Annotated in this window: 46 protein-coding genes and 10 tRNA genes (1 of these 56 only partly in view); 15 read left to right on the top strand and 41 right to left on the bottom strand. The window is 44.6% G+C overall.

Translation table 11 applies throughout. From position 1 onward, the window contains the following. Positions 1–173 precede the first annotated feature (173 nt). The 4 genes from L5M28_RS08640 to dapA all read right to left on the bottom strand — a co-directional run bounded on the left by L5M28_RS08640 (position 174) and on the right by dapA (position 6702). The gene (locus L5M28_RS08640) at positions 174–3269 is read right to left on the bottom strand and encodes an efflux RND transporter permease subunit (protein ID WP_263203091.1); all 3096 of its coding nucleotides are present in this window, start codon (positions 3267–3269) and stop codon (positions 174–176) included. After that, positions 3266–4348 (bottom strand): efflux RND transporter periplasmic adaptor subunit, encoded by a 1083-nt coding sequence (locus tag L5M28_RS08635; RefSeq protein ID WP_263203089.1) that lies wholly within the window; start codon positions 4346–4348, stop codon positions 3266–3268. The genes L5M28_RS08640 and L5M28_RS08635 overlap by 4 nt, the downstream gene beginning before the upstream one ends. A gap of 368 nt (positions 4349–4716) precedes the next feature. Beyond that, positions 4717–5814: an outer membrane protein assembly factor BamC gene (gene bamC / locus L5M28_RS08630; protein WP_263203088.1), complete on the bottom strand. Its 1098-nt coding sequence runs from the start codon at positions 5812–5814 to the stop codon at positions 4717–4719. 3 nt (positions 5815–5817) lie between these two features. Then, complete coding sequence (dapA, locus tag L5M28_RS08625) at positions 5818–6702, bottom strand: 4-hydroxy-tetrahydrodipicolinate synthase (RefSeq protein ID WP_131523286.1); 885 nt, start codon at positions 6700–6702, stop codon at positions 5818–5820. Between the two features lie 172 nt (positions 6703–6874). Here dapA and L5M28_RS08620 point away from each other — a divergent pair, with 172 nt between their 5' ends. Further along, on the top strand, positions 6875–7426 hold the full coding sequence (locus tag L5M28_RS08620) for a glycine cleavage system protein R (protein WP_028759648.1): 552 nt from the start codon (positions 6875–6877) through the stop codon (positions 7424–7426). 3 nt (positions 7427–7429) lie between these two features. Then, a complete protein-coding gene (gene bcp, locus L5M28_RS08615) occupies positions 7430–7897 on the top strand; it encodes a thioredoxin-dependent thiol peroxidase (RefSeq protein WP_113940881.1) in 468 nt (155 codons plus the stop codon). Between the two features lie 244 nt (positions 7898–8141). Here the strand turns inward: bcp and L5M28_RS08610 are convergent, their stop codons facing one another. Continuing rightward, positions 8142–8759: a LysE/ArgO family amino acid transporter gene (locus L5M28_RS08610; RefSeq protein ID WP_028759646.1), complete on the bottom strand. Its 618-nt coding sequence runs from the start codon at positions 8757–8759 to the stop codon at positions 8142–8144. Between the two features lie 125 nt (positions 8760–8884). Here L5M28_RS08610 and L5M28_RS08605 point away from each other — a divergent pair, with 125 nt between their 5' ends. Next, positions 8885–9838 (top strand): LysR family transcriptional regulator ArgP, encoded by a 954-nt coding sequence (locus L5M28_RS08605; RefSeq protein WP_263203086.1) that lies wholly within the window; start codon positions 8885–8887, stop codon positions 9836–9838. A gap of 109 nt (positions 9839–9947) precedes the next feature. Here the strand turns inward: L5M28_RS08605 and htpX are convergent, their stop codons facing one another. Further along, positions 9948–10811, bottom strand: a complete 864-nt coding sequence (gene htpX / locus L5M28_RS08600) for a protease HtpX (protein ID WP_006082065.1) — start codon at positions 10809–10811, stop codon at positions 9948–9950. 435 nt (positions 10812–11246) lie between these two features. Here htpX and pepE point away from each other — a divergent pair, with 435 nt between their 5' ends. Further along, positions 11247–11960: a dipeptidase PepE gene (pepE, locus tag L5M28_RS08595; protein WP_263181478.1), complete on the top strand. Its 714-nt coding sequence runs from the start codon at positions 11247–11249 to the stop codon at positions 11958–11960. Between the two features lie 452 nt (positions 11961–12412). After that, positions 12413–13996: a glucan biosynthesis protein G gene (locus L5M28_RS08590; RefSeq protein WP_242068355.1), complete on the top strand. Its 1584-nt coding sequence runs from the start codon at positions 12413–12415 to the stop codon at positions 13994–13996. A 466-nt stretch (positions 13997–14462) separates the two neighbouring features. Here L5M28_RS08590 and L5M28_RS08585 read toward each other — a convergent pair. From L5M28_RS08585 to L5M28_RS08535, 11 genes are all read right to left on the bottom strand, one after another. Further along, positions 14463–14549, bottom strand: a tRNA-Leu gene (locus L5M28_RS08585). Positions 14550–14686: 137 nt separating this feature from the next. Beyond that, positions 14687–14773 (bottom strand) — tRNA-Leu (locus L5M28_RS08580). 49 nt (positions 14774–14822) lie between these two features. Continuing rightward, positions 14823–14896 (bottom strand) — tRNA-Cys (locus L5M28_RS08575). Positions 14897–14940: 44 nt separating this feature from the next. Next, positions 14941–15016, bottom strand: a tRNA-Gly gene (locus L5M28_RS08570). Positions 15017–15230: 214 nt separating this feature from the next. Continuing rightward, positions 15231–15779, bottom strand: a complete 549-nt coding sequence (gene pgsA / locus L5M28_RS08565) for a CDP-diacylglycerol--glycerol-3-phosphate 3-phosphatidyltransferase (protein ID WP_028759642.1) — start codon at positions 15777–15779, stop codon at positions 15231–15233. Between the two features lie 47 nt (positions 15780–15826). Then, a complete protein-coding gene (gene uvrC, locus L5M28_RS08560; RefSeq protein WP_263203084.1) occupies positions 15827–17656 on the bottom strand; it encodes an excinuclease ABC subunit UvrC in 1830 nt (609 codons plus the stop codon). Positions 17657–17759: 103 nt separating this feature from the next. Next, complete coding sequence (uvrY, locus tag L5M28_RS08555) at positions 17760–18404, bottom strand: UvrY/SirA/GacA family response regulator transcription factor (RefSeq protein WP_006082070.1); 645 nt, start codon at positions 18402–18404, stop codon at positions 17760–17762. Positions 18405–18883: 479 nt separating this feature from the next. Beyond that, positions 18884–18974 (bottom strand) — tRNA-Ser (locus L5M28_RS08550). Between the two features lie 471 nt (positions 18975–19445). Continuing rightward, positions 19446–19536: transfer RNA gene (locus tag L5M28_RS08545), tRNA-Ser, on the bottom strand. Positions 19537–19714: 178 nt separating this feature from the next. After that, positions 19715–21712 (bottom strand): methyl-accepting chemotaxis protein, encoded by a 1998-nt coding sequence (locus L5M28_RS08540; protein WP_263203082.1) that lies wholly within the window; start codon positions 21710–21712, stop codon positions 19715–19717. Positions 21713–22165: 453 nt separating this feature from the next. Next, positions 22166–22256: transfer RNA gene (locus L5M28_RS08535), tRNA-Ser, on the bottom strand. A 221-nt stretch (positions 22257–22477) separates the two neighbouring features. Between L5M28_RS08535 and L5M28_RS08530 the strand changes: the two genes are divergently transcribed. Next, positions 22478–24211: an AAA family ATPase gene (locus tag L5M28_RS08530; RefSeq protein WP_263196307.1), complete on the top strand. Its 1734-nt coding sequence runs from the start codon at positions 22478–22480 to the stop codon at positions 24209–24211. A 74-nt stretch (positions 24212–24285) separates the two neighbouring features. Then, complete coding sequence (gene fabA / locus L5M28_RS08525) at positions 24286–24801, top strand: bifunctional 3-hydroxydecanoyl-ACP dehydratase/trans-2-decenoyl-ACP isomerase (protein ID WP_028759638.1); 516 nt, start codon at positions 24286–24288, stop codon at positions 24799–24801. Positions 24802–24923: 122 nt separating this feature from the next. On the opposite strand, the gene rmf is transcribed toward fabA, so the two are convergent. The 5 genes from rmf to rlmKL form a co-directional block, all read right to left on the bottom strand. Beyond that, positions 24924–25100, bottom strand: a complete 177-nt coding sequence (gene rmf / locus L5M28_RS08520) for a ribosome modulation factor (RefSeq protein WP_006082074.1) — start codon at positions 25098–25100, stop codon at positions 24924–24926. Positions 25101–25287: 187 nt separating this feature from the next. Further along, complete coding sequence (locus tag L5M28_RS08515; protein WP_263203080.1) at positions 25288–27120, bottom strand: DUF3466 family protein; 1833 nt, start codon at positions 27118–27120, stop codon at positions 25288–25290. 28 nt (positions 27121–27148) lie between these two features. Then, entirely contained in the window at positions 27149–29074 is a 1926-nt protein-coding gene (locus L5M28_RS08510; protein ID WP_263203078.1) for an ABC transporter ATP-binding protein, read from the bottom strand. Position 29075: 1 nt separating this feature from the next. Further along, the gene (locus tag L5M28_RS08505) at positions 29076–29330 is read right to left on the bottom strand and encodes a glutaredoxin family protein (RefSeq protein ID WP_168827464.1); all 255 of its coding nucleotides are present in this window, start codon (positions 29328–29330) and stop codon (positions 29076–29078) included. After that, on the bottom strand, positions 29323–31452 hold the full coding sequence (gene rlmKL, locus L5M28_RS08500) for a bifunctional 23S rRNA (guanine(2069)-N(7))-methyltransferase RlmK/23S rRNA (guanine(2445)-N(2))-methyltransferase RlmL (protein WP_168827462.1): 2130 nt from the start codon (positions 31450–31452) through the stop codon (positions 29323–29325). The genes L5M28_RS08505 and rlmKL overlap by 8 nt, the downstream gene beginning before the upstream one ends. A 257-nt stretch (positions 31453–31709) precedes the next feature. On the opposite strand from rlmKL, the gene L5M28_RS08495 reads away from it, so the two are divergent. The 3 genes from L5M28_RS08495 (at position 31710) to L5M28_RS08485 (ending at position 32126) form a co-directional block, all read left to right on the top strand. Further along, positions 31710–31786, top strand: a tRNA-Met gene (locus tag L5M28_RS08495). A 41-nt stretch (positions 31787–31827) separates the two neighbouring features. Then, a tRNA-Met gene (locus L5M28_RS08490) sits at positions 31828–31904 on the top strand. A gap of 145 nt (positions 31905–32049) precedes the next feature. Next, positions 32050–32126 (top strand) — tRNA-Met (locus L5M28_RS08485). 378 nt (positions 32127–32504) lie between these two features. On the opposite strand, the gene L5M28_RS08480 is transcribed toward L5M28_RS08485, so the two are convergent. From L5M28_RS08480 to L5M28_RS08430, 11 genes are all read right to left on the bottom strand, one after another. After that, the gene (locus tag L5M28_RS08480) at positions 32505–32918 is read right to left on the bottom strand and encodes a hypothetical protein (protein WP_263203076.1); all 414 of its coding nucleotides are present in this window, start codon (positions 32916–32918) and stop codon (positions 32505–32507) included. Between the two features lie 236 nt (positions 32919–33154). After that, positions 33155–33646 carry a GNAT family N-acetyltransferase gene (locus tag L5M28_RS08475; RefSeq protein WP_006082080.1) on the bottom strand — a complete coding sequence of 164 codons (492 nt, stop codon included), beginning with the start codon at positions 33644–33646 and terminating at the stop codon, positions 33155–33157. Between the two features lie 460 nt (positions 33647–34106). Then, entirely contained in the window at positions 34107–34706 is a 600-nt protein-coding gene (gene recR / locus L5M28_RS08470; protein ID WP_028759631.1) for a recombination mediator RecR, read from the bottom strand. Between the two features lie 12 nt (positions 34707–34718). After that, the gene (locus L5M28_RS08465) at positions 34719–35048 is read right to left on the bottom strand and encodes a YbaB/EbfC family nucleoid-associated protein (protein WP_028759630.1); all 330 of its coding nucleotides are present in this window, start codon (positions 35046–35048) and stop codon (positions 34719–34721) included. A 223-nt stretch (positions 35049–35271) separates the two neighbouring features. After that, positions 35272–38574, bottom strand: coding sequence for a DNA polymerase III subunit gamma/tau (dnaX, locus tag L5M28_RS08460; RefSeq protein ID WP_263203075.1), 3303 nt, complete (start codon positions 38572–38574; stop codon positions 35272–35274). Positions 38575–38611: 37 nt separating this feature from the next. Next, the gene (gene apt, locus L5M28_RS08455) at positions 38612–39163 is read right to left on the bottom strand and encodes an adenine phosphoribosyltransferase (protein WP_105252212.1); all 552 of its coding nucleotides are present in this window, start codon (positions 39161–39163) and stop codon (positions 38612–38614) included. 268 nt (positions 39164–39431) lie between these two features. Next, positions 39432–39800, bottom strand: a complete 369-nt coding sequence (locus tag L5M28_RS08450; RefSeq protein ID WP_198573697.1) for a YbaN family protein — start codon at positions 39798–39800, stop codon at positions 39432–39434. An 81-nt stretch (positions 39801–39881) separates the two neighbouring features. Next, the gene (locus L5M28_RS08445) at positions 39882–40004 is read right to left on the bottom strand and encodes a hypothetical protein (RefSeq protein WP_006082086.1); all 123 of its coding nucleotides are present in this window, start codon (positions 40002–40004) and stop codon (positions 39882–39884) included. A gap of 150 nt (positions 40005–40154) precedes the next feature. After that, the gene (locus tag L5M28_RS08440) at positions 40155–40901 is read right to left on the bottom strand and encodes a DUF2063 domain-containing protein (protein WP_263203074.1); all 747 of its coding nucleotides are present in this window, start codon (positions 40899–40901) and stop codon (positions 40155–40157) included. After that, the gene (locus tag L5M28_RS08435; protein WP_263203072.1) at positions 40901–41770 is read right to left on the bottom strand and encodes a DUF692 domain-containing protein; all 870 of its coding nucleotides are present in this window, start codon (positions 41768–41770) and stop codon (positions 40901–40903) included. The genes L5M28_RS08440 and L5M28_RS08435 overlap by 1 nt, the downstream gene beginning before the upstream one ends. Positions 41771–41886: 116 nt before the next feature. Then, complete coding sequence (locus L5M28_RS08430; RefSeq protein ID WP_028759624.1) at positions 41887–42315, bottom strand: hypothetical protein; 429 nt, start codon at positions 42313–42315, stop codon at positions 41887–41889. Positions 42316–42582: 267 nt separating this feature from the next. Here L5M28_RS08430 and L5M28_RS08425 point away from each other — a divergent pair, with 267 nt between their 5' ends. Together L5M28_RS08425 and L5M28_RS08420 are read left to right on the top strand one after the other, a co-directional pair. After that, positions 42583–43533 carry a tRNA-dihydrouridine synthase gene (locus tag L5M28_RS08425; RefSeq protein WP_263203071.1) on the top strand — a complete coding sequence of 317 codons (951 nt, stop codon included), beginning with the start codon at positions 42583–42585 and terminating at the stop codon, positions 43531–43533. A gap of 187 nt (positions 43534–43720) precedes the next feature. Continuing rightward, positions 43721–44080: a TraR/DksA C4-type zinc finger protein gene (locus L5M28_RS08420; protein ID WP_028759621.1), complete on the top strand. Its 360-nt coding sequence runs from the start codon at positions 43721–43723 to the stop codon at positions 44078–44080. 89 nt (positions 44081–44169) lie between these two features. Here L5M28_RS08420 and L5M28_RS08415 read toward each other — a convergent pair whose 3' ends face one another. From L5M28_RS08415 to L5M28_RS08400, 4 genes are all read right to left on the bottom strand, one after another. After that, on the bottom strand, positions 44170–46830 hold the full coding sequence (locus L5M28_RS08415) for a TonB-dependent receptor (protein ID WP_263196317.1): 2661 nt from the start codon (positions 46828–46830) through the stop codon (positions 44170–44172). Positions 46831–47251: 421 nt separating this feature from the next. Continuing rightward, the gene (ushA, locus tag L5M28_RS08410; protein WP_263203069.1) at positions 47252–48970 is read right to left on the bottom strand and encodes a bifunctional UDP-sugar hydrolase/5'-nucleotidase UshA; all 1719 of its coding nucleotides are present in this window, start codon (positions 48968–48970) and stop codon (positions 47252–47254) included. A 363-nt stretch (positions 48971–49333) separates the two neighbouring features. Further along, a complete protein-coding gene (locus tag L5M28_RS08405; protein WP_263203068.1) occupies positions 49334–50005 on the bottom strand; it encodes an alpha/beta hydrolase in 672 nt (223 codons plus the stop codon). A gap of 92 nt (positions 50006–50097) precedes the next feature. Next, on the bottom strand, positions 50098–50325 hold the full coding sequence (locus L5M28_RS08400) for a DUF3389 family protein (RefSeq protein ID WP_106651841.1): 228 nt from the start codon (positions 50323–50325) through the stop codon (positions 50098–50100). A 253-nt stretch (positions 50326–50578) separates the two neighbouring features. Between L5M28_RS08400 and L5M28_RS08395 the strand changes: the two genes are divergently transcribed. Beyond that, entirely contained in the window at positions 50579–52522 is a 1944-nt protein-coding gene (locus L5M28_RS08395; RefSeq protein ID WP_263203066.1) for a M1 family metallopeptidase, read from the top strand. A 194-nt stretch (positions 52523–52716) separates the two neighbouring features. On the opposite strand, the gene L5M28_RS08390 is transcribed toward L5M28_RS08395, so the two are convergent. Both L5M28_RS08390 and L5M28_RS08385 read right to left on the bottom strand, forming a co-directional pair. Then, positions 52717–53205 (bottom strand): peptidylprolyl isomerase, encoded by a 489-nt coding sequence (locus L5M28_RS08390; protein ID WP_105252202.1) that lies wholly within the window; start codon positions 53203–53205, stop codon positions 52717–52719. A 135-nt stretch (positions 53206–53340) separates the two neighbouring features. Then, on the bottom strand, positions 53341–54645 hold the full coding sequence (locus L5M28_RS08385) for a lytic murein transglycosylase (RefSeq protein WP_263203065.1): 1305 nt from the start codon (positions 54643–54645) through the stop codon (positions 53341–53343). A gap of 419 nt (positions 54646–55064) precedes the next feature. Between L5M28_RS08385 and L5M28_RS08380 the strand changes: the two genes are divergently transcribed. Together L5M28_RS08380 and L5M28_RS08375 are read left to right on the top strand one after the other, a co-directional pair. Beyond that, entirely contained in the window at positions 55065–55424 is a 360-nt protein-coding gene (locus L5M28_RS08380; RefSeq protein WP_028759614.1) for a DUF2750 domain-containing protein, read from the top strand. A gap of 51 nt (positions 55425–55475) precedes the next feature. Next, complete coding sequence (locus L5M28_RS08375; protein ID WP_263203062.1) at positions 55476–56117, top strand: hypothetical protein; 642 nt, start codon at positions 55476–55478, stop codon at positions 56115–56117. Positions 56118–56301: 184 nt separating this feature from the next. On the opposite strand, the gene L5M28_RS08370 is transcribed toward L5M28_RS08375, so the two are convergent. Next, positions 56302–57246: a chemotaxis protein CheV gene (locus L5M28_RS08370; protein ID WP_105252200.1), complete on the bottom strand. Its 945-nt coding sequence runs from the start codon at positions 57244–57246 to the stop codon at positions 56302–56304. A 289-nt stretch (positions 57247–57535) separates the two neighbouring features. Beyond that, positions 57536–57671, bottom strand: partial view of a class I SAM-dependent methyltransferase gene (locus L5M28_RS08365; RefSeq protein WP_263203060.1) — the 3' end only. The gene runs 479 nt beyond the window's last position; 136 of the gene's 615 nt are visible here — the last part of the coding sequence; its start codon lies beyond the right edge, outside the window — the gene reads right to left on this strand; it ends in the stop codon at positions 57536–57538.

The raw sequence follows: 57671 nt of genomic DNA, 5'->3' as shown, positions 1-57671 counted from the left end.
CCTTTATTTGTTACGCAATTTGGTAAAAGTAACGCTTAGTGTTTACTAAATGGGGCTCCAAATTTGCTTTTCAAGGGCAAGGGCTAAAACGAGGTTCGAATGGCGAAAAATAAGGCGCTTGATGAATACCAAGCGCCTATATGTATGCTTTCAACATCAACCTGCACGAGGCGTTAGTCTTGGGCTAATTCTTTTTCTAACTGTTGGGCGATAGCTTCGGGCGATCCGCTGTTGCGGGCAAAGAGTCCATAAGCGGCGGGGATCACGAAGATAGTGAATAAGGTTGCCAGTAAAATCCCCGACAACACCACTACACCAATCACAAAACGAGTTTCAGCACCCGCGCCTACCGCCAATACCAATGGCACGGCGCCAGCAGCAGTGGTGATCCCTGTCATTAAGATAGGCCGTAACCGCTGCGCTGACGCTTGGATAATGGCCTTATCAAAATCAACGCCTTTATCCCGCAATTGGTTAGCAAACTCGACAATCAAGATGCCATTTTTCGCGGCTAACCCGACCAGCATAATAATGCCTATCTGACTGTAAATATTAAGACTCTGCCCCGTAAGCCACAAACCAATTAATGCACCGACGGTAGCCAGCGGCACAGTAAGCATGATCACCACAGGGTGGATATAACTCTCAAACTGCGCCGCAAGCACGAGGAATACAATCCCCAGTGCGAGGATGAATACGAAGTACATAGAGCTACCCGACTCTTGATAATCGAGGGATTGGCCCTTGTAGCTAATCACCGCTTCCGCTGGTAAATAGGTACGCGCCAATTGATTCATATAATCAAGGGCTTCACCTAGACTATAACCATCTTCCAAACTGGCTTCTATGGTGATCGCGCGCATACGGTTGTAACGGTTCAGCGAACTGGCGTCGGCAAACTCCTCCACAGTCACTAAGTTAGACAGCGGAATAAGCTCCTGACTGCGCTCGGATCGAACATAGATATTTTGCAGATCCGCCGCCGTATTTTGATTATCGCGCTCGCCTTCAACGATCACATCGTATTCTTCACCGTCACGCATAAACGTCGTCACTAAGCGTGAGCCCAACATGGATTCCAACGTACGGCCAATATTTGAAATCGACACTCCAAGGCTCGCCGCTCTGTCTCTGTCGATGACGACACGAAGTTGAGGCTTAGTCTCTTTATAATCATGATCTAATCCCAATAATTTGGGATTCTGTGCCGCCTTTTGCATCATGATATCGCGCCAGCGGGCAAGATCTTCGTAGCTAGGTCCACCAATCACAAATTGCACAGGTTTACCTACGCCGCGACCAAAGGCTTGGCGCATTACAGGGAACGCTTGCACCCCGGCGAGATTGGCAAGACGCTTATTAATGTCGACGATAACTTCCTTTACTGGACGACGTTTGCCCCAATCTTCCAGTACTATGATTGCCATACCGTTAGAGAAATCCGCCGCGCGGCCAAAGCCACGGGGGGCACGAATGAGCAGACGTTTGATATCACCCGTTTCGACCAATGGCATCAAGCGGTTTTCCACTTCATTCATATAGGATTCTATGTATTCGTAACTCGCGCCCTGTGGCCCGTTGACCATCAAGAATAACGAACCACGGTCTTCCTGTGGCGCAAATTCTTGCGGTACTTTTTGGACTAAATAGACACTAGAGCCTAATGCGACTAACACCAGAATCGACACCAATATCGGGTGAGCCATGGCGGATTTTAAGGACAATTGATACCGGTTTGACACTTTTGTCATTATGCCGTCGACCTTACGTACCAACCAAGAATCCTGCGAGCTCGGCTTAAGCAACTTAGAGCACATCATGGGCGTGAGTGTGAGCGCCACTAGGCTAGAGAACAGCACGGCCGCACTCATGGTCACGGCAAACTCTTTAAAGAGTTTACCTAAATCACCCTCAAGGAAAGTGATTGGCATAAAGACCGCGACCAACACGAGTGTGGTCGCGATAACAGCAAAAGCCACTTCACGCGCACCGAGAAAAGCAGCTTTGAGTGGTGAATCTCCTTCTTCGATACGTCTATGAATGTTTTCCAGCATCACAATCGCATCATCCACCACCATACCGATGGCGAGGATCATCGCCAATAAGGTCAAGAGGTTAATGGTATAACCTAGCGCATATAGCACAATAAAGGTGCCGAGCAGAGACACTGGCACAGTGATCGCGGGGATCAACATAGCGCGCACACTGCCAAGGAACAAATAAATCACGATAATCACTAAAATCATCGCAGTGAACAGGGTTTGATACACTTCTTTAATCGAGGCTTCGATAAACACTGAGCTATCGTAACTGCGTTTAATCGACATGCCCGCTGGCAAGGTCGGGTTGATTTTGTCAACCAGCGCGTTCACTGCGCGCGCCACTTCTAACGTATTGGCGGTTGACTGTTTAGACACGCCTAAACCTATCATTGCCTCTTTGTTGCCACGGAACATAATCCGCTCTTCATCAGAGCCAATTTCCACCCGCGCGACATCGCTCAGTTTGACTAAATAACCGTCTTCCCCTTGGGTGATCACTAAGTTTGCGAAATCTTCGGCAGTGCGATAACCCCGCTCCAGTCGCACTGTAAAGTGCCGCTCCTTCGACTCTATCGAACCTGCAGGTAACTCGACGTTCTCAGCTCTGAGCGCGGCCTCAACATCGGCAACCGTTAAACTGCGAGAGGCCAAGGCTTGTCTGTCAAGCCAAACGCGCATGGCGTAAACCTTACCGCCACCAATACGCATCCGCGCCACACCATCGACCACCGAAAAGCGGTCCGACAAATAACGGTTGGTGTAATCGGTCAATTCTAGGGTCGTCATTTGATCTGACACAAGATTGAGCCACATGATCACTTCATCACTGCCATTGGCCTTTTGTACTTCTGGGGGATCAGCTTCATCGGGTAAATTGTCGAGTAAACCTGAGATCCTGTCGCGCACATCGTTAGCTGCATCTTCAATATTACGACTAATATCAAACTCTAAGGTAACTGATGAGCGGCCATCACTGCTCGATGAACTCACGTGACGAATGCCTTCGACGCCACTGATCCTGTCTTCAATCAATTGGGTAATGCGGCTTTCCACCACGGCAGCACTGGCACCGCGGTAATTCGTGTCGATAGATACCACTGGCGGATCTATGTTTGGGTATTCACGCAGGGGTAATTTATCAAAGGAGACAAGCCCGAAAGCGACCAGCAGCAAGCTGATCACTGAGGCAAATACGGGACGTTTGACCGAGAGATCAGTAAGGATCATACACTTGGCTCCGCGTTCGTATCGGCAAGATAACTAAACTTTTCCGCGAACTCAGTTTGCACTTTATCCCCAGGATGAACTTTCAGTAAGCCGCGGATCACCACGTTTTCGCCCAAGGCTAAACCGTCTAAGATCTCCACCCAGCCACGGGTGCGAATCCCAATAGTGACTTGTTTACGTTCAATCACCTTGTCAGCATTGACGCTGTAAACATAATGGCTGTTTTGGATCGGGATAATGGCAGATTCAGGCAACATCAAGGCCTCGCGGCTACGCTTGATGAGTTTGACCTTCATCAACATGCCCGGTAATAAACGCAGCTCAGGATTGGGGATTTCGGCGCGAACGATCACTGTGCGCGTGGTTGGATTCACGCGGCTATCAATCGATGTCACCACACCTTTGAAAGTCGCATCAGGGAAAGCGACCGCTTTGGCTTCCACCTTTTTACCTGGCTCTAAATCTTGAATAAAGCGCTCTGGCACTGAAAAATCGAGCTTAATGGTAGAAATATCATCCAATGTCGTAATCACAGTGCCGGGTGACACTAAGCTGCCGACACTGATTTGACGTAAGCCTAAACGACCATTAAAAGGTGCCAGAATACTGCGATCATTGAGTGATGATTGCGCCTGTTCGAGCTCGGCACGGGTGGTATCAATAAGGGTTTGTAATCTGTCGCGTTCTAACTCGGCCACAGTGCGGCTAGTCACCAACGAACTGATCCGAGCTAATTCACGTTGATTATCACTGACTTTGACTTGCGCGGCTTTAACCTTAGCGATCTGCTCAGCATTTTGCAGTTGGACTAATAACTCGCCCTTTTTAACGATATCGCCGTCGTCAAATTTAAGCGCTATCACCATGTCGGTAACTTTAGGCGTTATCGTTACAGATTCTGTGGCTTTATTGCTACCAATAGCTTCAACTTCATCGCGAATGGGCGCCATAGCGGCAGTGGCAATCACTACATTAGGTATGAGTTTAATCTGGGCTGCAGCAATCTCTTGCGGTTGCATGGCTTGGTATCCAAACCATGCCGCGGCCAATAGGGCGATTATTAGAATAATTTTTTTCATCGGGCTTCCAAGGAATGACTCGCATTAATGACGGCTAGTTTACTCACTCACATCATCGCATCAATACGTTTTACTTTTTCTTACAAATTACGCTGATAGCGCAAAATATGTATGATTAAGTGTCTTTGGCGATATCAATGGTTGAGTTGCCAGAATGCAGTACGATAACAAGGTTGTTAAGTGATTAATTTTACTTATCACCACTAAATCAACATTTATCACTAAAACCATTTGAAAAAAATTGGTATATAGATAATTAAATCCTGAAACACAGATCGCCTAGATAATCGACAACTCCCAGCTTAAAACTCAAATCGCAGCCAATAAAAAAGGGCGATAATTCGCCCTTTTCTAGTCAACTGCTGAAATTAACGTATTTGACGTTCTTCTTTCATCAGGTTTGACAGTGACTGGTACACATTACTAACTACTTCATCGCTTAATGGCTGATCTTCGTTATCGCGAAGGAAGATTTTCGTTTCTTCTGGAGTATCACCATCTTCAAGCAGTAAACGGTAGCTACCTTCTTTCAGTGCTAACTTATCTTCGCCCCACAATGAACTCCAGAAACCAGAGTTATCGTCAAACTTGATAAAGTACAATCCTTTAGCACTATCCATATCGGCAATTTCAAAGCCCATTTCTGGTAGCACTATGCGTAGACGATCCCACACTTGCTTGTAAGAGGCTTTAGCAGACCAGTAAGCTTTACCTTCTTCAGGCGTTACGAGATCAACATTAATACCTAAGGTTTGCTTCAAACGATTCGATTGGATCGCTTGGTCGCGCTTAACGCTGATATACGCAATGGCGCTGTTCAGCATATCAATAGTGTATCTTTGCTTATCTTCACCGCTTAATAAAACTTGTTGCGCTTTATCGTCGTAGAACTCTTCGTGTTCAACTAAGTGAATAACGATATTGGCAGTGCGACCATGTGGACGCGTTTCCACGTCAAAACGATAGCGTTGGCGCAATAGATAAACTTTATCCGCACCCCACATGCTCGATTCAATCACTTCACGGCTTTCAATCCAATCGGTTTCTACGTTGCCTTTGTCAAAATCACGGCTACGAACAGCAATACCTTTTTGAGCAAAGAAACCATCTAAGTTTGTGAAGATTTCTTGTTTCAAATCCACAGCATTGTCTATGGATTCAACTACGATTTTAATGTTGTCACTGCCCTCTTCCACATGAGTACCTTCCGCCATTGGCAGTACTTGCAGTGGCGGACGGATATCTAAGTTTTTGCCATACAGCGAAGCATTCACTTTAGAACCCAGTGCTGGTACATCGAATTCTTTATTGTAGGGTGGCGTTTTTAATCCCGCGGGGATCTTAAGCAAAGGCGCTTGCTCGGCCTGAACATAGTCTTCAGTACCATTCGCTTGGCGGCGATCAAGTGGCGAACTACAGGCTGCAACAGCAGCAACTAAGATCAGTGGAGTGACTTTCTTTAACATTAATTATTTAACCTCTATCTGGGCACGAGTCATTGCTTCTATCAACAGACCATGACATTGCTCAGAAAGTTCAGTCAAAGGTAAACGAATATGGCCACATTCAATCAAACCCATACGATGGGCAGCCCATTTTACTGGGATAGGGTTGGCTTCACAAAACAGTGTGCTATACAAACCGCGCAGCGGGGTATCTATGCTCTGAGCCAGCTCGGCATGGCCCGCGAGCGCCGCATCACACATAGCTTTAAAAGCCTTTGGTACTATGTTGTTAGCAACAGAAATTACGCCATTTCCACCTAAGAGTAAAAACTCTCTGGCAGTGGCATCATCACCGCTATACAAGAGGAAATCATCGCCGCACAGTTCGCGCAGACGTTTTACACGGGATAAGTCACCGGTCGCCTCTTTTACACCAATAATGTTGCTTACGCTAACAAGCTCGGCAACAGTTTCTGGCAGCATATCAACGGCAGTACGACCTGGAACATTATAAAGAATTTGTGGAATATCTGTGCTAGCGGCCACGGCTTTATAATGCGCAATCAATCCCTTAGGCGTTGGCTTATTATAATATGGCGTTACGCCAAGCATAGCGGCAACACCCACCTTAGATAAGGACTTGGTGAGCTCAACGGCTTCAGATGTGGCATTGGCGCCATTGCCACCAATGACAGGAACACGTCCCGCAGCAAATTTAACGGTTTGTGAAACGACCGCTACATGCTCAGGCATAGGCAGAGTCGCTGACTCGCCAGTAGTACCAACGGCCACAATGGCATCTGTGCCTTGGTCAATATGGAATTCGACTAACCTTTCAAGACTTGCAAAATCTACTGAGCCATCACTGTTCATTGGCGTGATTAAGGCTACGATGCTTCCGTTTATCATCTGACTTTCCCCAAGATTTCAGGATTCGCTATGGTACTGATGCCAACCACTAATGACAAGCATTAACGGGGCTCTCAAATTGAATTAGTTATGGTAGCATTACATCCCGCACAAAAACTCAGCTTTAACCCTGAGTTTTCGCTCTATGATATCGAAAAAGTGAGGAAAATTCATGACCAATTTCCTGGTCGTAACAGCGATGGGTCTCGACCGTCCTGGACTTGTAAGTAAACTAGCTCGACTTGCCAGTGACTGTGACTGCGATATCGTCGACAGCCGTATGGCATTATTTGGTAACGAATTTACCCTGATTATGATGTTGTCTGGCTCGTGGGCATCAATAACGAAAATTGAAAGTATGTTCCCCAGTCTCAGCGTTGAATTAGAACTGCTGACGGTGATGAAACGCACCTCTAAACACACACCACAAAACTACCTTTCTCGCCTCGAAGTACGCTTCACGGGTAAAGACCAACGCGGCACCATTAAACGCATTACCCAGTTCCTTGCTGACAGGTCATTAGATCTTGCCGCAGTACGTTCATTCTCTGAGGAACTCCCCGGTGGTGAACAAACACAAAATGTGTCGCTAACCATTAATATTCCTGAAAAAGTTGAACTAGAAAAGCTCGAACAGAGTATCTATCAGCTCGCCCAAGATATGACCTTAGATTGTACTATTCGTCGTATGGAAGGCACTGCCATCTTAGAGGACAGAGGATAATAGATGAATACCTTAACGGCTGGGGCAAAAGCGCCTCACTTTACACTGCAAGATCAACATGGTAACTCAGTATCACTGGCAGACAGCCTTAAGCAAGGCCCTGTTTTAGTGTATTTTTACCCGAAAGCATCAACGCCGGGTTGCACAGTTCAAGCCTGCGGTCTGCGTGACAGTAAAGCCGAGCTCGATAGTCATAATGTCACTGTATTTGGCATTAGCCCAGATCCTGTGGCTAAACTGGCTAAATTTGCAGAGAAACAAGCACTCAACTTCACTTTGCTGAGCGATGAAGACCACAGTGTCGCCGACGCTTTTGGGGTCTGGGGTGAAAAGAAATTCATGGGAAAAACCTATGATGGCATCCACAGATTAAGCTTCCTTATCAATACCGACGGCACCATCGCCCACGTATTCGATAAGTTTAAAACCAAAGATCACCATGAAGTCGTACTCGCGCAAATCGCGGGTTAATGACTAATATGACGACGAATACAAGGCTTCAAGCTGCTGCTTTAATCGGCACAAAAGTGTAAACGTTGTCAGTTGATCTTGGTAGCCTGAATAAATAATCGGCAATCGATAACGAAAAGGTCCTGAAATCAGGACCTTTTTCATGAAAAATTTTCACTTTCATATCACAAGATACGTTCTAACCGAGCAAAAAAACCGCAAAAGTATTCAGCTATGCCCGTATTCTATGGCATCCCAACACCGGTTATCCTGCCACATAGGGCCAAATAATCGCAGCGGCAATGCTCCACATGGTTAACCAAATAAAACGGTCAAGATAACGCCATGCCGCTGGGCGAGTAAAAATAGGCGCTAACAAACGCGCACCAAAACTTAAGCCAAAAAACCAAATAAATGATGCCAGTACGGCACCCGCGCCAAACCAAGGCCGATCGAAATCATCAAATTGAGTGCTAATGCTGCCGAGCAACACCACAGTATCAAGATACAAATGCGGATTAAGTAAACTGATCCCAAGCGTCGTCAGTACGGCTTTCTTAAATGTATCCGCATTATCGGCCTGATCCATCTCAATGCCCTTAGCCACAAACGACGCCTTTAGCGCATTCGCACCATACCAGAGTAGAAACGCAGCACCACCGAAACTCGCCACATGCTTAATAGTGGGAAACGACTCAATAATATGTCCTAGCCCCGCGACACCCGCAGTGATCATCAGCGCATCAATAATAGAGCAGAGCAAGGCAATCGGTAACGGGTATGAGCGCTTGATGCCTTGCTTGAGCACAAAGGCATTTTGCGCGCCCACAGCAATAATCAAACTCCCACCAATCCCCATACCCTGTATAAATGCCGCTTGCATAACCACCTCTCATGTTCAAAGAAGGCGCTAGCATAGTCAAAACAACAAAATTAATATAACTAATGTTTTTTATGTATCATAAGTAAAATTAATAATGGTCCAAACACACTCATTTGAGGATGACTATGCTGGAATACGCGAATCTCAAAGCGCTCGCCGTTGTGGTCTCGGAAGGCGGTTTCGACCGCGCAGCCAAAGTGCTGCACATCACCCAGTCGGCTGTATCACAGCGCATTCGACAACTTGAAGAAAAAGTCGGTCAGTCACTGCTTATTCGCTCCAATCCTGTGGTCGCAACGCCCACAGGTAAGCGCCTGCTGCGTCACTATTCACAGGTACAATTACTCGAAAGTGAATTAAGAGCTGAGATGGACGCCGACGATCCCAACCATCCAACCACAGTGCGCATCGCTGTAAATGCCGACAGTTTGGCCACGTGGTTTTTACCTGCGCTAGCAGGCATGTTCAGTCGCCACGCTTGGTTATTGGAATTAATTGTCGATGATGAGTCTTACACCCATCATCTATTGAAAAATGGTGAAGCGGTCGGATGTGTCACCACAACCGAAGTGCCGATGGCGGGTTGCAGCAGTGAGTTTTTAGGCACCATGGAATATTTGTGTGTGGCCACGCCCGAATTTGCCGCACGCTATTTTAGCGATCTGAGCGATACTCCATCATTTAGCGGAACCTTACCATTTAGTAACACCTCGTCATTCAACACCATCAACCAAGCTCAGTTAGCAAAGGCGCCTGCAGTAGTGTTCTCCACCAAAGATAAGTTGCATGAGAAGTTTCTCGCCCAGTATTTCAATATGACGCCAGGGCAATGGTGGCAACATACTATCCCCTCTTCCGAGAGCTTTTTAGAAGCGATTAACTTGAGTTTAGGTTATGGGCTCGTTGGGCATTTACAAGCTAAACCATTAATCGATAAAGGGATACTGATTGAGATCACCCCTGAACGGCGCATGCGCGTGCCGCTGTTTTGGCAGCATTGGAATATCAAAGCAAAACAAACGACACTGGTTTACCGTGCCCTTGCGGCAACCGCGCAGCATAATTTGCTGCAGGCATAAAAAATCGGGCTCAAACCAAAGTTTGAGCCCGATGTTAAAAGCCTTCAATCTAATATCAAGTGAATCTTAAGCACTCACATTTAACATTTAAGAGTTAACTCACTCTTTATTAGCTCGCTCTTAACGCAGCAATACGTTTCTCTAATGGAGGATGACTCATCATCATTTCTGCCATTGAACGTTTGCCGTTAATACCGAAGGCTGACATTTGTGCAGGCATAGCCGTACTTTCAGGGCCTTGGCGTAAACGCTCAAGCGCAGCAATCATCTTGCCTTTACCCGCTAAACGGGCCGCGCCTTCATCGGCTTTGTACTCACGAATACGTGAGAAGTAAGCGACGATGATTGAAGCCAAGATACCGAATAACATATCCAATACGAAAACAACGGCCATGTAAGCAAACATGCCTAAACCTTCGCCTTCTTCATCATTGCTCGACACGAAGTTGTTGATAATGCCAGCAACCACACGGGCCGCGAAGATCACGAACGTGTTAACCACACCTTGGATCAGTGTCAAGGTCACCATGTCACCGTTAGCAACGTGGCTCACTTCGTGGGCTAATACACCTTCAATTTCATCTTGGCTCATGCCATATAACAGACCCGTACTCACAGCCACTAATGAATTGTCTTTACTTGGACCAGTAGCGAACGCATTCATGTCAGGCGATTGATAAATCGCCACTTCTGGCATTTTAATCCCCGCTTGCTTAGCTTGACGGGCAACCGTCTCCACTAACCAACGTTCGGTACTGTCACGTGGGGTAGTGATGACTTCACAACCCATGGTCTTTTTCGCCATCCATTTTGAAATGGCTAAGCTGATAAAGGCCCCACCGAATCCAAAAATGGCAGCGAACACCAGCAGTCCACCCATAGTAGACGTGTTCACGCCTAGAATAGACATCACAATTGAGGCTACTAGCAACACAGCTAGGTTAGTCGCAATCAATAGAAATATACGCTTCATTTCAGCTCCTTTAGGGCAAGAATAGGCCATTTAACTTTGTTCAAAGACATAATATGTCCAAATCATCGAAATTCAAGTGGTAAAAGAAAAGAGTTTTTAAAATAGGTTATTTTTCTCGTATATAGACACTGCCTTTCATGGCCGAGAGTCTAGGGAAAGTATATTAATCGAAACTTAAACTTATGCCCAAGCAACCTCAAGATACAAGTTTCATCGCGTTCTGAGAGCTTTAATTCAAGGCGCATCAATCTCTGACTTTTGCATTGATACCACACAGAAGTAGAATGCCCAGAACGCTCCATCTTGGTGGGGATCACTATCTTGAAAAACACCACCGCTAGCCGTGCTATGGCGCAATTCTGCTTTAACTCTGTATGTTTATCGGAATTAATCTTTGTTAACATACCAATACACTCCGAGATTTCAGGATACAAAATGACAATCAACGCCCTACTACTGAGCAGCTCTCGTGTCGGTGATACGTCTTATCTTGCCCACGCGATCCCTTTTATTAAACCGCTTACCGCCAACGCACAAAAATGGATTTTTATCCCCTATGCAGGGATTAGCATGAGTTATGACACTTATTTAGCGTCTGTCGTGACTGGGCTAGCTGAGCTTGAACTCGATATCAGTGGCATTCATCAGCATCCAGACCCTAAACAAGCAATAAAAGATGCCGATGGAATTTTAATCGGTGGGGGTAACACCTTTCACCTGTTACACCAACTATATCATTATGATCTGGTCGCGCTTATTCGTGAGCAAGTCGCCCTTGGTAAACCTTATATCGGCTGGAGCGCGGGTTCAAACGTATCGGGACTGAGTATTCGCACCACTAATGATATGCCGATCATCGAACCGCCTTCGTTCAACGCATTAAACTTAGTGCCGTTCCAGCTCAATCCACACTATTCCAATTACCAAGCACCGGGCCACAATGGTGAAACCCGTGCCCAACGGTTATTAGAATTCACTAAAGTCGACCCATTAACCCCAGTGATCGGCATAGTTGAAGGCTCAGCTTTGTGGCGACAAGGAGACACACTATCACTCTTAGGTGACAAACCTGCGTATTTATTCTGTGGTGAGCAGCAAGAGATCCTAATTCCTGTGGGCAGTGACCTATCGCACTTACTCAAGTCCTAATATCCACGTTAGCATATCTAAATGGGCTCACAGTTAACACCGTGAGCCTGAATCACTCATTAGCAATAATTAAGATTAACCATTTGATATTGTAAGCTTTTAATTAACACTCTCGATTCAACTGCGCCAATTTTGTGTAAAAACGCCACTGAATTCAATGAGAACAGTGTTAGCTCAGCCAAGACAGTTTTTACTGCAGTACCAATTACGATTACTTATCGTAAAATCACACCGCAAAGTATTGAGAACGGCACCTAAAGTAGCGCCAAGCATAATTTATGTTACAAATCTCTAGCTACGCAGGTAAAATTATCCCTCACCTCAGCTACTCGAATCCCACGACTGAGGATTTTATAGCAGACAAGTTATTAATATTTAGGGATTAGATAGACTGAAGCATACATTGTGCCTATGAATCAGCGTCATTTTAGTAAGGAGTTTCCATTTTGCGAATGAATCTTATGATGAATTACCCTACCGGTTATCCGGCATTACTCAAAAAACTACCTTTTGTCATCTTGACCGCCATCGTCTATGTCGTCGGCATAAACAACGTCAATGCCGCAGCGGCAGAGACAACACCAACGCCTGCACCAGAGAAGAAATCTAAAAAATTCTCCCAAGACACAGTTATTGAACTCGCTCAACAACTGTCGCAAAAACCATTTAAAGAAGCGAAAAAAGCACCTAAAGAACTGGTTGATCTCGATTTCGCGACCTATGGCAAAATCAATTACCAAGAAAATGCCGCGATTTGGGGTGGAACACCGACCAAATTTTCGGTACAACTTTTTGCTCCAGGCTTTCTCTATAAAAACCTTGTCGATATCGACGTGGTCGAAAACAGCAAAGCTATTCCAATTGAGCTAACAGAAGCTTCGTTCGATGTCCCTAACGACACCATTGAAAAACTCATCACTCAAGTGGGCCAATACGCGGGTGTGCGTTTACATTACCCTATCAATGATGATGAAATAAAAGATGAATTCATCATGTTTCAAGGTGCAAGCTATTTTCGCGTGCTCTCTAAAGGGCAAACCTATGGCTTATCTAATCGTGGTTTAGCGATTGATGTCGCCCAGCCAAAAGGTGAAGAATATCCCCTGTTTAAGCGTTTCTGGGTTGAGCGCCCATCTAAATATCAGACGGCAATCGTGGTTCATGCTCTGCTAGATAGCCAAAGTGTCACTGGCGCCTATCGTTTTGGTATTTATCCCGGTTCACCATCACGTGTCGAAGTGGATGTAACCTTATTCCCACGCAAAGATATCCAGCATGTGGGTCTTGCACCGCTGACCTCTATGTTCCTCTTTGGCGGACTCGATAACTCAGATAAACCCGATTACCGCCCACAAGTACATAACTCCGATGGCCTACAAATCGATCGCGGTAATGGCGAACGCCTATGGCGCCCATTAAATAATCCTAACAAACTGCAGATCAGTGCTTTTGGCGATGAAGATATAAAGGGGTTTGGTCTTATCCAGCGCCATCGTAAATTTGAAGACTATCAAGATCTGAGTGCAAACTATCAACTTCGACCTTCAGCATGGATTGAACCCCTCAATGATTGGGGCAAAGGCCAACTGGTGTTGCTTGAAATTCCCTCTAATGCTGAAACCAACGACAACATAGTTGCCTATTGGGAGCCGCAAGGCGGACTGAAAAAGGATCAGCCCTATAAATACTCCTATCGCATAACGGCCTCAAACGACAGCCCTTCTACGGCGTCAAAAGCACGTGTTGTCCGCAGTACTAAGGGGCAAGTCTTAGCAAAAGGCAAAGAATTACTTATCGATTTCAGTAACATCAAGCCGCAAGATATTGATAAAATTATCATCGATGCCAGCATCAGCAAAGGTAAAATCCTGTCGTCTCGGATTGTCGCCCACCCAGACATCAATGGCGCTCGAGTATTTATCAGCTTCGAACCAGAAAGTACCAATGTAGCCGAACTGAGAATACAGCTTAAGAAAGACGATAAACCACTTGCAGCGACTTGGCTGTACCGCTGGAATAGCGATGATTGGCAATAAGCTAATATTCACTAGTATCACTGTCTAACAAGCATAAACTGACCGAGTAAATGAATAAAAGCGCCAGTTTTTACTGGCGCTTTTTTATACCTAGGATTTTATTTATAGGCTTACTATTTATAGGTTTTATCTCTAGCATAAATAGAACAAGCCAAGGCTAAAAACTCACGACCTGCTTTTCAGCAAACATAATCCCATACCTTATCGCTCGACTTCTCTGCCAGCATAACTGCTGGCTTACTTCAAAATGACACTATCAGCTTAAAACGTAGCACTATTGTGTGATTTTAGGGTTATTAGCCTCTCCTGATGTGCGTCGCCGCAAGGACCTCTGCGAACTAAAGTAAGCAGTAAGTTAAGTGCGTCAGTCAAGTTTGACCTTAAACCCCTCACGAAGAATGCCGACTAAAAGTAGAAATCTAAATGCAAAAAAGCCTCGATATAAATATCGAGGCTTTTTCTTTTTTGGTACCCGAGGCCAGACTTGAACTGGCACGCTGTTACCAGCGAGGGATTTTAAATCCCTTGTGTCTACCGATTCCACCACTCGGGCAAACGCTGAATATTCATGACGGGAATCATGTCAAAAATATTATTAACTCTACATCATTAACACTTAACACTAATAAATCTATTTAATAAAGCCTATTGAAGATTCTGACTTTATTTTTACCATCACTATCAAAATAATGGTACCCGAGGCCAGACTTGAACTGGCACGCTGTTACCAGCGAGGGATTTTAAATCCCTTGTGTCTACCGATTCCACCACTCGGGCAAACTCTTGATATTAACGACGGGAATCGTGTCATTAATACTTTAATCTATGGAGGCGCGACCCGGAGTCGAACCGAGATCGACGGATTTGCAATCCGCAGCATAGCCATTCTGCCATCGCGCCATAGTTGCTAACTCATGTTGAGTAGAATTAGACTTTAAAAATATTGGAGCGACATATCGGGTTCGAACCGATGACCTATACCTTGGCAAGGTATCGCTCTACCAACTGAGCTAATGTCGCATCTTGTTTTACTATTCACTCAAATAAACAAAGCATTTCACTTTATTACCTAGCTAATATCAAACATCAATATTTGATAACGTTAAGACTTTGTTTGCACATTGCCTCTTGTCTACGGGGTGGCATTCTACCGATTTACCACCCAGTGTCAACCGCTGTTTTATCGATAACTTACTGCTTGCACACTAAATAATCTCTTTGATTTTTTATTGCACTATTCAGCGGTAAGATCTTTCCAAGCGGCTAAAATGTAACTCATCATTGACCAAAACGTTAATACAGCGGCGATATATAACAGTACAAATGCGGCATTCGTCATTAAAGGATTGTATTGCCAAATCAGCCCAATAATTGCCACCATTTGCGCAGCCGTCTTATATTTACCAATCCAAGACACGGCGACAGTACCACGTTTACCAATTTCAGCCATCCATTCCCTCAACGCTGAAATGACAATCTCACGACCAATCATAAACAGGGCGGGCAATGTCAACCAGATATTCGCGTATTGATCGACCAACAAAACTAAAGCTGTAATCACCATCAACTTATCAGCGACTGGGTCTAGAAAAGCGCCAAAACGAGTTAATTGTTTCAATTTACGGGCAGCATAACCATCTAATGCATCCGTTAACGCCGCGAGCCAAAAGGTAAATGCGGCAACAAAAGGGGTCCAGTCATAGGGTAAATAAAACAGCACCACAAAAATGGGCAGTAAAAAAAGCCTGAAAAGAGTTAATGCTATAGGTAAGTTAAACGGCATGATCAAACCAGTTAGTCAAAAGCAGCGCCAATCTTGCCTTAATTTTATCACCCTCGCAATGCATCATGAATGGTTTGTGCCATTTCTATGCTGATCCCTGGTACTTTGACTAATTCCGCCACACTTGCCCCTTTCACTTCCTGCAAGCCTCCTAAATGCTGTAACAAAGCTTTACGACGTTTAGGACCAATACCAGGAATCGATTCCAGTGTTGAAGTATTACGGGTTTTCTGGCGACGGTTACGGTGGCCAGTGATTGCAAATCGATGGGATTCATCACGAATATGTTGGATAAGGTGCAGTGCTGGCGAATCCCCTTCGAGGGAAAAGCTGGTTTCGGTATCCCCTAAGATCAAGGTTTCAAGCCCAGGTTTACGGCCCTCACCTTTCGCCACCCCAATAAGCTGCGGCGCTTTATCCAAATGAACAAACTTTTCATCCACTATCTTTTGGGCAATACGCAACTGCCCGAGTCCACCATCGATAAACAGAATGTCAGGGATTTTACCGCCTGCCTCAATCTTATCGAAACGGCGACTTACCGCTTGCTTCATTGCCGCATAATCATCACCCGGTGTAATACCCTCGATATTATAACGACGATACTCGCCTTTATGCGGCCCTTCTCGATTAAATACCACACAGGAGGCAACGGTGCTCTCCCCCATGGTATGACTGATATCGAAACATTCCATCCGCTGGATAGGCCCACTCAACTCTAAGATTTCTTCGAGTAACACAAAACGCTGTTCGACGGTGTTCTTATGGGATAGGCGCGTAACCACTGCATTCGTCGCATTAGTCACGGCTAAACGTAAGAAGCTCGCCCTGTCGGCGCGAACATTGGTCTTAATCGAAAACTTTTTATCTAGCGCCTCTGAAATCGCCGCTTCAAGTTCATGTAATTCTTCAAAACTATGGCTAATCACCACTTCTTTTGGAATAGTGCGTTGAATATCTGCATTTAAATAAAACTGTAGAATAAAGGATCTCAGCACTTCATCCATATCAGTTTGGGCCGGCACTGAAGGATAATAACTACGACTGCCAAAAATTTTACCTTCGCGGATAAATAGCAGGTGAAAACAGGCGATGCCCGACGCATAATGCACCCCAATAACATCCATATCACCTTTATTATTAGAGACTTCCTGTTGCTCGGCAACTTTACGCAGCGCCATGATCTGATCGCGAAATCGTGCAGCCTGTTCATAGGCCTGCTGCTCGGCCGCAAGTTCCATTTTATCAACCAAGGCGCTGATCACTTGCTGATCTTTCCCCTTTAAAAACAGGCTGGCTAATTTCACTTGCTCATCATAATCAGCGTTACTGACTTTGCCCACGCAGGGCGCACTACAGCGAGACAGTTGATATTGCAAACAAGGGCGTGAGCGCGATTTGTAGTAAAGATCGTCACATTGACGAATAGGAAACAGCTTCTGCATCAAATGCAGGCTTTCACGCACAGCACCGCCATTGGGATAAGGACCAAAATAGTGGCCTTTTTCCCGCTGCGGACCGCGATGATAGGCGAGCCTTGGATGTTCGTGCTGGCTTAATAAGATGTAAGGATAAGATTTGTCATCACGCAATAACACATTGTATTTTGGCATGTATTGCTTGATGTAATCATTCTCAAGCAACAGAGCATCTGTTTCACTGTGGGTCAGCGTCACATCAATATGGTGAATATGTGAAACTAAGGCTTGGGTCTTAACATTACCGAGGTTTTTACGAAAATACGAGGTGAGCCGTTTTTTAAGATCTTTGGCTTTACCCACATAAATGACGTCATTCTTGACGTCATACATGCGATAAACCCCAGCAGAGGATGAAACAGTACGTAAGAAACTTTGGGCGTTAAATTCATTAGACATCATTCACACCCACAGTTTTGGAGACTTAACACAAACAACATAAGAACATATAACCCAAGAACTCGCTAGATTAAAGTCATCGACCAACGCAATCCACTTTCCATTAAAAATGGCCAGCATCCAACATCTTATAGCGAATAGCTAACCGCGTTAGTTCGACATCACCACTGATCCCCAGCTTAGCAAATAAACGATAACGGTAACTGTTAACGGTTTTAGGACTTAAGTTCAGTTGCTCAGAAATATCGTTAACCTTCTCGCCATTGGTGATCATCAACATGATCTGTAACTCGCGCTCGGACAAAGACTTAAACGGGTTTTCATCGGCAGGATTAAACTGACTCAGCGCCATCTGTTGGGCAATTTCTGGGGACAAATAACGTTGTCCGCGAGAGACCTGACGTATCGCTTGCAATACTTCTGGTGGCGTTGCTCCTTTTGTTAAATAGCCCGAAGCGCCAGCCTGCATCACCTTACTTGGGAACGGATCTTCCGTGTGTACAGTTAATACAATAATTTTTGCATGGGGTTGATATCGTAAAATTTTTCGAGTGGCTTCCAATCCGCCCATTCCAGGCATATTCATATCCATTAAGATCACATCCGCTTCATTCTGGCGAGCCCACTGCACCGCAGTCTCACCATCAGGGGCTTCGCCCACGACTTTGATCCCACGTTCATCTTCCAAGATGCGGCGGATCCCAGTTCTCACAAGCTCATGATCGTCAACCAAATATATCGAAATCAACTTAACCCACCTTTTACAATTTACAGCTCGAACCGTGTGTTAGAAAAAGCAACGTGGCAAACGGATAACGAGTTCATAGGGCTAATTTAGCCCAACAACCCCATTTCGCAAAGCATAAATTCAACATTGTTAACTAGATGATATTTAAAGGAAGGATTCCAGAATAGCATACCAATAAAAAGCGTTTAAAAACGAAGCAATAACCCCAGAATGACCAGCCTAAAATCCCTGTTAAATCGATATAAAAGTATCCAGCAAATATAGGCAATTTTTCAGTTCAAGAAAAACAAAAAGGCCATCATTAATGATAGCCTTTCACGTGAATATAGCAGAAGAGATACGCTTAGAATCAGGAACCTAAGGTTTTTAAATAGCTTAAATGCAAAAAGGCGTAAGAACTGCGCTTAGAATGGAGAACCCTAGTTCAAATTTCACACACAAAAAAGGCCATGAATAAACATGGCCTTTTTTGTAAAATATGGCGGAGGAGCAGGGATTTGAACCCTGGGTGGGCTATAAACCCACGCCGGTTTTCAAGACCGGTGCATTAAACCACTCTGCCACCCCTCCTAACGAGCGAGATAATAGCTATCTCTGTCGCCACTGTAAACTTAAATTTATGGTTAATAGCGTTGATTGACTATTTCATATTCACTTAAATCGAAAGCCGTGAACAACAAAGGACTTAGGATGAGAAAATTGAAATGAAAATTGCACAAACAAGAAAGGCCATCATTGCAGATGGCCTTTCCCGTGAATATGGCACAGAAGCTGCGCTTCAAATCAGGAACCCAAGGGTTCAAACGATATGAATGCAAAATGCCGCTAATTGCTTAGCGGCATTTTGACTAAATATGTCGCAGGAGCTGAACTTAGAATGAGGAACCTTGGTTCAAATTGCACAAACAAAAAAGGCCATCATTACTGATGGCCTTTTCCGTGAATATAGCGGAGGAGCTGCGCTTCAAATCAAGAACCCTAGGGTTCAAACTGTATGAATGCAAAATGCCGCTAATTGCTTAGCGGCATTTTGACTAAATATGGCGGAGGAGCAGGGATTTGAACCCTGGGTGGGCTATAAACCCACGCCGGTTTTCAAGACCGGTGCATTAAACCACTCTGCCACCCCTCCGAACGAGCGAGATAATAGCTATCTACTACTCTGCTGTAAACCCTTAATTTAAAGAAGCAATCTACATGGTCAATCTACATCCAATCCGCTTAAAAATATCGCGTTATTCAACTTATCTTTGACACCCTTGTCTGTTGAAGCGCCATTTTAAGGTGGCACACTTCACACTATATTAAGACTAAGCTCGATTGATATTGATTAAACGGTCAGATAGTTTCTGCATCTCAAGGCTTAACACATCAAGCGCCGTTGCATCGAGAGAGTTATCTTCACTGATGCTATTTATTCGCACCGCCAACTCATTAATTTCTTGAGTGACTTGGCTTTGCTGCCGAGCAGCTAACGCGATTTGTTGGGCACGCTGTGAAATATCATCGAAACTTTGTACGGTACTCGATAGAGAATTGGCAGCGCCCTCAGCCTCCGTAACCGCATGGACAGTGCGGGACTCCCCAGCTTGCATTGCTTGCACAGCGAGCCGCGAAGCCGATTGCAAAGCGTTAATCATGGTACTAATTTCATTGGCCGAATCTTGAGTTCGCCCCGCAAGGGTTCGAACTTCATCAGCAACGACAGCAAAACCACGACCCTGATCGCCCGCTCTAGCCGCCTCAATTGCCGCATTGAGAGCGAGCAAATTAGTCTGCTCAGAAATCGCCTTAATCACATCTAATACAGCGCCCACCTTTTGACTGTCTTGGGCCAATTGGGATATCACCTTAGTTGCGTTGGCAATTTCTCCTGATAATGCCTCGATGGAAGTATTGCTGGCTGCAACACGGGTTTGCCCTTCTCGCACTACAATCAAAGACGATTGCGCAGTTGCAGCACAATCATTGGTATTATTCGCAACTTCCATAGCGCTTGAAGACATTTGCGTTATCGCAGCGGCTAATTGTGCACTCTCCAGCCGCTGTTGCTCTGCGCGCTGAGCTAACTTACGGCTAAGTCCGCTTAATTGCGTTGCCTCAAATTGAATTTTCTTCGCTTCTTGAGTGATCAGATCTAACATTGCCCTTAACGTCCCTGCATAGGTGTTTACGGCCCGGCGCAAAGCGCCAATCTCATCATCTCGCTGAATTTGCAGCTCAACATTCGCCCCCAAACTACCGCTCCCAAGGGAAGCAATTTGATCTGTGGTTTCCTCAAGTTGCGCCAACAGTTTTTTACCCGATAACCAAGCCAGTGAAAGTAAAATGGCGAGTAATGGTAATAAAAACAATAGAATATCAAATGTCAGCTCACGGGCAAGCCCTGTGACTCGCGTTTTAGGCGTCACAAGGCCAATCACCCATCCGGTATCAGGCATAACAAAAAGACTCACCTCACTCGCCTGATTAAGTCTTCCATCCTTATTTAAGCTTACAGACACCACTTTGTTGATTGAGGTTTGCTTAAGTGCAGCTTCAACGGGGGAGAGCCAAGGTAACTGCCCGACGAGATCCGTAAAACGTAACAAAGTGTCGGACTTATTCGTTTCAGGAAAATGTAAGATATTACCTGCTTGATCTAAAGCAAAAGCATAACCGTCAGTCACATTGCCATGTTCTGTTAAAAATTTGGCTAAATCATCAAGTTTTAAATCTATCGTTGCGACCCCTGCAAATGTCCCCGTGAGACGATATGGCACACTGCATGTCACCATAGCCACCTTTGTAACCGGATCTTGATAAGCCTCTGACCATAAACATTGAGATACTGAGCTAGTCCGCGCGCCCGTATACCAAGGATCATTATGATACCCAAGGCCAGATGGCGCATTATAGTCATCCGAATAAGCCAGTAGATTATCGCTACCACGGGCCCAGAAAAAACTGTGGCGGATACTCCCAGCGACGAATTTATCTGGCTCAGGCCAGATCCCACCGCCAGCGATAGTGAGATCGCCATTGTTATCAATCAAATTAGGTAAGGAGTTAAGATAAAGAGCTTGCTCGTGGGGCAACACTTCGGCGAGGTGTGCAAGGCTTAAAGTAATCCCCTCAATGCTTGCCAACTTAAGGGCGAGTTGCCTCACTATACTGCTACCGGTTTGCTCAATTAACTGTTGACTCGCCGCCACCACTCGAGGCTGCCCTCGAAGTGACATCACACCAAAAACCGCGAGCCCAGTCAGTAGAAGCAGCACTACGCTACCCATTGTGAGCCGCTGCGAAATACGTGTAGGTAACAACATAGCTTTCTCTACTTAAAATAAGTCACCCAGATGGGAGAATTGTTCGGCCGTATGATCCAAGACTGTCGAGAATCATACGTCGCACCATCCTAGTGCAAATTTTAAAGACCATAAAAACCATTAACTTGGCCACAAACTTAGTGTAGACCATAAACGAGAAGCGCGGATAAAAAAGCCCATTAATCAGTAGCAGTCATTGATATCAGAATGAAGAATCTAGAGTTAACACAATGAACAATCATGACAGATAGCCTTTCCCTAAAGCATGGCACTGACGCCACGTTTAAGGTCAAAACCCAAGAGCGGAAATAGCACAAACAAAAAAGGCCATCATTACTGATGGCCTTTTTTGTGAATATGGCAGAGGAGCTGCGCTTCAAATCAGGAACCCAAAGGTTCAAACTGTATAAATGCAAAAAGCCGCTAATTGCTTAGCGGCTTTTTGACTAAATATGGCGGAGGAGCAGGGATTTGAACCCTGGGTGGGCTATAAACCCACGCCGGTTTTCAAGACCGGTGCATTAAACCACTCTGCCACCCCTCCGAACGCCGAAAATAATATAAGTATACCGCTAACTTGTAAACCTCAATTTTTAAATATCGAGTCAAATGCTCAACTTATGTTCACCCCGATGTTTTTTACAACAAATACATGGCCAGTTTCAAGGAATAATCAAGTAAACAGAGGTAAAAAGACCTATACAGTGAGAGACTTGTCGTCTTGGTATGGTAAAATCACTGCAACTTTTCACGGTAAATGCTTATATGAATTCACTCTTGATACCCACGTCTTCACTCGCACCTGAATTTAGCCTGCCAACCCTTCCCGAAACGGCTGACAATCTAAGCGCATTACTCTTAGGACAAGAGCGTGCTGTGGATGCGTTTAAACTCCACCAAGCTATTGTCGATCAGCACTTGTATCTGGCTGATTTCCCGAGCATTGACCGCCAATTAATGATCCAAGCCTGTATTGATAGCCTAGCGCCGTTATCTCCAGCTTATTTAGTGGCAACACGCCCGACTGACAAAGCGGCAACATTTCAGTGGCAATCAGGGAAACCACAGGAAAACCAGGTCAGTATTGCCGAAAAAACGACTCGCTATCGCTACCTCAGTGGAAATATTCGCCGTGTAGACCTCATTGGCCGTATGGCACAAACAGGAACAATAAGTCAGTATCAAGCTGGTGCTCTGGCCGAATGTCATTATGTATTTATTTGCGCCGAGTCACTTTGGAAACGTGAAGGTTTATGGGAATTAGTGATGCAAATCCTCACCCATAAAGCGTATCAGATTAGCAATAACTTAAGTCCTATCCCGCTCAATTGTAAAATTGTCCTTATCGGTGCAGGAATGATTTATAGCCAAGTCAGAACTGAGGATTGGCAATTTCAACGTCACTTTACCCTACTAGCAGAACTCGCTAGCGAAATCGACTTGGTCCGTTATACAGAGTCACAATACGTCGCATGGTTGCAAGCGGTTGCACAAAGTGTCGAGGTCACTCTAGAACAATCAAGCCTAGCGCCACTTTTTCGTTATAGTGCACGTTTAACTGAACATCAGCGCCGCCTCAGTTTGTCTATGCTCGAGTTTGCCCAACTGATGGTGCAAGCTAAAGCCTATTGTGGTAAACCGAGTATCAATGCGAGCAGTATTGAGCTCGCGTTAGCCCAAGCCAACTATCGTCATAACAGCTCGGAAGAGTATTCAGGTCAAAGCTTCGATGACAACTTCATAAATCTGCCAACTTCGGGTGCTATGGTTGGTCAGATCAATGGCTTAACTGTCATTGATGCCATCGATTACAGTTATGGTGAGCCAGCGCGGATCACGGCATCTGTTCACTACGGTGATGGTGAAGTCGCCGATATCGAAAGAAAATCTGAACTTGGTGGCAATATACATGCCAAAGGAATGATGATCCTTTCTGCCTGTTTGTACCGTATCTTTGGGCGAGATGCACCATTACACCTAAATGCCAATATCGTTTTCGAGCAATCCTATCAAGAAATTGATGGTGATAGCGCATCACTCGCCGAATACTGCTGTTTGATGTCAGCGATTGCCGAACAACCCATTATTCAGTCACTGGCAATAACTGGTGCATTGGATCAATTTGGTAATGTGCAAGCGATTGGTGGCATCAACGAGAAAATTGAAGGCTTTTTTAATCTGTGTGAACGTCGTGGTCTCACGGGAGAACAAGGCGTCATCATGCCCAAATCGAACGTGTTACAGCTTAACCTCAATCCCAAAGTGATTACAGCTGTAGGCAAAGGCTTATTTCACCTCTATGCAATCGAGCATATGGACCAAGCTGTTGAGCTATTAATGCAAATGCCTGCGGGTGTAGCCGATGAAGATAATGATTTTCCACATGATTCATTATACGGCCTTGTGCAGGAACGATTAGACAAGCTCGCAGGAAATGGCGAGGAGGAAATCGGCATAATCACGAGATTACTCGCAAAATTGGGATTTTTTCGCCGCTAATTAGCTGATCGGAGTTGTTTAGCTTACACGTGTTCGCTAATCTTGGCGGCTCTTATTGCTGGAGTAGTAAAACAATGAACAAAGCAAACAGTTTCAATAAAGAAGAACTCATCGCCTGTGGCCATGGGAAATTATTTGGTCCAAACTCACCTCGTCTGCCTGTCGATAACATGCTGATGATAGATAGAATCGTTACTATCAATGATAATGGCGGTGAGTTTGGCAAAGGTGAAATTGTCGCTGAACTCGATATTAATCCAGACTTATGGTTTTTTGACTGCCACTTTATTACCGACCCGGTAATGCCTGGCTGTTTAGGGCTTGATGCCATGTGGCAACTCGTTGGCTTCTATTTAGGCTGGGAAGGCGCAGAAGGCAAAGGACGTGCTCTGGGTGTAGGTGAAGTGAAGTTTACGGGTCAAGTATTACCAGGCGCTAAGAAAGTCACTTATAAACTCAATATCAAACGTACTATTCACCGTAAACTGGTGATGGGTATTGCCGATGCAATCCTTGAAGTTGATGGCCGTCAAATCTACAGTGCAACCGATCTTAAAGTCGGTGTCTTTAGCGATACGTCTACATTCTGATCAGTCTTACTCCAATACACTGAAGATATCAGTACTACAGATATAAAAATGCCCTCATCTGAGGGCAATATGCTGCATTACTTTGCTTGTTCTGGGCTATTTAATCAATGAGTAAAACTCAATTATTTATTAAATAGCCCATTAACTCGGCCATCCACACCTTCACGCCAACCGCCTAACCACTGCGATCGCGAATCAAGATTTGCATATGGACAGAGCTCCTTAGAGCGTCCACCAACCCCAGCTTGGAATCCTTTTGAAAAAGCTCTGTCTAAACGATCTCGTTTTTGTCTTTTCATGCAAGCGTCCTCTGTTCTACATAAAATAGAAGCAAAAGCTTCACCCATAGAAATAGTGCTTTTTGACGCCAAGATCAATCAAAAAATCGGCTATTATACTGACTATTTATTAAACTATTGAGATCCTAGCGAAAAAAAATCGAGGCATTTCGCCTCGATTTTTTTAGTCTGAATTGAAGCTTAAAACTTAACGAATTCGACGACGGAACCACATCAATGGCAAGGTAAATAACCAAGCTAACGTTGCCGCACCAGAACGCTCAAAATTACCGGTATCGGTGCTATCTTCAACAGTACAAGCTTCACCACTGGTAGCCGGTTTAAGTACAACCATACGTGGAACATAAGCCGTTACAGGCTCGCCACTACCACTCAGCTCAAATAGCGGTAAGCCATTTTCACCAATAACTATGTTGCCATCTTTATCAAATTGATAAGAAGGTTTACGAATAAAAGCCGTACCTACGATAGTGCCATCTTCGTTGATACTCGTACCTTCAACCACTAAAATATCAGCGTTATATTGAAGAATTTTACCCGAGCCATCCTGAACTTCGACCTGATGACGTGCCCAGCTACCGTCGTTTGATTTTTCATAACCCTTAGACTCGCAGGTCAGCAATTTATTGATATTGCTAAACTCACCCGTCGACTTCTCATACAGGAAACCCGCTTTGGGGCGTGGCTTCTCTTTATCGTAAGTCGTTTCAACGTAACCAACTACTTGACCTTTATTGTTAATATCCTTGGGTTTACTCGAAAGATCCGTTGCCGTTGAGGCAAAATCATTAGGGGTTACATAGCCAACATCGGGTGTATTAGTATCAAAATAGAAAAACTTGTCGCGCAAATAACCTTGAATATAGCTACGATAACTACCGACAAGAATACCACTATCATTGATGTCATAGGCAATGGAACTTGAAATCGATTCGCCCATTGGGATCCAGTGGTATTTATAATTACCTTCGGCATCCTTAGCCCAATAAGCCGCATCTTGGTGCAACTTATCTGTATTGTTATTACGATAAACGTGCGAACGACCAACAACCACGCCGTTATCATTCACGCCGAGCGCCTGAGCAGTAAAGGTTAAAGTGTTATCAGCTTTAGGCGTTAACCCTAAAGGCAACTCAATTCCCGTAGCGATATTATTGTCGATTTGCCATACATAGGCACGCGTCTGGTACTGAATGTTACGCGTACCCGTAGAGTTCGGATATTGCTCACGTTGTACACAAACATCCAACGGCAAAGTATTATCCGAGCCTAAACAATAATTAACACGATCACTACCATATTTACTGATAGCAGTACTGGCGTAACCAGCCACTAAGTTATTATTATTAATAGCTGTAGCAGCTGACCATCCACCTAACTCTGCGGTTTTAGTCTTATCAGTATTAACAAATTGCGTGTAGGGAGGAACTAATGGAATTTCAGTGCTACCCACTTTTACAACACCGCGGAACTCATAATCGCGGTAATACCAATAATCATCGGTAACATCAGTAGTTGCAGTGTTCTCTGTTTTCTTTTCAGGCGCAGTCATGCTGCCCACTTTAATACCGGCATCATTAATACCGTAATAAAAGGTATCAACAGAGTTAATCACAGCAGTATCATTTGGCGGTGTAGTACCATTAATGCTGTCGAATGTCGGTAACCAAGCCCCAGCTGCACCATTTTCTGCAGCAATAAAAGCAAAGTTATTTGCAACAATGGCAGCGGTAATAGAATAAGTAATGGTTTCTTCTGGTGCGATACCGTCGGCAACATCAATCACGCCGCCTTCGACATCTGAACTGCTGAGTTTTTTCTTACCCTTTGAAATACCGACTAATTCATCATTGGCATTCACACCTAAAGCATAACCGTTACGAGTGCCTTCAAGCGTACCTTTCAGATCATAATTTTCGATATTAACGATTTCATAGACAGGTGCTGCATGGGCACTGTTTAATACACCAAGGACACCTAAGGCAACCAAGGAAAGGGCTTTATCCAACTTTGACTTCATTAATTCTATTCCCATTTTTATTATTGGTTTACTTCAGTGACTCAAGCTCTTCCCAACGCTCGAAGCAAACTTCCAATTGCTTTTCTTTATCAGCCAACTGACTCAATACCTGATTGACTTTATCCTGCGCCTGACTATAAAAGTCTGAATGTCCAATAGTGGTCTGCAATGCGAGAATTTCTGCCTCCAATTGCTCCATCACATTAGGTAGTGACTCTAACTCACGCTGTAGCTTATACGACAGTTTTTTTACCGCTTTCACAGGTTCTACAGTTTTAACTTCAACGGGTTTAGTTTCAACCGCAGGAGCTTCGACCACCTTTTGTGAACTAGGTTCCTCAGAATAAAACTTTGCCCCTTGGTTCACGGCATCTTGATAACCACCTACATACTCGCTCCAATGGCCATTACCCGCATACCACCAGCTACTGGTCACAGTATTGTCGATAAATGCCCTGTCATGGCTCACTAGCAACAACGTACCTTGGTATTCAGTGAGCAACGACTCTAGCAATTCTAAGGTCTCAATATCAAGATCGTTAGTTGGCTCATCGAGAATGATTAAGTTTGCAGGGCGAATTAATAACTTAGCCAATAACAAACGGTTCTTCTCACCACCCGACAGCGCTTTCACTGGCGTTCTGGCACGCATAGGCGAGAACAAGAAGTCCTGCAAATAACTTAAAATGTGGCGGTCTTGACCATTGATCGTGATGGTCTTTTTACCTTCACCAACGTTATCTTCAACGGTTTGCTCAGGATCTAACGCTTCACGATATTGGTCGAAATAAGCGATTTCGAGCTTAGTACCGACTTTAATTTCGCCCGATTGCGGTTGCAGCTTCTCGATTAACAGCTTGATCAAGGTTGATTTACCACAACCGTTTGGCCCAATCAGCGCAATACGGTCACCGCGGATAACCGTCGTATTAAAATTTTTAACCAGATTTTTATCGGGCAGATTGAAGTTAAGATCGGTCACATCAAAGACTAACTTACCAGAACGTTCAGTATCCGATACTGCCATTTTAGCATTGCCTTGACGATTCAGACGTTCACTTCGCTCTTCACGTAGCGCCTTCAGTGCGCGAACTCGACCTTCGTTACGGGTACGTCTGGCTTTAACGCCTTGACGGATCCACACTTCTTCATCAGCGAGACGCTTGTCAAACAAGGCATTTTTCTCGGCTTCGACGCGCAGCCATTCTTGCTTACCATCAAGATACATTTGATAGTTGCCCGGCCATGAGGTCACCACACCACGGTCTAAATCGACAATCCGCGTCGCCATACGGGCAATAAAGCCCCTATCGTGGCTGATAAAGACGATAGCGCCTTGATAATCGAGTAAAAACTTTTCAAGCCACTCGATAGTGTCTATGTCTAAATGGTTGGTCGGTTCATCAAGTAACAACAGATCTGGCTCGCTCACCAGTGCTCTGGCTAACGCCACTTTACGCTGCCAACCACCCGATAACTCGCTCAAGGATTTGTCAGGATCGAGTCCTAATAATTCGCAGTTTTGTTGGATGCGAGAATCTAGCTGCCATCCATTATAGTGGTCTAAGGTTTCTTGCAGATCTTGCATTTCATTCAGCATACGATCCATTTGCTCGGGATCGGCATGGGCCACATCGTGGGACAATTGATGATAACGCTCAAGCGCCTCGCCCACTTCCTTTAATCCCGCAGCAATATAAGCGTATACCGTGCCTTGCTCAGCCTTTGGCGGATCTTGTTGTAGGCGGCTAACGGTCACATTACCAGCGATGTTGAATTCGCCTTCATCCAGCAGTACATCACCAGATAACACTTTTAATAAACTCGACTTGCCAGCACCATTACGGCCAACAATACACACGCGCTCACCGCGTTGAATAGTAAAATCCGCTTTTTGTAACAACGGAGTGTAACCATAGGCTAAAGAGCCACTATTGATACGAACCAGACTCAAACTAAGCTCCTGTAAACTCTTGTAATTGCGTTGCGTTAAATGGCCAATGTAATTCTCTACCATCCCAAGCTTTAAGCACAGGGATCGATACGCCATAACGCTGCGCGAGGTATTCATCGTCACAAATATCTATGGCCCGATAGCCAATATCGGCCGCGTCCAGTAAGGCCGCGGCCAGTTCACACAGATGACATCCCTCGGTGTGATATAGCAGATAATGCCTGTTATCTAATTCTGCTTGAGTCAACTCAGGCATGGGTGATAAGCCAAGTATTATGAATATGTGGATTACGTTTGTAGTCCATAGGCAAAGTCACGTCATCAATGTTCTTCACATTAATGTTCATCTTTGTCAGTGCCTCTATGTCCATCTTAAACTTACGTTTATTATTAGAGAACACTAGCTCGCCTGTTGGGCTGAGCAGTTTCACTAAGGATGCCAGTAAGTTCACATGGTCTCTTTGCACATCAAATGAATCTTCCATACGCTTAGAATTTGAGAAGGTCGGCGGATCGATAAAAATCAGATCGTACTGTTCACGGCAATCCCGGATCCACTGCATGCAGTCAGATTGAACAAACTCATACTGCTTACCTTGAAGCCCATTGAGTGCAAAGTTGTCCTTCGCCCAAGCAATATAGGTATTGGACATATCCACCGTCGTCACCGATTTAGCCCCACCAAGCGCCGCATGCACAGAAGCAGAACCTGTGTAAGAGAACAGGTTAAGTACACGGCGTCCCTTAGATTTTTGACCGACTAAACGGCGTGTCAATCTGTGATCGAGGAATAAACCTGTATCCAAATAACCAGTTAAGTTCAGTTTGAACTTAGCGCCATATTCAGTAGTGATAAGCTCTAACTTACGCTCATCCAGCTTTTGATACTGACTCGTGCCCTTTTGACGCTCACGCGTCTTCATGATCATCTTGTTCGGATTGATACCAATGGCCGACGGCAGTGCTAACAAAACATCGCTTAAACGACGCTTGGTTACGGCTTCAGGTATAGTTGCTGGCGCCATATATTCTTGAATAATCACGTAATCTAAGTATTTATCTACTGCGACGTTATATTCAGGAATGTCGGCATCATAAATACGATAGCTGTCGATGCCTTCTTTCTTGGCCCATTTCTCTAATAACTTGGCATTTTTCTTAATGCGGTTAGCAAATGCAGGGGCGATATCGGCAATGTCGACGCCGTCTGGCAGCACTGGTGTATCACGACGCGTACTGGTCGCATGCAAGGTATAAATGTTAAAGGCACATTCTAGGGCACCGTTGAACATCTTCATCTGTTTGTCGGCTTTAAGCTTAAGTGATGATACAAGCTCGATATCACTACACAGCATGGCCACTTTCCAGCCGCCAAACTCTTTCTTAAACTTGTCACCTAGCTGATAGTAAAGCTGCAATAACTCAGACACATTGCCTAAACGTTCACCATAAGGTGGGTTAGTGATCAAATATCCACTTTCTGCAGGCGGCGTTATCGTCAACGCATCTGCAACTTGAAACTCGATTAACTCGAGCACACCGGCATTTTCGGCGTTACGTTTGGCTAACGCGACTAAGCGCGAATCGATATCTGAGCCGTAGAATTTAATCTCGCAACGTTTCACGCCTAATGAGGCACGCGCTTTTGCTTCTTCAACAATTTCTTGCCACACAGCTTTATCATGACGACGCCAATGTTCAAACCCAAAACGGCTACGCTGTAAGCCTGGGGCAATATCGGCCGCCATTAAAGCCGCTTCAATCAGCACAGTTCCACTACCACAGAAAGGATCGAGCAAGGTCGAAGGCGCTGCTTGCCAGCCACTGCGTACTAACATGTTGGCGGCTAAGTTTTCCTTCAGAGGCGCTTCACCTGTGGTCGAACGATAGCCACGTTGATGCAGTGAGGGACCAGAGAAGTTCATCGCAATCGTGATTACGCCATTACGAAAATGGGCATCAACTTTAAAGTCAGCATCGACGCGTGACACATTTGGGCGCTCAACGTCATCGTCCCGGAATCTATCCACAACCGCGTCTTTAATCTTGAGTGCGCCGAACTGGGTATTATTGATAAAACCACCCGTACCATGAAAATCGATACTAAAAGTGCTTTTATTGGAAAAATGCGCCGGCCAATCGACACAATAGGCGGCATTATAAAGTTGCTCTGCCGACTCGCAGCTGCCTTTATAGATAACCAACACGATACGGCTGGCTAAGCGTGTCCATAAAGTAATCCGATACGCTAAAGCTAAGGGGGCAGTGAAATACACACCAGCAACACTCTCTTTTACTTCAGTCGCACCAAATTCTGTCAGCTCTTGGGCTAAGCTATATTCAAAGCCCTTAGGGGCGGCGGCAAAAAAATTAAGCATGGGATAATCAGTACGCAGTCAAAATCAAAGCGACATTATACCTGCTCGAATACATAAAAGATAAACAGTTATTAGTCGAAACCCCATTTAGTCTCATCCTCGACTTAAGATAATCAACGAAAAATCCCTAACTTATGTTTAAATTGTATGAAAGCCCCCCACTCCGCTTTATATTTAAGCGTTCACCACCTTTTTCGATCTTCGTCCTTGCAATGCCAAGGCGCTGCCGTTATAGTCTGCCCCGCTTTGAAGACGGACGCGGGATGGAGCAGCATGGTAGCTCGTCGGGCTCATAACCCGAAGGTCGTAGGTTCAAATCCTGCTCCCGCAACCATTTAAAAGCAAAATAATAAAGTAATACAGATAGATATCGGACGCGGGATGGAGCAGCATGGTAGCTCGTCGGGCTCATAACCCGAAGGTCGTCGGTTCAAATCCGGCTCCCGCAACCACTTTCTATATGTGTTTRTAAWGAGAAACAGCTTATCKGGCTCAACTCCTTATAAACAACAGGCGAAGGTARTCAGTTMAAATMCGRCTMCWGCAACCAATTCTTAGATGACAGAATTAAAACAGTTATTAACAGCAAYAATCGGACGCGGGATGGAGCAGCATGGTAGCTCGTCGGGCTCATAACCCGAAGGTCGTCGGTTCAAATCCGGCTCCCGCAACCACTTCTCTTTAATGTAAGAAAAAAATAACCAGCATAAGCTGGTTTTTTTGTGTCTGAAATTAACCACAGTTAAATATAGGACAGAGCAACAGGCTCACTCTTCGGGCTCAATTCTTTATAAACAACAGGCGAAGGTCGTCGCTGATTTAACATTAGCAATCCAGCTCCCGCAACCAATTCTCTTCATGAAAGAGAAAAATAACCAGCACAAGCTGGTTTTTTTGTATCTAAAATTCGTAATAACCCTCTGTAAAATCCTAACCAGATCACCATGGTAGCTCATCGGATTCAACGACCTATAAACAACCGATGAAAGCCATCAGTTCAAATCATCTTCAACAACAGCGTCCAAAATAAGATTTAAACTGTTCAGCTGACATCAATGCATTTTTTGGATGTCAAATTTCGCCATAAAAGTGTCGGACAATATGACGCCTGCCATAGCACCAAAGGAAACGGTGAAAATCATGATGAAAGGTAGAGGTTTCAAATAAGCGGAAGTGAGAACACCTTGACCGAACCAGTGCAGTAAAAGACCAAGGATCATGACGCCAAAAGCGAGCTTATTCGCGGCAAAAAACATCGGAATTTCGAACGCCCACAACGCTTTATTTTCCTTAAATTGAGCGAAACCGAAATAGAGATAAAGCAGTAATGCCACGATAGCGATAGAACAAACACTGAGTGTATAGCTTAATTGAGATGTCCCAGCCAAGACTTGATAGCCAATACGAATAGCATAAATACCGACACCCAACCAAAGTATCAGCAGTGGCAATAAAATGAGTCCCATTTTTTATCCTTAAAAGTTGAGATAGACACACACTTTGCACCTAAAGCGAGCTCTGAAAATAGGCGCTTAATGCTATCCCAGACCTCGGTTCGTGAAGTGAGCGCTTGAAGTAAGTTCTTAGATTGAGCACTTAGCGTCAGATCCTATAGAAAGTTAGGACTTGGAATGAGCGCTTAGAGTCCATTCTTAAAGTAAATGCCTTAAGCAACAGCTAAAATAGCGCCAAGACCAGCATGCTACTTTATCCGCGCCATATGATACACACTGACAAACTCACCATTTCTAAAAGCAAAATCCTTCGACTCACCTTCAATAACAAAGCCAAATTTTTTATACAGACCAATGGCGGCATGATTATCGGTATAAACCGTTAATTCAATTCGTTTTATATTCATCCATTTATCGGTAAGCTCAAGCATCGCGTTAATCAAAGCGCTACCAACACCGCGGCCTTGGTAGCTGTCTTTTACCCCCATTCCAAAGGAGGCAACATGCCTACGACGGGGTTGCTCATACACCTCAAAACCCAACTCGCCGACAATTTCACCTTCAATCTCTGCGACATAGCGACTAATATGATTCGATGTTGCCGCAAGGCGTGACTCCCATTTATCGGTCGATGGCCAAGGGAGTTGTAAGGTACCAGTATAGGCATTTGGGCAGGCATATACGGCTTGAATGGCTGCGGCGTCACGCTTCTCTGCATGCCTAATCGTAATCTTTTCCAATGAGTCCCCTCCATGGTTTTCTAATAAAAAATACCTGTCCGGTTCAACGTACATAGAGCTAAGCACACAGATCTAAATCCACAAATTAGCTTAGGCACAAAGGCGCGAACACTGTGGTAAATCGCAACTTAGCCCGCTTCTTATCAAACCGACTTTACGGATGAAGCTCGCATAAGACAAGTATGAAATTTAAAAAACTATTGATAAACCTAGTTTTTATATGGGTAGATATCAATTGAAATGAGGATTGAAGCACAGCACTATCTCCACGGCCCTATCACCACAACCCAGCCTCGACATCTAGGTTGAAACACTGGGCAAATAAAAACCCGCTCAAGATAGGTTCTTGGCGGGTTTAAGGGATATCGCGACAATTGAGTCGAGCCGAACAGTTCAGCATTTAAATTAAGCTAATATAATCAATAACATTACACTAACTAAACTGAGTCACTGTGTTCTGTCAAAGTGGTAAACGACCATTAAAGGACAGCGCCAACGTAGTACTATCCACGTATTCCAACTCGCCACCTACGGGTACGCCATGGGCAATGCGGCTTATCATCACTTTGTGACGTCTGGCCATATCGGCAATAAAATGCGCTGTAGCCTCACCTTCTACTGTTGGATTTGTCGCTAATATCAGTTCGGTGACATCACCCGATGCCAAATGGCGCTCGAGTAACGCTAAGCCTAACTCTTCTGGCCCCACACCATCGAGGGGCGATAAATGGCCTAAAAGCACAAAGTAACGGCCAGTGAAATGTCCACCCGCTTCAATGGCTAACACATCAGCCGGCGTTTCCACCACACAAATGGTGGAGGAGGTTCCGCGTTTATGGCTAGCACAGATCGGACAGAGGGTTTCTTCAGTGTAGGTTCGGCAAGACTGACAATGACCGACGTCACTCATCGCACTGGACAGCGCACTGGCTAACTTAAGCCCTGCTTTTCGGTCGCGTTCAAGTAACTGAAACGCCATACGTTGCGCCGATTTAGGCCCAACCCCAGGTAAACAACGCAGGGACTGAATTAACTCATCTAACAATGGACTAAATTTCATCGGCTATCTCAATTAAAATGGCATTTTCATGCCTGGTGGTAATTGCATGCCACCAGTAACTTCAGCCATTTTAGTTTTTTGGTTTTCTTCGATTCGACGAGCAGCGTCATTACAGGCCGCAGCAATCAAATCTTCCAGCATTTCTTTGTCGTCTTCCATCAGGCTTGGGTCGATTTCGACTTTACGCACTGTGTGCGCGCCTGTCATAGTCACTTTCACCAAACCAGCACCAGATTCACCCACCATTTCCATACGGGCGATTTCTTCCTGCATTTTGGCCATTTTTTCTTGCATCATCTGGGCCTGTTTCATCAAATTGCCCATACCGCCTTTTCCAAACATAGTCATTTCTCTTCTATTAGGGTTAGTCGCAAGCATTAACGCGGCTAATCTTACTTAAATAAATGGGATTGGCAATCAATGCCGTTATCTTGTTAATAAACTTATGATCTCGATGCAGAGTTTCTCAGCAGCATCACTATAAATATGCACTCGAAGCCTAAATTTAAACCACAACGCTACAAATTAACGATGAAAATTTTACCCAAAGACTCGCCAATAATGGCTAACTCGCGGCCTCAGTTAACTCTGGTAACGCTTGTATTTGCTGACTGCGTAAATTCAACAACTCTGGCGGATACACTAGACTATCGGCATCGAGTTCGGCGCCCATACGTTGGATCAACCATTGCACATTGTCATCATGGATCAATGATTGATGCGCTTGTTGTAGCAACTCTTGGTGGAAACGCTTACGTAACTCTAAGGGCGTTTCCCGCTGTTCATCGATTCCTATGACCACTTGTACCCGTCTTGGGTTCCCGAGCGCGGTAGTTAAGGCTTGCTCAAGCTGCACTATGGCAACATCGGCCGCTAGATGCTTCTGGTTTGGTTTAAGCAGCAACGGCAAAGGATCGCTCAAGGTTTGGCAGACAGAATTAACCGCCAGTTGCCGCACTCGCCCGCCGATCTCTAAGCTCGCCATCAACTTGTACCAATGTAAATCTAATGGATGACCGCTAATAGGTTGAGTCGAACTGAGCGCGATTTGTGTCTCATGCGTATGTTCCACTGCATTCGACGCATTTGTCAGTGCTGTTGTGCTAACCGAAGCAAACTCTGAGCCGGATATTTCTTCTTGACGTACAGCCTGATTTTGAAGTATCTCCGACTTCAAACTTGATGCTGCGAGCTGCCCGTCACTCAGGGATAGAGTGTCATATTGTGCATGATTAGGTGCGTAACTCGCGCCTAAAAGCTCTTGAGCATGACTGGCTTGAACATTATTTATATCAGTAGCTTGCGCAACACTGTCAGTCTTATTGCTATCGACTTGCGTCACTTCGATAGATTCAGCTTCAGGCGCTGCCTCCCAAGGCGGACGATCATCTGCAGCGGACGGTTTGACAGGCTTCTCAGAGATAATTCCAGTTGAAATGACGACTGAAGATACAGCTTGGTGCAGATCGATAGGCTCAAGATCTAAGTCGAAGTCATCATCAAAATCTATCGCTAAATCAGGGTCTAAATTAGATGCTGGATCAACAGAAAATGCCACACTTGGCTGACTCGCTTCAACTTTAGTAACCGATTTAGGTAAGGTTACACCATGTGATTTAGTGTTTGGCGTCTTAAGTTTTGAGTCCAATGACGACTTTTTTTCATCACCGTCCTTAGCACTTAAGGCGTCAAGATCCGATAACAGCGAATCCCGCGCTGCCAACACAGCTGAGAGAATATCATCATCGGCTAAGGATACAGAAGCGGCTTGTTGTAGCGCTTGGTCTTGTATTGAATCTGATACTGAGGTCTGTGATTGAGTGAAGACTTGAGCCACAGGTGCTGACTGACGATCAGCAGAAGCTTGCATGCCTGCAGCATTTGAAACACCTACAGAACTTTGCACACCAACAGAATTTATTGCCTCTTGCGAATCAAAGCCATGGTTAAAGTTATCATCATTATAAGCGCCAGAGGAGACATCAGCATATCCGTCTTGATAGGAATCTAGCGGAGCTGACTCTAGGGCATAATCCCCTATCACTGGATATGAATGCACAGTTTCATTTCCATCAAGACTATTGGCATCATGCCCTAGCTCAAACGCGTTGTTATCGATGTTGTTATCGAAGATGTTCTCTGCAGCAAGGTCTTTGTCAAAAAGAGCTTTATCTACACTGTCATCACACTCAACCGCTGTTGAATTGACAGCAGTTTCAGGCTCTGCCGTATTCACTAGACTCGGTTCGGAAGCTGTTGTGACTAATTCAATTCCTTGAATATTCTGAGTATCAATACTAGCGACCGATACCTCGATACCAGCAACAGATTCTGAAGTGTGTATAAGAGACGCTTGAGCGGTTGATACTGTTTGAGTTTGTGGCTCGACCTCAGCATTCACTATCTCAACGTTTAAGCTGCCAGCGTTAAATCCCTGACTCTGCGCCTGACTTAGAATCACCGCCTGTTCGACAATTAATGCCGCATCCGCTTCGAGCTCAGCATCAAGTGCCTGCTCTGCGGTATCGGCAGGCTCAATTAATGCTGTTTTTTTTTCAGCTGTATGTGATTCAGCAGTATGTGTTTCAGCAAACTGTTGTTCATTTACATCAAGAGCTTGCGCTGCAGCAGTTGCCGCAACTGGCATTTGCCCTGCGGGTAAACTGATCTCAGCGACAGCATCAGGCTGCCAGCGCTTTACTGGCTTTTCCGGCACAAACGCCACAGCGCGTAATAGCGCCATCTCAAGACCCGATTTAGGATCCGGTGCATGGGGTAAGTCTTTGCGGCCTGTTAATAAAATCTGATAATAAAGCTGCACTTGTTCCGGCTTAAGCTGTTCGGCAAACGCGCGAATCTGTGCGCTATACAAGGATTGCTGCGCGCAAGCGGGGGCAAATTGGGTCAAGGTAATTTGATGTAACAACTCAAGTAAACTGCGTAGCACTTCTTGGGCATCTGCGCCGTACGCGAGCACTTGGGCACATGTATGCATTAACACACCAATATCGGCATCGGTTAAGGCGTTAAGCAAGGCAACTACATGCTGTTCATCAATACTGCCAAGCATAGTTTGCACTTGGCTAAGCATCACATTACCGCCACCAAAGGCGATGGCTTGATCGGTCAAACTCAAGGCATCACGCATACTGCCATTGGCAGCTTTAGCCAGCAATTTTAGGGCTTCTGCATCAAAGGGAAACTGCTCTTGGGTCAAAATATGATTGAGCTGAGTGCCAATTTCAGCTTGGGTCAGGCTTTTTAAATTGAACTGCAAACAACGAGATAACACAGTCACTGGCAGTTTCTGCGGATCGGTGGTCGCCAGAAGAAATTTAACGTGCTCGGGGGGTTCTTCTAAGGTTTTTAGCAGTGCGTTAAAACTGCTGCGCGACAGCATATGCACTTCGTCGATGAGATAAACCTTAAAGCGACCACGGGTTGGACGATACTGCACATTGTCTAACAGCTCACGGGTATCATCGACCTTAGTGCGAGATGCGGCATCGACTTCAATCAAATCGACAAAACGACCTTGGGCGATTTCCACACAACTGCCGCAAACACCGCAGGGAGTCGCTGTCACACCTTGTTCACAGTTTAAGCCTTTGGCAAAGAGTCGCGCTAAACTGGTTTTACCAACACCGCGCGTTCCCGTAAACAGGTAAGCATGGTGTAAGCGCTGCTGGCTTAACGCATTGGTCAAGGCATGCAAAACATGGCTTTGGCCAACCATTTGATCAAATGTGGCAGGGCGCCATTTTCTGGCTAACACCTGATATGACATGGAACTCCCCAGAGTATGTGATACAAAAGCGGGAGCATGCGCCCCGAGAACTTTGAAAGATAACATGCCATGATTTGACATGCCATCAAACTATCCCAAGGCGCCTTTAGCTGCAGATTTATTCGCCTTCAAACTCACAAAGTTTAACCAACTCAAGCCCTAATGCGGTTAAACGTGCTTCACCGCCTAAATCAGGTAATGAGATCACAAAGGCCGCATGTTTAACTTCACCGCCGAGTTGGCGGATCAGTTTAACGGTCGCTTCGATAGTACCGCCAGTGGCGAGTAAATCGTCAACAACGAGCACTTTGTCATTTGCGCTAATCGCATCAGTATGAATTTCTAGGCTATCGTGACCGTATTCCAGTTCATAGCTTTGGCTGATGGTTGCACGCGGCAATTTGCCGGGTTTACGCACAGGTACAAAACCGATACCCAATTCTAAAGCCAACGGTGCACCAAATAAGAAACCACGGGCTTCAGTACCCACAATTTTGGTAAAGCCTTGACCACGATAATGTTCAACTAACAAGTCGATGGTCGCTTTATAGGCTGCTGCATTCTCAAGCAAACTGGTGACATCTCGAAATAAAATCCCTTCCTTAGGATAATTAGGAATCGTTTTAATGCTTTGCTTTATCAAGGATAAGGTTTCTGTATTCATAGCCATCATATTTGCTTAATAAGTTACTTAATCAATTCACCAACCTAGCGGTGGCGGTATAAAACAAAACGTCCACACTGGGTGGACGCATTGTCGAAAGTCGGACAAAGCTTATGCCGCTTTAGTTTTAGTTGCAACAATCACAATGCACAAGTGATGGAAAGGTTATCAATTTGTGCCTTAGATCAAACCCTGTTGGCACTCAGTTAAATCGCCTCAACAAGAACACGACTAAACTTTCAGTCACAGCACTTGAGCCCATCTAATAACTCAATCATCCCTCTATTTCAGGTATACCTTTAAGATACCAAAGTAGGACCAATGCCATGAGAAACAGCAGACCTTTTACCCAAAGGATTGGGACCACAATAATACTGAGACTAAAACTGAGTGCGCTAACTATCATGGCTTTGCGTTTCAATCCCTTACGCATTGCTCGCTGCTCTTGCCACTGGGTTAAGGCGTCGGCAAACCAGGGATGTGTCATCAACCAATGGTGTAAACGTTCACTCGAGCGGGCAAAGCAGAAGGCAGCAAGCAAGATAAAAGGCACGGTCGGCAATATCGGTAGCACGATACCGACTAAACCTAAGACTAAAGCGGTTAAGCCTAACAGTAAAAATAATCCGCGCTTTAATACCATAGGTTTAAATGCCCTTTATCGGAAAAACAAAAGCCACTCGAAGAGTGGCCAATAGGCTACGCGCTAGAGATTAACGCTCGCTTAAATTAAACCTAAATGCTTTAACCAAGACAGACTTGCTGGCAGAGTCGGCAACAGTAAAACTAAAATAAAACCAATAAAATACAAAAAATTAAATGGGTCTTTGAACGGCTGACTACTCATTACAGCTCCTCTAGTATGTGCAAGTATAAGTGCGCAGGAATCGTACAGTGATTGAGATCACAAAACGGCCGACATTGTAGCGGTTTGTCAAATTAATAAAAACCCTCTAAATGTAGGGTTATTGCATTTATTTCGGCAATAAACCCAACCTTAAGACTGACGTCCGCGCACTATCCCTTTGGCCGCTAATTGCTCGAGTAACTGCATACAACCTTGCTCAATAATCTCTGGCGCCATTTGAGGGTAAGTGATTGTTAACCAATCAACTATCTCTTTAAAACCCGCTTGGCCTTGAGCTTGAAGAAATGCCAGCACCTGTGCGCTTAAGGGATTTAACTGTAAGAAGCACACTTCGCAATCGGCATCTTGATAGAGACAAAAAAACACTGGCGTATCGAGTTGTTGCTGCGGACGATAATCCTGACGAATGTGCTGCACCTCAAAATGATACTGCGCCACCCTCGCCGTCTGCGACAAACATAAAGCCTGCGTTGAAATTTGTGCAGGGCTAAGTTGAGATTCATCCCCACTCGCCTGTGCAACCGCAACGGCCAACTCTAGCCATTCATAGTGCGCTAATTCGAGCATAAAAACAGGATCATTTGCCGTGGGCTGATATTCCTGCTGTAAAAAATCTAAAAACTCACCCGCGATATCGATAAAAATGGGCGATTGGCAATCATGTTGACTGAAAAAACGTTGCACCAATGTCAGCCAATCCTCATCAGAATACAAACTTTTAAGCACGGGAAAGCCGTTTGACACAAATCCCAGTACATTATTAAAAAATAACTCGCGGTAAACTTGCATACGCTGGACATCAGTATCCGCGGGCAATGGCAAAGAGGGATCGCGGATATAATCGATAAAGGATTGCTGCACTTGCTTAAAATCCATTAGGCGCTCCTCTTTACGTCATGTGCGCTATTTTGGGCATGGGAGTTGGACGCCGCCATTTGATAACCGTGAATTTGATTTATCTCGAGCAACAATTCAGCGGTTGTCGGCAAATGAAAGTCACGCTCAAGCAAGGTCGGTTTTACCCCATGCAAAGCATAACAGCGCTGTAATAATGTCCAGACGGGATCGTTAATGGCTGCGCCATGGGTATCAATGAGCAGATCTTCCGCTTGTTTGTAGTGCCCAGCAATATGCAGATAAGCGATGCGCTCCGTCGGCATGGCCTGTAAAAAGGCATCGGCATCGTATTGATGGTTTATCGAGTTCACATAGATGTTGTTCACATCCAGTAGCAGTTTACAATCGGCTTCTTGCAGCACGGCATTAACGAATTCAAGTTCTGTCATTTGCGCACCTGGAGCGGCATAAAAAGACACATTTTCTAAAATAAGCGGCCGCTCTAGAATATCTTCTACTTGCTTGACCCGCGCCGCCACATGCTTCACCGCAGCGTCGGTAAAAGGGATAGGCATTAAATCATATAAGTGACCCTGCCCTGAGCAATAACTTAAATGTTCGGAATAGACTTGGATTTGATGTAAATCCATAAAGGTTTTGATATTTTTTACAAACGCGAGATCTAAAGGTTCAGGGCTACCAATGGATAAACTCAAACCGTGGCAGTAGAAAGTATGTTGCTCAGTCAACTCACGAAATTGGCGGCCAAATTTACCACCTAAGGTCATCCAATTCTCAGGCGCTACTTCAAAAAAATTAATAGCATCAGGCACCTGTAAACAAAATTCACTGAGCATTTCTCGTCTTAATCCCAGCCCTACCTGTGCCGTATTTTTTTGATCATTCATAGAACCTCACGAACGCTAACCTGTAATCGCTTAAGAATAAAACACAAGAGACCAGCGCTGGCTGGCCTCTTTAGGCTCAATTATCCCAATAACTGCAGGGATAAAACAAACCCGCTTTACTTCACTTCTTTTTTAACGGCTTCGACTTTAGCATCCACTTTTTCGGCGGTTTTCTTCATATCAGCGCCACATTTCGCTTCACCACACTTACCTTCATGGGCCTTATCAGCGGCTTTCTTCATGTCAGCACCGCATTTCGCTTCGCCACATTTCCCCTCATGAGCTTTATCTGCAGCCGCTTTTTTCATCTCAGCACCGCATTTAGCCTCACCACACTTACCTTCTTTGGCTTTTTCAGCGGCGGCTTTCTTCATGTCTGCGCCGCATTTGGCTTCACCACATTTGCCTTCTGAACCGACAATTTGATAGCCCGCATCCATAGCTTCAAAACCAAATGGGTTAGTTTGTGCATTGACAGCAAAAGCTGAACTCATCACAACTGAACCTAACGCTACTGCAACTGCTGTTTTTTTAACTGAATTCATAAATAATCCCTTCTTGTTTATTGAGTAATAATGACCAACAACAGTTTAAGTAGCTGGCTTACAACAAAAGACCTGCCTTATTTCGATTCTATTGCAAAAAATATCACTAAGTCACAGAAATGGTAAAAATATCCTGCTAGGACAATCAGTTTAGCTTGGATTTTATTTATTGGCGTACCTATTCATCCTCCTTCACAAGGCCACTTTGTAACTTAGGGCTGATAAGGTAGAATGCTCGCCCTTTGCAACAGATATGGGTTTACTGCAGTGCGTGTGATTTTGGCTCCAATGGAAGGCGTAGTAGACGCTTTGATGCGTGACATCCTATCGACCATCAATCCCTACGATTTGCTCGTCACCGAATTTGTGCGAGTGGTAGACCAACTGCTGCCTGAAAAGGTCTTTCTCAAACTGTGTCCTGAACTGCTCAACAACGGCAACACCCCTTCAGGTACGCCAGTACGAGTACAATTGCTTGGTCAAGAACCCCAATGTATGGGCGAAAATGCCCTGCGTGCCATTGAGCTAGGCTCACACGGTGTTGATGCAAACTTTGGCTGTCCAGCAAAAATTGTTAACCGCAGTAAAGGTGGCGCCGTATTATTGCAATATCCTGAGAGTGTGCACAATATTGTCAAAGCCATGCGTCAAGCAGTACCAAAAGAGCATGCCGTAACGGCCAAAATACGTTTGGGCTACGAAGATAAGTCACTGTTTATGGAAAACGCCATTGCTGTGTATGAAGCCGGTGCAACTGAACTTGCCATCCATGCGCGCAGTAAAGTCGACGGTTACAGACCGCCAGCCTACTGGGAATACATCACCGAAGTGCGCAAACGTTTGCCGATCCCGGTGATCGCCAACGGTGAAATTTGGAACAGTGACGATGCTAAGCGTTGTATCGAGGTCACGGGCTGCGACAGTATCATGATCGGCCGCGGGGCAATTTCATTGCCGAACTTGGCTGATACTATCAAGACAGGAGCCACTCCTTATACTTGGGCGCAAACCTTAGGGCTCATGCTCAGTTATACCCAAAGGGAACTCAATGGCCGTAAAAGTGACTATTATCCAGCCCGGATCAAACAGTGGTTTACCTATCTCAACCGTCAATATCCCGAAGCCGATACCTTGTTTAGGGAACTGCGAGTCTTTAAAACAACGGAAGAAATTGTCCGCGTATTAGAAACAGCGCAACGGAACTTATGCGACGAATAATCGCAACGATATATGTGATAAAAGGGCTTTTGCCGTAGCACATATAATGCGATAAGAATGAAGTACTTTTTCGATTTTTAACGGCTAAAAAACCGAAAATGTGGCAGATACTTGATCTTTATCATAGTCGTTGATAGTGGAACTATTAGACTGGACGCCTAGAGTCAAATGAAATAGGCGATTTTACGTGAGCACCACCCATATCAGACATGAATTGTCAGAGCTTGAAGCTAATCTAAGGAAAGAAATAGGCGCGCTCCCTCTGTTCCTCGAAGCCATAGGGGAGCATTACGCTAGCCTGAGTCTGGCAGAATTAATTGATAAATTGGCTCAGACACCACTGGCTGAACACCCACTATTTTGCCGATTAAATAAACTTGATGCCGCCTTTTGCCAGCTCGACTTAGGTCTCTACGGTCTTTGCTCGGATTGTGAGGCAGAAATTGAAAGCGAACGCTTAAGCCAAGATCCCACCGAACAACGCTGCACCTCCTGCGCCGAGCATTATCAGCATGAACACCGCCACGAACTGCGCCTCACGCATTGATAGCGCTCATTCGACACCCAGTAAACTGCCTTATAAGCAAAAAAACCTCCGCAAGCGGAGGTTTGAGTTATCCAGGGAGGGCGGACAACCTAAAACTTCTGGTTTATTCTCAGGTAATACGTTCTACCTAACACATCATATAAACCCACATTCACATCGCGATAATCGGCGTAGGTGTAATAGTTTGGTGTTTCAGCATCAAACACATTATTCACCCCTACTGTGATAGAGCCGTTATAAGCATGGGTATAACCAAACTGAATATTATGTTTAAAGTAATTATCGTAATAAACATAACGGTCGGTTTCTTCTAACTCATTGAAATAACTTGCTGATTGACTACCGATATAAACAACTGTCCATGCGGCAGAAAAATCATCGTATTTCCAACTGGTCGCAAAGTTACCGCGCCAATCGGGCGAGTCAGTCGACCCTGCGTAGTCGATCATGTCTGCTTCAGCGTTATCCTGCTTTTTAAAATCAAGCACATGAGTTAAATCCAGTTTGAAATTGAAATCCCCAAAGCCTGTTTCTAAGTTATAAGCCGTAACAAAATCGATACCTGAGGTCTCAACTGTAGCTAAGTTACGAACTCCGGCTTCAATATATTCAATCTTGCCATCAGGACCGCGCGTCACATAGGGAGAAGAACCATTCTTGATTTCATCACGCAGGATATCATCCACATCAATTGACTCAATTTTGTTGTCATAGGTGATTGAGTAATAAGATAACTCCAAGTTCCATGCGTCAGTGACATTCCAAACGCCGCCAAAGGTTAACGAGTTACCCTCTTCAGCCTCTAGATCAGGATTCCCTCCATACCAGGTTTTATGTTGATTATTAGTCGCGCAATATATGGCATCCACGTTACCAGGTTCATTACACCATAAAGAATCAACACCCTTCTCAAAACTCAAGGATTGAGACGAGAACATTTCGCTCATATTCGGCGCACGGAATGAGTCACCATAGCTAGCACGCAGTAATAACGTGTCTATAGGACGCCAGCTTAAACCAAACTTAGGCACTACGGCATCGAAGGTCGATGAATTAACAACTTCCCCCTGAGGCCCTGTGAGAGTTCCTTCCTGCTCATAGCGCTCATAACGTACTGCGGCAGAAAACTCAACATTGGCAGGTAAGCCTACTTGGAGTTCCAAATAAGCGGCGCTACGGTCACGTGTGGCATCCACATCATCCCCCCCCGAACCGCCGGAGATAATACCCGCGGCCGATTCTGGATCACTGGTTTGCTTAAACTTGATCATTTCATATTCAAGACCACCGACCATAGCGACTGAAAGATCACCGTCATCGAGCAGTAAGGTCGAAGCAAGACCATCCAATTGAGTACTTTCAAATTTGCCCTGATAAACCCCAGTATGCGCAGCTTTACGATACAGATCTGTCATCTGTTGATCCCACTGCTCATAACTCATTCCAGAGGTATTGAAAATATCATATTGCTCTGAATCAATTTCTTGCTGAATAATATCGTCGTTCAGTAAATTATAATTAAAACTATTTGTCGTCGATGTTGCGTGCTGGGCATTTAATTCCCAGTCGATACCATTCCCTGAATCTATTGTACCAACAAAGCCACCTAGAATATCAAAGTTGTTGGTTTCAGTTAATGTATCTCGCTCGCCAAGTTGCGCGCCTCGCATAGAAATCACTAATTCTTCGCCAACTGGATTAAACTTATTATCGGCACTCATCACAGGGGTATTCGTTGATACTGGCGTACCCGCATAACGGGTTTCAGTTTCTGCTAATGAAGCAGAAGCACGGCCTCGGAATTTTATATTCTCTGAAATCTCATAGGAGAAATTAGATAACAGCGAATTACGGGTTTGATCACCAAATAACTTAGTGACATTACCATGGTTATATAAACAACGACCATCACCTGAGTCTATGGTATTTTCCGTTTTTTCACATATATCTGAATTACTATACCAGCTACCGTTGCCTGGTCCATATTTACCGTTTGGTACTGAGCTATATCCACTATATGCGTTATAACTTGAATCGTCCATTCGCCAAATATCACGATCCATTACCGCTTTAGTATCATAATATTCATAGGTTAGCGTGATATTGCCTTTATCAGTATTAAAGCCCGTTGCAAGTGATAAACGGTTGGCATCGCCTCCTTCCACACTTGGCTGCTCAGTGCTGTAATCGAGTTGAAACCCTTCAAACTCCTTCTTAGTGATAATGTTTATCACACCCGCAACCGCATCGGAACCATATACTGCCGAGGCGCCATCGCGCAGGATTTCAATACGCTCCACTATAGCCATAGGGATAGAAGATGTATCGGCCACAGAGCCAGAGCTCGAACTCGTGCCCGGCATACGGCGTCCATCTAATAACACTAATGTCGCAGACGCTCCTAAACCACGTAAATTGACATCACTGGTTGAGCTTGCTCCTGATCCATAGCCAGAAATACCACGCCAAGAACCAAAGCTGTTTATCGCGGAGTTATTCAATACGTCAGCAACGGTTTTTTCACCCGTCATGGCAATATCCGCAGCATTAATGACAGTCACGGGTGAAACAGTTTCCATATCAACTTGTTTAATACGAGAACCCGTCACTTCAATGCGTTCAACTTTCGCATTTTCTTCTGCTGCACTTACCGCTGCAGAAAAGCCTATTCCAGAAAAAACCACACTGCTTGTCGCCACTGTAATTAAACTAGTACGAACGGCTTTGGCCGTTAAACTTAAATAGCGCATTAATCTCTCCTTGAGGTAAATAAAACCCTATGTTTGTTATTTTTATATTTGGCAAGCGAACTCTATTTCGCTGTAGGGATAATGTTAATGCGCAACATCTAAGTCAACCATTAAAAACAATTAATCTCAAATCAAAACAAATTGACACAAAATAAATCAACTTGAATATAAGATATCCGGATATACATCATGGGGTTAAGCAATGCAGACCTGTTGAATATATTAAATATTTAATTTGATACAATAAATATCAATTGTTAACCAAAAGAACACCGAGAAACTCACGCCACAAATGAATCAAAGTGTATCGCAAATAAAACGCTGAATATTAATTTACACTTAGTTAAATATTAATTAACCATAAAAAATGCCACTCATTTGAGTGGCATTAATATTGAAACACTGAGTAATGATTGATTACTTAAAGTTGGCAACCTTCAACACTTTTTGAGTTCTCATAAACAATATCGCCTACAGGATTGTAGTCAGCAGCTTTAATCACTTGTTTCTCTTTCAAGAAAGAATAGAGTAAATCAGCATCAACAAAACCCGTTTGAATTGGGCTGGTTAGTTTAGGATAACCGTCACCACCCGCAGCATTAAAGCTAGGTACAGTGAACTTATAAGTGGCTGTTGGGCTAAAATCCTTGCCACCGATGTCGCTGATGTTGGCTGTTTTAGCCACACAGTCAATGGTCATTTTCACACCAGTGATTTGTGCATAACCACCAGAACCAACTTGAAGACTGCCGACTGCGCCTAAATAAGCCGCAACTTCAGTACCCGTCATTTCGTTAAGGGTAACCATATTACCAAATGGCTGAACAGTCAGCACGTCACGGTAACTAATGTTGCCTGGTTGGATAGATGCACGTACACCGCCTGAGTTCATTACACCAAAATCAGCAGTCACTTTAGCACTTTGTGCCATCGCTAACATACGGCCTAAGTTAGTTTGCTTATTACGCACGTTTGCACGCTCACCATCTAACAGGGCATCCGTTGTCGCAATGACTTCGTCTAACTTAGCTTGACCTTTATCTTGATAGTAAGAAAGCAGCTCTTTTAACTCTGAATCCGGTTCAATTTTAGTGCCAGCTAAGTCAGCAGTTTTCTTACCAGCATCATCCAGTTTGCGCATATTCACAGGGACAAGCTTGTAGCTCGCTAGATGGAGTTCACCGTTAAAGTATTCAAAATCTGCACGGCCAACATATTTACCCCATTCATGGGCTTGCATGATCCAAGTGCCATTTTGTTTATCAGGTGCACATGCATCACCAGGCTTAAAGGCTGCATAAGCTTTGTTGTCAGTTCCCGGTTCCATACACACTGGATTCTGTGAATGACCACCGATAACAACTTGTAAATCCCCTTCTTTCAATGCGCGAGCCATAGCCACATCGCCAGGGGCATTACTACCATTTTTACCATCTGCGTAATGACCCATGTGCGTGGTAGCGAAAATGATATCTGCTGCTTTGGCATCTTTAATTTCTTTAATCACTTTAGCAACTTCCACCTTGGGATCGGTGAATGTTAGATCGCTAATGTATTCTGGATTACCAATCTTAGCAGTGTCTTCTGTCGTTAAACCAATAACAGCAACTTTAAGACCATTAACGTCAAATACTTTATAGGCATCAAAGTAACGCTCACCAAGAGTACCATCGGCATTTTTACGGTAAATGTTCGCCGCTAACATAGGGAATTCAGCAAGGCGACGCTGCATATCAAGTACTGATAACGGATTGTCAAACTCATGGTTACCAACAGCCATGGCGTCATAACCGATTTTATTCATGCCCGTAAAGTCTGGTATGGCATCTTGAAGATCAGATTCTGGTACACCCGTATTAATATCACCACCAGATAATAATAAGGTTTGACTGCCATTCTTACTCACTTCTGCACGAATTTGATCAACCAGAGTTTTCTGAGCGGCTAAACCGTATTCACCATCACTGTTTTCCCAGAAACGGCCATGGTTGTCATTGGTATGTAAAACGGTAAACGTTTTACAAGCACTTCCCGCTTCAGCACACGTTGTTGGAACTTTATCGTCATCACTATTATTACAACCCGCAAGTGCAGCGAGAACAGCAGTTGCAACTAATCCTTTAATAAGCATATGTCTCATTACATCAACCCCTTGATTTTAATTATTTTATCATAGAAAGATTGTCGTGAACTCCATCAAGTTCAGCGTCACGGATAATAGCAAATAATAAAGATAAATTGTGTCATTTTTATTAAAAACTTGACATTTATATGAAATTTGGCGGGCATTTTAAGAAGGATTTGTTTCATATAAAAAATAAGCTGAATGACTGATTTTTATATATTTAGAGAATACAAAATAAAAATGGAATAAATGGATTTTAATCGTTTGTTATAAATAACTTAGGAAATATGAAAAAACATCGCGATTGTTCCTTTAAAAAAACAAGCATGGGTAAATTTCAACTTACCGCATGCTGTTTTTATCAGCAATTAGACTTATCTACATTTCAAATCGCTGTAATAACCATTTAGAAATCGCTTTCAATTGTTCAGGAATGACAGAATGAGGCATTGGATAACTCTGCCACGTAACATGATAGCCGCCCGCCGTTAAGGCTTCTTTTGCTAACATTCCAGCGGATAATGGTACAACATCATCCTGTAGACCGTGTTGCTGTAATATGGGTGTATTGCGATTCGCCGCACTTAATTCAGCGGGTAACACATCGCCCGTCGGCAAATAGCAAGACAACGCCATAATCCCTGCAAGTGGCTCAGGGAAACGCAGTCCAGAGAATAAACTCATGACTCCCCCCTGACTGAATCCCGCTAATACGATACGTTGGCTCGCAATACCCGCCGCGATCTGTTCATTAATTAATGCGGCAACCATTTTTTCCGACTCAAGCACGCCTTGCATATCGGCTCTGTCATGTAAATCCATGCTTTTAATATCGTACCAAGCGCGCATAACGTAGCCACCATTAATGGTCACGGCTTGCTCTGGTGCATGGGGAAAAATAAATCGAATAGCATGATCTGAAGGTAAGCCTAATGCAGGCACTACGGGAGCAAATCCGGCCCCCGAATCCCCTAATCCATGTAACCAAATAACCACAGCCGTAGCAGGCGTCTTAGGTTCGACAACAATACGCTCAAGAGAAACTGACATACTAAAAATTCCCAATTCGATATTAAACACTCATCAACTAAAAAATGATGATAAATCTATACGTTAAACACTCATCACCACTCGGGCACAGGTTATTCAGCATCCATGCCCAGCACATCTTGAATCGCACGTAACTGAGTATTTGAGTCCAATACTAAGCTCCAACGTACACCGCCACCATCGGCGATCAGCATAGGAGGCTGACGTCTCAAGCCGATATCCTCAGCACTCGCTTGCAGTACGATACTGGCAACGTTGAGGCGCACTTGAACCTCAAACTCAGTAACGATTAACTTACCCTGCGAAAAATCTAACACCATTATGATAACCGCCCTATGTGAAAACGCCGTCATCATAGCAAACTTGTGCTCTTTTACCGATGGCATTTCCTGACCAGCATTCAAGCCATTAAAGTTTGATTACATTTGAGCTAACAGTGAGATAACAAATCCAGTGAATTATCAGGTAAACTTTTGCGCTAATAGAGTGGGTTAACAGAAAACCAAGCTGAATTGATGGTCTTATCGCCCCAAACTCGAACTAACATACTTCATCATTAGGCTACTATAAATAATGCTTTCACTTCGTCGAACCGTCCTTTGCAGCACCCTAGTCTTTGCCCTGCAACTACTTCCCTGCGCTTATGCCAATAGCACTCCAAATACCTTAACCACTGAGCCTACTGCAACTGTTGTACAAGCAGATACGCAGCAGAACCAAGATGCATTGACCTACGCCAATTACACTGAAGTCAGCGTGAGTCATTTGGAACTAACTCTTACCGTCGATTTTAAGCAAAACCGCTTATCCGGTGAAGCCACCCTCGATTTAGCTTGGCATAAGGCGGGGAAAGAACTCATCTTAGATACTCGAGATCTGACGATTAACAGCGTAAGTGCTTTAAATACAGCTGGGAAATGGCAAAGCGTACCCTTCACCTTAGCCAAAACGAGCGATGTAAAAGGCGCCGCGCTAACCATCAAACTTGCCGATGAAGATACCCAAAAAGTTAAAATCAATTACCACACGTCGAATAATCCGTCTGGTATTCAATGGTTAACCCCTGAGCAAACCCAAGGTAAACAGTTGCCTTTTATGTTCAGTCAGAGTCAGGCGATTCACGCCCGCAGTTGGATCCCACTGCAAGATACGCCAGCCGTTCGCCAAACCTATAGCGCAATAATTACTGCCGATAAAGCCATCACTGTGGTCATGAGTGCCGATCGCAAAACCCTGTCGAGCACTCAGACCCAATTCACTATGCCGCAGGCTATTCCAGCATATTTGATTGCTATTGCGGCAGGACATTTAAAGTTTGCTCCCTTAGATAACATCTCGGGCATTTGGGCTGAGCCAGAGATCCTCGACAAAGCGAGCAAAGAATTTGCCGACACGCCAGAAATGATCAAAATCGCGGCTAAACGTTATGGCGATTACCCTTGGGGACGTTATGACTTGCTTATCTTGCCACCAAGTTTCCCCTTTGGCGGCATGGAAAACCCGCGTTTGTCTTTTATTACACCCACAGTGATCGCGGGTGATAAAAGCTTAGTGAGCCTCATCGCCCACGAACTTGCGCACTCGTGGTCGGGTAATTTAGTGACGAATGCCACTTGGCGCGATCTCTGGCTTAATGAAGGTTTTACGACCTATGTTGAGAATCGCATTATGGAAGACCTCTATGGCCGAGACCGAGCACTGATGGAGCAAACCATTGGCTACTCTGAATTGCTTGCAGAGCTTGCAGAACTTACTCCTGCCGATTCAGTGCTACATCTCAATCTCGGTAAACGTTCGCCCGACGAAGCCTTCAGCGGTGTCCCTTATATAAAAGGCCAGTTGTTCTTAATATTTTTAGAGCAAAAATTTGGCCGTGAACGCTTCGACACTTTTGTGAAAAGCTACTTCAATAATTTTGCATTTCAGAGTATTACTACGGCGCAATTCCGTGAATATTTATCTTTGAATCTATTAAACAAATATCCCCATCTTGTCAGTGAAGGTGAAGTGGATACTTGGATTGAAGGTCAAGGTTTACCGTCATTTCTTGTGCCGCCTAATTCCCACGCCTTCGATGATATCGATACCCAAAGACAAACTTGGCTCGAGGGTAAACTCAGTGCAAGCGAGTTGAAAACCAGCACTTGGACAGTCCACCAGTGGTTAAGATTCATCAATGAAATGCCAAGGATCAATCTAGATCAAACCGAACTTGCCGAGCTAGATAAGGCGTTCCATTTTACGGGCACTGGCAACAGTGAAATTGCTTTCGCATGGTATTCACTCGCCCTAGACAACGGCTATTACGCAGTACTACCCGCATTAAAACAACACTTAACCCATATTGGCCGCATGCGCTTAATCGTGCCTTTATATCAAAAGCTAGCAAGCTCTGATAAATACGACTGGGCCAAGAGTGTCTATCTCAAGGCTCACAGCGGCTACCATCCCCAAACCCAAGCAAGCCTAGATATGATGTTTGCCGACAAACCACTCGAGCATGAACATAGCCATTAGCGAGATAAAGAGCCATTAGCGGTTGCGACAATCATTAAGCCATTAGCACCATAAAAACAAAAAGCCCAAACCTTGGTTTGGGCTTTTGCTATTTAATCTTTAGCCTCGATTCATTCAACTCATACTGAACTTATACTCCACTCACATTGAGTCAGATAAAAGCCAAGTTCGAAGCCGAGCCCGAAGCCTAAAGATTAGTGGTGATGACCACCTGCACCATGGGCATGACCGTGGGCGATTTCTTCATCACTCGCATCACGGGCACCTACGACTTCAATATCAAATGTCAGTTCGCGGCCGGCTAATGGATGGTTTACATCCACAGTCGCCATAAACTTACCCATTTTAACGATAGTCACTTGGCGCTGACCTTGGTCGGTATTAACCACAGCTGTCATGCCTGGTTTCCACACAGTCGCACCCAGTAAATGCTTAACTGACACACGTTGGTGTGCGTCAGCATCCGCTACACGCTCACCGTAGGTTTCAGCGGCAGGCAAGGTTACAGTGAACTTTTCACCTATGGCTTTACCGTTTATCGCGTTTTCTACACCAGGCATCATGTTGTCATGACCGTGTAAATAGGCAATAGGATCGCGACCTTCGTTCGTCTCGATCACTTCACCTTTCTCGTCGCGCAGTGTGTAGTTAAACTGCACAACCATATCGTCTTTAATGCTCATCGAATATCCTTTGATTTTCTTCGATTTCAATTGTGGGCCGAGCTTAACAAAACTGCGCTTTTCACTCCACTTTTTTATCCGGCCTCAAAGCACTCAAAACCCGTAGCGAGCGCTCTTTGGCTACAGTGACAGTAACTACAATGATAGTCCTAAAGCGGTAAACACCTCTGGGCTTGGGAAGCCATCGGCAATCATCTGTTTGCTACGTTGAAAGGCTTGCAACCCTGCCATAGAGTTACGTCCCAACACACCATCAGGCTTACCAACATCAAATCCAGCCTCGTTCAGTTTTGTTTGCAGTTGCTTTACTTGCTCGCGGCTTAGGCGTGGTTGCTCAGGCGGACTGACTGTCAAGGGTTGTCCACCATTAATACGATCGGCCAAATGCCCAACCGTAATGGCATAAAATTCGGAGCGATTCCAACGCATGATCACATTAAAATTCTCATAACCTAAAAAGGCTGGGCCTGTGTGTCCCGCAGGCAAATACAGCGCAGCTTGAATATCGACGGCAGGCAAAGGTTGCCCATTCGACTGCGTTACATTGAGCGCAGCCCATTCCGATAACGACAAGGGCTGTTTCGCGCCTAAATGACTGTAACTAAAATCCTTTGGTAACAAGACTTCACGCCCCCAACGCTGATTACGCTGCCAACCTAAGTGCTGCAAAAAATTCGCGGCAGAAGTGAGCGCATCTGTGGTGCTATTCCATAAATCGGCCTTACCATCGCCATCGCCATCGACCGCATATTTGGCATACGCAGAAGGCATAAATTGCGTATGTCCCATAGCACCTGCCCATGATCCCACCATAGTGTCATCATCGAACTGATACTTTTCTTTCAGTTTTAAGGCTTGCATCAGCTCTATGGTGAAATAATTGCTACGGCGTGGCTCACAGGCCAAAGTCGCCAGCGAATTCAATACCGACATTTTGCCTTTATAGGAACCGTAGTTCGTTTCCAGCCCCCAAAAAGACAAGATATATTGCGGCGGGACACCGTATTTTTGCGCTAATTGATTGAGTAGAACACTGTGCTTTTGCAGTAAGCGGCGGCCTTCATTGACCCGCCATTCGGTCGCGCGCTTACTGAAATAATTATCAAATGTCTGGCTGAATTCGGGTTGCTGTTGGTCCAGCTCAATCACTCGAGGGACAAATTTCAAGTTCGCAATGGTAGAGTTTATCGTCGCCTCTGACAGGCCTTCTGCACGTGCCCGCGCTTGCAGTCCAGTCAAGCACATTGGAAACGCATCAGCATTAGATTGTACACTAGCACTGATATCGGGCATTTGATTGACTTCAGCAGCTATGCCACTTGCGTTAGTGCTGGTTGCATTAGCATTGGCACTCGCCGTTGGCGCACTTGAACAGGCACTCAGACTGACACAGGCGGCAATACTCGCAAACAGATAAGTTAACCCTTTAATTTTAATCAAATCAACAACTCCAATATTTGATCTCACAACAATCACACTGTTGTGGCTAAACACGACAATATTCCGTCTTCAAGAGGGAATTGCCCTAGAGAGATATTCGCCTTGGCATAACGAGTGAAAGGTTAGAATCTAAAACACCTTTAACGGCCAAGAGCATAGAAGACATGTTTCTCCGCCACGTAAAGCCCCTATCTGAGCCACATTTAGTCAGTAAAACAGCCTGTACCAAGGCGACTCATTACCAATAATCCTGACCCATAGTGACACGTAACACAATCCTTATCGCCATAAATACCTTGCGGCATAGGCTTATTGCTCAGTTATCCAACACAAAAAAATTCTTAACAAAGAATCCCTTGGTATCGCAGCACGTTACCGTATAATGAATAAGTTAACAGCACACATCAAAGAGACCTATCATGACTGAAATCAATGCGGCTTTGGCTGGCTTTATCAAAAATGTAAAACAACATCAGACGCTTTGGGGTCTAATGGATGAAACTGGCGAAGGCTGGGTCGTTTGTGATTCTTCAGAATTTGAAGACACAGATGTGATGCCATTATGGTCAAATGAAGCTACTGCAAAATCCCATTGCAGCGACGAATGGCACGACTATCAACCCGTTTCTATTTCATTAGAAGAATTTCTAGAATATTGGGTCTCAGATCTAAACGACGATGGTGTATTAATCGGTGTTGATTGGCAAACCGATGAAGATTGTCTTGAACTTGATCCGATTGTTTTAGCAAAAGATTTGGTTGATGTTGAAGAAGTTTAATCGCTTCAGTATGCCATTGATGGCATCAAGGACTGAGGTGCTCATTCCTTGATGTCTGCTATTCCGCTTATCGATATTCCCTTCGACAAACGCCATACTTGCTGGTTTTGTGGCGAACCGAGCCATCAACACTTCGAATATATCGCACACACACATACACCACATGCTTCGTTAGCTGTGCCCGCCTGCAGCGAATGTTTGCGATTAGCCAAACAACATACTCTTAGCTCCATTTGGGATTGTCGTATGGCCGTCAAAGATGCACTGATGCGTATTTATGCGAAACACCTCGCCATTGGGATTAATTGGACCGAAGAAGAGCTTGCTGAGTCCGAATTCTCCTGCAAAGTGTTTGAAGGTTTTAAAAAAAGTGCTTGGATGATGTACCAAATTGCCCGCGACCGTATCAATGCGCCCGGTTGGCCACTGGTATTAGAGGGCGAAGAAATTGACGACCAAGGTTATAGCGCAGGTTTTGAATTCGATGGCGTGACTTTTAATTCAGTCAATGCCGCTATCCAATACTATTCGACGCAATTCACTTTAGATCCACAGTTTTTTGCCGAACTGGTAAGCCTCGTCGGTCGAGCAAGATTCAACTATGCCTTAAGGCTCGCCCGTATCCATATCGCCGCCGCCAAAGAAATGAAGCGCCAAGTATTACACGATGTAGCAGCCGAATTAGCGTTATAACCACGCATGTTACAGATAGTGGGTTGGCAGATGTTTGCAGAAAAGCAGTTAAAAAAGTAGCAGTTGAAAGAATGTGATTCAAAAACCGTATTAAAAACTGTTATTAAAGCGTTCCTTAAAAACACTAAACCTACCGATGATCGACTCAAGGTCAATCACCGATAGTTCGAATCTCAAAATGCGATCAGTGATTGATCACTTGTCTTAATCTTTCTTGCACCACTTCCACCAGCAAATCCGGTTGGAACTTAGAAATAAACTTATCACAGCCCACTTTTTCAACCATGGCATGGTTAAAACTGCCACTCAACGAAGTATTTAAGGTGATGAATAAATCCGACATAGCTTTATCGCTACGCACTTCAGAAGTGAGCTTGTAACCGTCCATTTCGGGCATTTCGGCATCGGTAATCATCATCAATAATTCTTTGGCAACTTGTTTACCTTCATCACGCCATTTCTGCAATAACGTCAGTGCTTGTAAGCCATCAGATGCCTCAATAATTTCGATACCCAGTTGGCCTAACGTTTCACGCACTTGACGTCTGGCGGTCGATGAATCATCCACAATCAGAATTTTTCTACCTGGCATTTCATGGACTAAGGTTTCGTCGAGTACACCTTCAGATAAACGGATATCGTAGTGAATGATCTCCGCCAAGACTTTTTCTACGTCGATAATAGACACTAACTGCGACTGACCTTGATGCTCTATGCGAGTAATTGCCGTTAGATAATTATTACGCCCAGCCGTTTTCGGCGGTGGCATAATATCGCTCCAAGTCATGTTGATAATGTGTTCAACCTTACCGACTAAGAAACCCTGCACACTACGGTTATATTCTGTGATGATCATATTGGCATCTTCGTTAGGCGGCACGGGCTTAAACCCTATGGCCGAACGTAAATCAATCACGGGGATAGAAATCCCACGAATATTAGCAACACCAGAAATATGCGGATGACTACCCGGCATCGCATTCAAGGGAGGAAGCTTGACGACTTCTTTTACTTTAAAGACGTTAATGGCAAATAACTGCGTGGAATTAATGCTAAAGAGCAACAACTCAAGTCGGTTCTCACCAACGAGTTTGGTACGCTGATCTACGGTTGCAAGTACGTTTGCCATAATGCTGCTTCTCTACTCTTGAGGAAAATCCTTTCCCCACATGCGACGGATTAGCTCAAATTATAGCGGTAAACTCCCATGAAGAACCATGCCGAGAGTCTATTTTATCTAAAAATTACAACCACTCTCGCAAAGTTCGGCCATAAACTTAGTTTAGCGCATCTCAGATATCCGCATCCCTAAGCTGATATCTTCAGATAATACGCGGCATTGCTAATATTTGGTCTTAGTGCTAACGCAATCATTTAATCCTAACGATTCAATTTAGGTTAAGCATCAACTCTAACGCCTAACGCAATATTTTCTGGGCGAGCACCATACCCGCAAGATTAAAGGCATTTCTATCGCGGACAATCTTAAATCCCAGCTGGTGCAATACCGTTAACAACTCACTATGATTAAAGCGATTCTGCTGTGGATGCTCA

Source organism: Shewanella sp. SW32 (assembly GCF_025653365.1).
Taxonomy (GTDB): domain Bacteria; phylum Pseudomonadota; class Gammaproteobacteria; order Enterobacterales; family Shewanellaceae; genus Shewanella; species Shewanella oncorhynchi.
The sequence above is the reverse complement of the archived record's forward strand: the minus strand, read 5'-3'. Positions and strand labels throughout refer to the sequence as shown.

Coding starts and splice junctions, on each gene's coding strand:
- L5M28_RS08640 (WP_263203091.1), bottom strand. CDS start 3,269: ATGATCCTTACTGATCTCTCGGTCAAACGTCCCGTATTTGCCTCAGTG.
- L5M28_RS08635 (WP_263203089.1), bottom strand. CDS start 4,348: ATGAAAAAAATTATTCTAATAATCGCCCTATTGGCCGCGGCATGGTTT.
- bamC (WP_263203088.1), bottom strand. CDS start 5,814: ATGTTAAAGAAAGTCACTCCACTGATCTTAGTTGCTGCTGTTGCAGCC.
- dapA (WP_131523286.1), bottom strand. CDS start 6,702: ATGATAAACGGAAGCATCGTAGCCTTAATCACGCCAATGAACAGTGAT.
- L5M28_RS08620 (WP_028759648.1), top strand. CDS start 6,875: ATGACCAATTTCCTGGTCGTAACAGCGATGGGTCTCGACCGTCCTGGA.
- bcp (WP_113940881.1), top strand. CDS start 7,430: ATGAATACCTTAACGGCTGGGGCAAAAGCGCCTCACTTTACACTGCAA.
- L5M28_RS08610 (WP_028759646.1), bottom strand. CDS start 8,759: ATGCAAGCGGCATTTATACAGGGTATGGGGATTGGTGGGAGTTTGATT.
- L5M28_RS08605 (WP_263203086.1), top strand. CDS start 8,885: ATGCTGGAATACGCGAATCTCAAAGCGCTCGCCGTTGTGGTCTCGGAA.
- htpX (WP_006082065.1), bottom strand. CDS start 10,811: ATGAAGCGTATATTTCTATTGATTGCGACTAACCTAGCTGTGTTGCTA.
- pepE (WP_263181478.1), top strand. CDS start 11,247: ATGACAATCAACGCCCTACTACTGAGCAGCTCTCGTGTCGGTGATACG.
- L5M28_RS08590 (WP_242068355.1), top strand. CDS start 12,413: ATGAATCTTATGATGAATTACCCTACCGGTTATCCGGCATTACTCAAA.
- pgsA (WP_028759642.1), bottom strand. CDS start 15,779: ATGCCGTTTAACTTACCTATAGCATTAACTCTTTTCAGGCTTTTTTTA.
- uvrC (WP_263203084.1), bottom strand. CDS start 17,656: ATGTCTAATGAATTTAACGCCCAAAGTTTCTTACGTACTGTTTCATCC.
- L5M28_RS08540 (WP_263203082.1), bottom strand. CDS start 21,712: ATGTTGTTACCTACACGTATTTCGCAGCGGCTCACAATGGGTAGCGTA.
- L5M28_RS08530 (WP_263196307.1), top strand. CDS start 22,478: ATGAATTCACTCTTGATACCCACGTCTTCACTCGCACCTGAATTTAGC.
- fabA (WP_028759638.1), top strand. CDS start 24,286: ATGAACAAAGCAAACAGTTTCAATAAAGAAGAACTCATCGCCTGTGGC.
- rmf (WP_006082074.1), bottom strand. CDS start 25,100: ATGAAAAGACAAAAACGAGATCGTTTAGACAGAGCTTTTTCAAAAGGA.
- L5M28_RS08515 (WP_263203080.1), bottom strand. CDS start 27,120: ATGAAGTCAAAGTTGGATAAAGCCCTTTCCTTGGTTGCCTTAGGTGTC.
- L5M28_RS08505 (WP_168827464.1), bottom strand. CDS start 29,330: ATGCCTGAGTTGACTCAAGCAGAATTAGATAACAGGCATTATCTGCTA.
- rlmKL (WP_168827462.1), bottom strand. CDS start 31,452: ATGCTTAATTTTTTTGCCGCCGCCCCTAAGGGCTTTGAATATAGCTTA.
- L5M28_RS08480 (WP_263203076.1), bottom strand. CDS start 32,918: ATGGGACTCATTTTATTGCCACTGCTGATACTTTGGTTGGGTGTCGGT.
- recR (WP_028759631.1), bottom strand. CDS start 34,706: ATGAAATTTAGTCCATTGTTAGATGAGTTAATTCAGTCCCTGCGTTGT.
- L5M28_RS08465 (WP_028759630.1), bottom strand. CDS start 35,048: ATGTTTGGAAAAGGCGGTATGGGCAATTTGATGAAACAGGCCCAGATG.
- dnaX (WP_263203075.1), bottom strand. CDS start 38,574: ATGTCAAATCATGGCATGTTATCTTTCAAAGTTCTCGGGGCGCATGCT.
- apt (WP_105252212.1), bottom strand. CDS start 39,163: ATGGCTATGAATACAGAAACCTTATCCTTGATAAAGCAAAGCATTAAA.
- L5M28_RS08450 (WP_198573697.1), bottom strand. CDS start 39,800: ATGGTATTAAAGCGCGGATTATTTTTACTGTTAGGCTTAACCGCTTTA.
- L5M28_RS08445 (WP_006082086.1), bottom strand. CDS start 40,004: ATGAGTAGTCAGCCGTTCAAAGACCCATTTAATTTTTTGTATTTTATT.
- L5M28_RS08440 (WP_263203074.1), bottom strand. CDS start 40,901: ATGGATTTTAAGCAAGTGCAGCAATCCTTTATCGATTATATCCGCGAT.
- L5M28_RS08435 (WP_263203072.1), bottom strand. CDS start 41,770: ATGAATGATCAAAAAAATACGGCACAGGTAGGGCTGGGATTAAGACGA.
- L5M28_RS08430 (WP_028759624.1), bottom strand. CDS start 42,315: ATGAATTCAGTTAAAAAAACAGCAGTTGCAGTAGCGTTAGGTTCAGTT.
- L5M28_RS08415 (WP_263196317.1), bottom strand. CDS start 46,830: ATGCGCTATTTAAGTTTAACGGCCAAAGCCGTTCGTACTAGTTTAATT.
- ushA (WP_263203069.1), bottom strand. CDS start 48,970: ATGAGACATATGCTTATTAAAGGATTAGTTGCAACTGCTGTTCTCGCT.
- L5M28_RS08405 (WP_263203068.1), bottom strand. CDS start 50,005: ATGTCAGTTTCTCTTGAGCGTATTGTTGTCGAACCTAAGACGCCTGCT.
- L5M28_RS08400 (WP_106651841.1), bottom strand. CDS start 50,325: ATGGTGTTAGATTTTTCGCAGGGTAAGTTAATCGTTACTGAGTTTGAG.
- L5M28_RS08395 (WP_263203066.1), top strand. CDS start 50,579: ATGCTTTCACTTCGTCGAACCGTCCTTTGCAGCACCCTAGTCTTTGCC.
- L5M28_RS08390 (WP_105252202.1), bottom strand. CDS start 53,205: ATGAGCATTAAAGACGATATGGTTGTGCAGTTTAACTACACACTGCGC.
- L5M28_RS08380 (WP_028759614.1), top strand. CDS start 55,065: ATGACTGAAATCAATGCGGCTTTGGCTGGCTTTATCAAAAATGTAAAA.
- L5M28_RS08375 (WP_263203062.1), top strand. CDS start 55,476: ATGTCTGCTATTCCGCTTATCGATATTCCCTTCGACAAACGCCATACT.
- L5M28_RS08370 (WP_105252200.1), bottom strand. CDS start 57,246: ATGGCAAACGTACTTGCAACCGTAGATCAGCGTACCAAACTCGTTGGT.